Source organism: Candidatus Paceibacterota bacterium, assembly GCA_040905715.1.
Lineage (GTDB): Bacteria > Patescibacteriota > Minisyncoccia > Phycocordibacterales > CSBR16-193 > JBBDHZ01.
In genome coordinates this window covers 1-57,671 of sequence record JBBDRA010000002.1, presented here as the reverse complement: position 1 = coordinate 57,671, position 57,671 = coordinate 1, and the positions used below count along the sequence as shown (strand labels likewise).

The following is a 57,671-nucleotide window of genomic DNA, read 5'->3' as shown; positions in this document are numbered from 1 at the left end:
AGTCTGGGGTGTATGCCGGTGAATTAAGATTTGTTGATGCCAAGACGGGCGAAGTTCGTTCCCCGGCGGTTAATTTTCGGTATATTGTGCGAGGTGATTTCGTGACACTTCATTTACTTGGGTCAAACAAGGAAGACATATCGACTTCCGGAAGTGGGATAGTGACCGCTGTGTATGAAGGACCTCCTGCAGATATTGGCAGACCGGGGTCAGTTATTATCGTAGATGATAATAACAACCCTGTATATCCCGATGATCACGGGGACGTAAGCTCGGTTGCCGCCACACTTGTTTTATTTGATGAAAGTAAAAATGTGGTACATGAAGAGACATTTGAGAGTCTGGATCTTTCAGGACAGGGGTTGATGGAGCTTGATGTTCCGGTAACTGAACTCGCCACCGCAAATAGTGTACAACTAAAGATCTATAAGGACGGATCAGTTATTGGTGAGAAAAGCGTAGACCTTTCTTCTTCTACCGGCGAAGGACTTAATGGAAGCTATTGGCTATTTATTTTTTGGACCGCTGTTGTTCTGGCAGGACTACTCTTTGCTCTTACTCTCCTGGCTTTACTGCGTCGTGGTCTCAAAAAAACGATGGCTGGACTCGGGATCCTTGTTGTTTTCGCGGTTTCTTACTCTTTTGTTTTCGCTGATCATGGGTCAGCGTATAGAATGTTCTTTGAGCTCGAGTATCCTCTTGGAGTAAACCTGATCCCGATCGAGGTGGTTGATGTTGCTCCAAGTAAAACCGTTCATTTATCGGGCGATCAAACTACGGCCATACGGGTCTTCATCGAGCGGCCTCCGATATCTGGCGGCGCAGGCCAGCGAGTTGAGGTGGAAGGGAAAGGTATGTACGTGCCGAGCGAAAGCAGGTATGTAAACGAAGAGTTCGATCGTTACAGCACGTACGGTGGTCTTTGGAAGTACCGGGCTCCTCGAGGTTCTATTTACGGACTTCCTCCTAATATCGGTCGTTATGATGTGACGATCGATATTAAGAACATCGCGATCCCTCGTCCCACTGTGAGCTTCAGGCATGATCCGTATAACGCCAGACCGACATTTTGTGGGCGTAACGGTTTTGAGGTTGACGGAGAAGACAGTCGGCGATTGTTTCAGACAGAAGCTAAATCCGGTTCGGATACGTTTGAAAGGTCGTGGGCTGATGGGTCTCGGGAAGGAACTCACTCAGGTAATCTTACTCGGGAGTGGAGTTTCGATGAAGAGGAAGATAGGTGTGTGATTACGAATGTGTCCGGTTCTGGTAGTTACGATGTTTTTAAAAAATCGTATGGAGGAACGGGTGTAAGGGAATCGGATTGTAGTGATGTAGGGCAGGATCTTGAAGAAGGCAAACTTGACATATCCTGTTCTTGGGAACGCATAAGTCGAGGTGAAGTTATAGACTCAGGTACCACTAACGACACCGCACCTATGTACAATGGTGTGTATATAGGAGAGGGGCATAGCGATATAGATGAAGAAAATGATCGTATTGAAACTGAAACTCGACGCAGATTTTCAGGAGAGCACTCCGGTTCCTCATGTGTTTGGGGAAACTGTGTTTGGAGTTCTCATAGTGGTTTCAGTGATATTCAGCTCTCGGATGAGCTTACGTTAGAAGATGCCAGAGATGAACTAGAGGGGGACCTTGCAAGCGACAGGAGTAGGGTGGCCAGTGAACGCGCCGATCGAAAAGCTGATCGCCTAGATCAGGGGTACAGCGAAGACGAGGCTGAGTATCTCTCGTATGGTGATGGCGGCGGCGGATACGCATACTATTATCTTCCTGAATATCTGAGAAATCGGTCGTCGGCGAACGCAAACGGATCGGATTTCATTATCAGAGCTCGACGCTTAGCTGAAAATGTAGAAGAAACTCTTAAAGTAGAGATCATTACATGGGATGGCACGTATTCTGAGTACTGCTATGAATACGATGGAGAAGAGTACTGTGACCCATGGGGGTATCCGGACTATCAAACCCAAGAGCGAAGTTACACAATGGTAGGTGACGAAGAAGGGTATGATTATGTTACGGACTCACTCGAGCCTGACTCAAATGTAATGGAGATGTACATAGGTGACGCGTACTTCGAAGAATTTAGTGACGAGACCATGCCGTGGCTCGATGAACCCGTCGGACATCATGTGGGATGGTTGACGATCGCCGGCGATGATATGTGTGAGCCTGGTGACACAATGCAGCGCTCATGTGGAGAAAAAGATGGTGATGGTTGCGACTTGGAAGGGAGCCAGACCATTGTGTGTACAGCGGACGGAGTTTGGCCGAAGAATGGTGATGGCTCATTTGCTTGGGGCGAGTGTGAGGGTCTTGAAAAGGTTAATCCCGACTGTCCGATCGACGATGACGATGATGATAACGGTGATGGTGATGGCGATGGTGATGATGGGGTCCCTGACGATGAGTGTACACCAGGGAAAACACAGGACGAAACTGAGAAATGTACCATAGACGGGTGTGATGGTGACCAGACCCGTGTGAGAGAGTGCTCCTCTGGTGGGGATTGGGGGGATTGGCAGGGTTGGGGTCCGTGTAAAAAAGAGGATCCGTCCTGCCCTGTGCCGCCAATTGGTGGAGGATGTACGGTGACCTTCAAAGACAGTGACGGAAATGAGATAGAAGACGGCCGTGCGCCGGTTAACTCACAAGTTACCTGGGTGGCGAGCCCCGACAGTAAATTTGTAGAGTGGAGTGATAACGAAGACGAAAGTAAAATTGATGGTGAAACTGAGAACAATATAATAATTAGATATAGTACAGTAGGTACAATAGATGCTGATGCAGTGCTAGATGATGGAAGTAGATGCGAAGGTGAAATACAGATCTTTGTTGATCCGCGTTACGAGGAATTTTAAGAACAAACGCATAATATCACAAAAGAACCCCGCAGGATCCTGCGGGGTTCTTTTGTGATTTCTTTTAAAATTTATAATAATGCTAGGTTCTGTTTGCACTGTCTAAGGAAATGTTGGCCACAATGAGTAGTGGATAATGCTATTGGTAATGTGTTGAAATAGTATTACTATAGATAGTATGGAAGATAATCTTTATGTTTTAGTATGATCTTTAAAACCCCCGTTCTTTCGTTTGTTGCTTTTCTTGTAGTGATATTTTTTCTCCTTTTTACATTTTTAGTTGTATCGAATACAACTGAAGCAGCAGCGCAACAGCAGAACTCAATTCGTTCCGTGGTTCCATCAGTGCATGTTATCGGTCTTGAGCTTGAAAACGAAACTAAAGTATTTGAAGCGGGAGAGCGCGCAGTTGGCACCGCACTACTAAAGAATACGTCCGACAGCGTTGCCACAGATATTCAGTATCGTATTTCATTAGTGGCCGGTTTTGATGAGCGTGAAGGCGAGGTAGCCGATCGTGTATACAGTTCTATAATTGAAGGACCGATCTTTCTTTTGCCGGGCGAAGAGCGAGAAATTGAATTTTCGTACACGATTCCGGAGGCGGTAGACCGAAGCGACACCGCGATCCAGGTCCAGGCAATGACCGGACAAGGTGTATTGCTGGGGTGGGAAGATGTTCGCGTAGAGGTCCGGGGAAGTGGCGGGGAGGTTCGTATTGATTCAGCAGAATTAATTCGAAATTCACAAGACCGCGCGCCGCCTCAGGCTGGAGGTGTGGTTACAAGCTCTGACGACCTAGAAATAGCAGTCACACTGGAAAATGAGCAAGAAGAAGCGATAGAGCTTACCCCACATCTTCAGGTTTTTAAGGTCTCGGTCGCCGGTGATATTATTGAAGAGACAGAAGTGGAAACCGTTGCGTTTTCGAAGGGAGAAGAACAGACTATTTCAATACCACTTCCAACTGATGCTCCCGGAACATTTGCGTTTCGTGTAGAGTTTAGAGATGAGAATGGTGTCTCGCGGACACCCCTTGTAGAAGGTCAATTCAGTGTTGCCGGTCCGAGCGCTACTATTTACAGCATCACCCCTGAAGTGTGGCCACCTCAAGAAAGAGAGTCTCAAATAAACGTCCTTTTTGTGGGGCCACAATCTCTTCCGGATACCTCCGGAAGAATTCGATATACGCGAAATGAAGAAGGTGAGTTCGTGCGAAGTAATAGAGACGGAACATCAAGCGAGATAACCAACGCTGAGATGATCTTGAGTATGAAAGACTCATCCGGAAATGAGGTTGCACACACAAAACAAGAGGGGGTACATCTGACAAGTGACTCTCAGATCGTTACGCTGCCTGTGTCTTTCATAAATTCGATAGATGAGGACGTAACAGTAGAAGTGAAGATCGAAAAAAATGGTGAAGTGCTTGGTGAATACACGACCTTCTTCCCTGTTTCTGGTGTGCAAACAGATACAGAAGGGGGTGGTTTTGTAGTAACAGTCGGTGTTTTACTTCTCGTACTCGTTGTCCTTGTTGTGCTTCAGCTAAAGGGATTATTGATAAAAGGTAAAAATTCTATTCCTGTCGCGCTTCTCTTTGCGGCTCTGATCGTAGCCGGAGCTGCGTTTGTTGCGGTGCAGACGGTGTTTTCCGATCACGATAGCGATTGTACCGGTTGTGGGTGGAATGATACCGGCGTAGGTGGGTTTGAAATAAATATCGATGATCAAAGAATAATTCTCGGTCCTGATGAAATATCACTGCGCGCTTTAATGTTTGGCGAGACCTTCTCTCCGGTTATTCATATAAATAACCCTAAACCGTATACCGAAGAAGCGTATGGACCTAATGACAGCTTTACCGTTAGTGGTGCGTATACGGTTTTGACCAAAGACACTCTCTGTCACGAAGTTCGTGGGAAAGTTAACCACCTTCGCTCTAATGAGGATCGTGCTCTAGGACCGGATGGATTCTCTAGCGGAACATGTGATCCGTATGGTTACTACGGGTGGGGGTATTGGTATGGGTCGAGTTCGTATGAAGGCTTCTCGCATACATATTATTACTTTAATTCGCAACACCAGTCACAGCCGGGGGAGTACCTCGCGCCAAACGGTGCGTGGGGTGAGGCAGCTATTCTCCCTGTAATGGTGTCGGCAAATAATTATATTGTACCCGACCCGAGAATTTCACGTGAATATACGATCGTGAGAGATGAAATTCCGGTCTGTGGGTTTAGGGGGCTTGAAGAGGGCTATGGTTATTACGATGAAAATGAAGAGTTTCAAGTGTGGGATGACGCATACTATGCTTGCGATACCCATTGTTGGGAGCAAGGGTATGAGTGGGGTTCTAATGAATATGATCAGTGCATAGATAGTTGTATGGATTCTTGGGGTGACATGACTATAAATGAGAAGCTTGAGCAGTCGGACTGGAGCGGTGCATATACATATCATTTTTCGGAAGATATGAAGCCGCGTCGGTTCGAGACCTGGGAAGAAGATCTCTTCTATGAACAAGATGCTCAGGTTTACACAAACGAAAGTCGATATGAGTTTAGTTCAGGTAATCGAGACAGGTTACGCACTCAGCAGGAACAATATGATGTGGGGGAAAACAGGTGTTTAGATACCGATGAGTATAGTGGGGTCGGGTATGATGAAGGGGAGCGAGAAGATAATGCGGGAAATAGAACGTGGGGATATTGTAGTATACACCGAGAGTTCGATTGGGACCTTGGGTATGAGTATGATGAGGATGGTAGGTTGGTAACAGTGCGGGATGATGGTGAGACGGGTCCTGCCAGGAGGGCGAGTAGAAGCTCGTGTACTAAAGGAACAGAAGACGGCGAGTGTCAGCCAGATGTCTATCAGGATCGGTACACCGAATATGTTTCTCATCTAGAGCGGGCCGGTTTGTACGGCCGATGTGGTTCGAACATAACTGATGACACAGACCCTAATGATCTTGACTGGACTTTCGACAGAAAGATAGATTTCTTAGATGAAAGAACAACGGACGATCTTTATAACGACGCAAAAAACCGACTTGATCATGTTCGGAGTAGTGGCGGAGAATATACCACCACTTATGACGGCGCTGCAAGTACGTATATCAAAGCTCATCGGATGGACCTCTACGAGGTCGATGCGCGTGAGGTTGAGTATTCATTTGAAGTAGATGATCTGGTTCCCGGTAAAAGTCATGATTTTGTCATTGTACTTGAACAGCGAGATCTGTCTGATCCTGATGCGGCGTGGGAACACCTCGAAGACCGGACATATACTGTTACCGGTCAGCCACAGTTCGAACCGGATACTGTAGAAGGTGAGATCCCTTTGATAAAAGGCAAAGAAGTTCGAATCAAGGAATATTACATTGAAGTAGAATATAGTTCGGATGACTACGCTTCGATGAGTCAGTCTGAGTTAGACGCTAATCTCCCTAGCGCGCTCGGCCGAGTTATCATGGATATCTGTATTTCAAACAGTGCAGATGTAGCGGGTTCCGATCTGTGTCCGCTTGCCGGGGATATTAGCTCTCACCGGGTTGATGAAGGAGGTGTGCGTGTCCCGATGAATACGCAGCTCGAGCCGGAGTTCACACCTGACGAAGAGATGAACATTCCGGATGGTGTGTACGACGGGAATCCACAGAATTGGAGTGATCTACCGGCCGGCGATCTTGCGACCGGTGAACAGTACACCTATACCGTTAAAGCCGAAGACGATCCGGACAGGACTATTAGGGCGGCGACGTGTGTAGATGAATACGAGATGAGTCCTGAAACAGGTATCGAGATCACAGAATCTTGTGACTTCTCTGATCCGGCGCTCTACACGATAACGCCGACGTGCAGTGGTGGGTGGTGCTCAGTGACGAATGTTTCTCCGTCTATTCCGGAAGGTTTGATAACGCACGTGGCTTTCCTCTATCTTGAAGAGGAATCTGTGGATCTGGAGGCGTTTAGTGGCGGAAACTCAGTAGGAGACGGGGGCGGGTGTGTGCCATATGGAAGCGATATTGATCTGGAGTGGGAAACCGCCGGTGCGCTTGAAGAGTTTTGTTCCGCTTCTTCCTCCTCGGGGGATTGGACAGGAAACAAAAGTTCTGCTGGGGGAAGCGATACGCAGGTCGGTCTAACAAATACCGAGTCACTATACGAGTACACATTGCAATGCGCGGCGGCATCAGACGGTACTTTGGTGGAAGATACGGCATCAGTTTCGGTATGTGAGCCTGAGCCGACTGACCTACAGGCTACAGAAAGCTGTGATGCAAACGATGCGTACGTAGAATTGGATTGGGACGGAACTACAGCAGGGATCTGGTATGAGGTGTTTAGGAAGTTGTCAACGGAACCGGATTTAGCGTTCTCATCTCTTGAGACAGTCGCTGATACGGAATATAGAGACCCGGCAGTGTCATCACCTCCAACAATTGCAACTTCTACAGAGTATGTTTATAAAGTAGAGGCGGTCAACAGCGATAATACGAGTGAATCGTATGGATCTGATTCGGTTACGGTCACGACCAATAGTTGCGAAACGTCAACCACTCTCAGCTGTGAGCCACTTCCAAACGAAGACGGAACATATACCTATCCTGTTAATACGTCAGTGACATGGGTTGTGATTCCTGGCGGGGAAACATATATATGGTCTGTTCCTGAAGGATCCGAAGTTTCTTCCAGCGGAGATGAGATCGACATTCGGTACAGTACGGTTGGAGAGAAAGATTCACCCGAAGTATCCAGTGACGGTGGTACGTATACTGAATGTGAAGTGCCTGGTAGTGCTAACAACAAGATCAATATTTCTGTGGATCCACGGTACGAGGAGTTTTAGAAACACCGACAAACAGCAAGAAAAACACCGCGACAGCTTTAGCTGTCGCGGTGTTTTTATTCAATCCTACATTTGATATCTTAGATCACCTTGGCGTCTTTGAGTGCTTGGTACGCCCCTTTCTTGTTTATGGTCTTAATACCCTTGGTGGAGAGGTGCAGGGTAACAGAGCGGTCCAGTTCGGGAACGAAGATCGTCTTTTTTTGTAGGTTGACACTTCGACGACGTTTTCCTGTCGGGTTGTACTGCGTAGCACGAACGTCGTTGGAGTATCCTCCGCCGACTTGTGATGTTTTTCCAGTTATTGGGCAAGATTTAGCCATAGGTTTTCTTTCTTCTTTATGCTTCGCTATGCTATCATAAGCTAAACTTTTTGCCAAGAAGGAACGGCAATAATGAATGTAACAAACAAAGTACGTAACTCATTTTGTAATTCTTTAAAGATCCTGTATGGAGATCATCTTTCTTATCGCTATTCTTATTATGTCTGTGGTTATTCATGAGGTGGCCCACGGATACGTTGCTCTGATGCAGGGTGACCCGACCGCGAAGTATCAGGGCCGCCTTACGCTTAACCCTATTGTACATCTCGATATGGTCGGATCGGTTCTGTTGCCAGGGCTTTTGTTGCTCACTAGCTCTCCGTTTCTGATCGGCTGGGCCAAGCCGGTTCCGTATAATCCATATAATTTCCGCGATCAGCGCTGGGGAGAGCTCTGGGTGGCTATCGCCGGTCCGGTCACTAACATCTCTATCGCGATCGTCTTCGGTCTTTTTCTGCGATTCACCCTCCCCCTCGACACCCTCTCACCGGCCGTGGTGCAGATCTCGGTAATGATCGTTTTGATCAATATTGTTCTTGCGCTCTTCAATATGATCCCGGTGCCGCCACTTGATGGATCGAAGGTATTGTTCGCCTTTCTGCCGGCACGATACTATGGAATCCGGCGATTCATGGAGCAGTACAGCTTTATTTTGATCATCGCGGTGATCTTTATTCTCTTCTCAACCAATATACTGGGCTATGCTATTTTCACGGTCTTTGGAATGCTGGTCGGTGATCCACAGATCCTCTTTCAAACCCTGAACGCGCTTTTCTGATCTCTGAAGCCTTCCTTGAGTTTCTTTAGGAAAAGTTCTTGCAATATTTCGCAACTTGTAATAAAGTAGTGCGTATCTTAATGCCGTGTGGCATTTTTGTTTAATTGGCAGCAGACAGTGTCTGCTATTCGGATTTAAATTTATGTCAACGATCAATCAACTTATTCGCAAAGGACGAACTCCTAAGCTCCGAAAATCAAAATCGGTGGCACTTTCGCGTGGGTTTAATACGCTCAAGAACAAGCCTACTCATTACTCATCACCGTTCAAGCGTGGTGTGTGTACGAAAGTAACCACAAAGACACCGAAGAAACCAAACTCGGCTATTCGTAAAGTGGCACGTGTTCGACTTACCAACGGTCTCGAGGTGACCGCATACATTCCAGGTGAAGGGCACGGTTTACAGGAGCACTCAGTGGTGCTTATTCGCGGAGGCAAAGTGAAAGATATCGGTGTTCGATACACAGTTGTTCGTGGAAAACTCGATGCCGGTGGCGTAGAGGGGCGAACATCTGCGCGAAGTCGTTACGGTACGAAGAAACAATAATACGCTATCTGAGAAAGTCATGAGAAAACCGATCACTCAAAAACATACGCTGAAGCCTGACGTCGTCTATAATTCCGAGACCGTCGCGAAGTTCATCAACTACGTGATGTGGGAAGGCAAAAAAGAGCGAGCTCGCCAGATTGTTTACGGTGCTTTGGAAAAAGTTGGCAAAGATATGAAAGTCGAAAACCCCCTCGAGATCTTTGAGGCAGCTCTTAAGAACACAACGCCGACCATGGAGGTTCGCTCTCGTCGTGTTGGTGGTGCGAACTATCAAGTACCGCGTGAAGTGAAGCCGAGTCGTCGACAGGCGTTCTCGATGAAATGGATTATTGAAGCTGCGCGCTCTAAGAGCGGTAAGCCTATGGCAGACCTGCTTGCAACAGAGATCATTGCCGCGTACAACAACGAAGGGGATGCGGTGACTAAGAAAGATCACCTGCACCGAATGGCAGACGCAAACAAAGCTTTTGCTCACTTCGCTGTTTAAGGAGGGTTTAAGAGCTAGGCTTTAGAGTCTAGTTTTCTTACGCTCTATAAAGTAAGTTATTATAATTTTTTAAGGCCTAGCGCCTCATTTCCTAATTTTTTAGATCATGGCTCGAGACTATTCGCTGGAGAGGACACGTAACATCGGTATCATCGCTCATATTGATGCCGGGAAGACCACCACAACTGAACGGGTGCTTTTTTATACAGGTATTTCTCACAAGATCGGTGAGGTGCACGAAGGTGAGGCGATCATGGACTGGATGGAGCAAGAGCAAGAGAGAGGAATCACCATCACTTCAGCCGCAACGACCTGTTTCTGGCTTCCGACCGAAAGTCAGGGAACCGGAGATAAGTCTGACAGTTATCGTTTTAACATCATCGATACTCCGGGTCACGTAGACTTCACTGTAGAGGTAGAGCGTTCGATGAAAGTGCTGGACGGAGGAGTTGTGGTGTTTGACGGCGTTGCCGGGGTGGAGCCACAGTCGGAGACCGTGTGGAAGCAGGCTGATAAATACGGCGTGCCACGTGTTTGTTTTGTGAACAAGCTTGATCGAACCGGAGCAAGTTTTGACTATTCATTCGGTACGATCCTGGAGCGATTGACCCCCAACGCGGTAAAGGTTCAGTTGCCGATCGGTGCGGAGGAGAATTTTGAAGCAGTGATCGATCTTCTGAAAATGAAAGCGTACTATTTCGAAGGAGAGCTTGGAAAAGATACGATCGAGAAGGAAATTCCGGACGAGTATAAAGAAGCTGCTCAAAAAGCCCGTGAGGAACTGGTTGAGAAGGTGGCTGAGCACGATGATACGTTAATGAACAAGTATCTTGAGGGTGAGGAGATCTCACTTGAGGAGCTTAAAACAACGATCCGAAAAGCAACACTAGCTAATGATCTTGTGCCGGTGTACTGCGGATCTGCACTGAAGAACAAGGGCGTACAGCTCGTTCTCGACGGCGTTGTAGATTATCTACCGTCTCCTATTGATGTACCGCCGGTAAAAGGAACACACCCGAAGACAGGCGAGGAGGAAACTCGCGAGCCAAAAGACGACGCACCGTTCGCTGCTTTGGCCTTTAAACTTCAAACTGACCCGTTCGTAGGTCAGCTCACTTACTTTCGTGTTTATTCCGGCACACTGAGTTCCGGATCGTATGTTTACAATTCTACTACCGGTAAGAAAGAACGAGTCGGTCGTATTTTGCGGATGCACTCGAATACTCGTGAAGAGGTAGATACGGTTCACGCCGGTGAGATCGCTGCCGCGGTAGGACTTAAGGAGACCACGACCTCGGATACTCTGTGTGACGAGAGCGATCCTATCGTTCTGGAGCGCATTGAGTTCGCGGTACCGGTGGTGTCGCTTCGAATCGAGCCGAAAACCAAAGCTGACCAGGAGAAGATGGGTACCGCGCTTTCGCGCCTCGCAGCCGAAGATCCTACTTTCAAGGTGACGTCTGATAGTGAGACCGGTGAGACGGTGATCTGGGGTATGGGTGAGCTCCATCTCGACATTCTTGTTGATCGAATGAAACGAGAGTTCACTGTGGAGGCAAATGTCGGGAAGCCGCAGGTTGCGTACAAAGAAACGATTACCGGCACAGCAGATGTCGAGGAGAAATACATCAAGCAGTCCGGTGGTCGCGGTCAGTACGGTCACGTATTGATCAAACTCTCTCCGATCGAGAAAGGCAAGTACGAGGACGAAAAAGGTGTTCCCAAAAATGTTACCTATGAGGAAGGATTCGAATTTATTAACAACATCAAGGGTGGTGTTATTCCAAACGAGTTTATTCCGTCTGTCGAGAAGGGTGTCCGAGAGGCGATGGAGCGCGGTGTTGTCGCCGGCTACCAGATGGTAGATATCTCCTGTGAACTTTACGATGGATCAAGTCACGATGTTGACTCCTCCGAGATCGCCTTCAAGATCGCCGGTTCACACGCATTCCAGAAAGGTGCTAAGTTGGCTACTCCGGCCCTGCTCGAGCCGATGATGAGCGTTGAGGTGGTGGTTCCGGCCGAGATGATGGGAGACGTGAACGGTGATCTCTCAAGTCGCCGAGGACAGATCGAAGAGATGGAAGAGCGTGGTAAGGATACGGTGGTTCACGCTAAAGTACCGCTGGCTGAGATGTTCGGATACATCACGGATCTACGATCGATGACCGGTGGACGCGGTAACTTTACGATGCAATTCTCCCACTATGCTCAGGTGCCGCAGAATGTGGCTCAGGAGATCATTGAGGCGCGGAGCTAGATCTCGCCCGATCAAGAGAGAAACCAAGATACAAAAAAGACAAAGCCCTTGCGCTTTGTCTTTTTTTATAGTATAGATTGATGTGTTATTTCAGCCACATATTTTATTCTATGGCAAACAAAAACTCAGTCCTGTTTCCAATGCTCCTCCTCGTTTTACTTGCCGGGGGTGTTTCTGGTGCATCAAACCCCTCTGGGACGGAAAACGACGACACTAACTCTTTAACGGTGGTGCCGCACGAGGAACGTGAGTCTGATGATAGTAGCAAAGAGGAGAAGACCGCTTTAAAGGACGATGAAACTGAGGAGGAAGTGGAAGAAACGTCTAGAGATTCGGCTGATAATGGAGAAGGTCGTGAAGAGGAACAGAATGATGAGGAAGATGATACTAAGCCGGATCAAGCAGATGAGAGTGAAGATAGATCTGAAGACGACGTTGAGAAGCAGGATGAACCAGACTCAGAGGAGTCGGAAGATGATGGATCGAAGGATGAGAGAGATTCTAGAGACGAAGCGGACGAGGAAGATAAGGAGGATCAGGAGTCAGACAAAGAAAAAAATAACGAAGAAGAGAACGACGATACTGCCAACAAGAAAGACGATGGTGTTAGTGGGCAGGGTGACGATGAACAAGAAGATACGAGAGAAGAAGAGGAGAAGGAAAGAGACACCTCTGCTCCGGAAGGAAAAGTTCTCGTTCCTGGAAATGGTTTTGCAGGAGAGACCCCTCAACCTGACCAGATCGGGAATGAAGATGCCCAGGCGATCGCTCGGTGGGATGTGGTGCCGTTCCAGTCATTTTCCAATATATTTAATGTGGGAGTTGTTGCTTTTCATAAAGACAGCATCGATCGGGTTGAGTTTTCGGTCGATGGCGGTCCATGGACTTCAGTCTCTACAATGACTCATAATCCGCGCACTGATGTGAAGGAATACTGGGCAACTCTTGATGCGTCTAAGTTCAGCGTAGATGGCCCGGTTGAAGTGCGGGCGGTGGTATATCCAAATAAAGGGGTGGCACGGGTGTTGGCCGGAGATATTAATGGTGCTCCGCGCGGCGAGCATGGCATTGAGCTAGTGGTTAACAAGAATGGAACGTATGACCCCGATCACTACTATGTATCGCCTGGGGGGTCGGATGAGAGCGGTGACGGCTCAAAAAATAACCCGTATAAGACCGTATGGAAGGCGAGCGTGGCAGCCAAAAACGATGGTAGTCGAGCGCCGGTGATATATCTACAGGCAGGTACGTATGACGGATTTAGACTGGAAGGTATTGATAGTGATACCTGGGTGGTCGTTTCCGGTGCTCCCGGCACATCACGGAATGACGTTATTGTTACGAACAATTTAAAGGAACGTTTTACTAATAATCATTTACTGGTCAGTGGCATTCGCTTTCAGTTGCCGGATGTAGGGATCCTTTTCCATGCTCATTCTGCTGGTGGGCGTTTTGCCCGGCATATTTGGATGGATGATCTGAATATTGTCGGCAATGAGCGGTCAAACAGTGTTCGCTGGTCCGCAGACGTGGTTAGTACGCATATTACGAATTCTTCTTTGACGAACAATGTTAAAGGATTTAGCGGGAACATTGTGCGAAATACGGACCTTCATCGTATCGGTGAGGACTCGTTCACTAATGCTCGACTGCTGCTCAATAGTTCAGTGGAAGATGTCGACCGTGATAAGTCTGGTGTACCAACCGCACACCCCGACGTGTATCAACTTTTGGGCTCATCAAAGAATCAGATCGCATACGGCGTGACAGCAACAAAGGATATTCATTCCCAAGGGTTCTTTATGGGAGGGGACACAGACAAAGATATTGCCTTTGTTAATATCGAGCTTTCAAATCGACACGAGGAAAAAGATAAGTGGTGGCCACACTCGCTCACTATTGAATCAGCTGACCATCTTGTAGTGAAAGATTCGTGGTTCCACGGCCGAGTCTTCGGCGTGACCGAATTACCGGTGAAGGATATCTATATTGAAAATACCAAGCTTGGTGATACTGCGCCTTATCGCCGGGGAAGCTGGGACTATAACGAGGTGGTTATTGTTGATTAACAGCAGAACACTGGTGGAAGGCGTACTTGAGATGCTCTTTACCGGTCAAACGACAAGATCGTCCTGTTGGTGTATACTCAATATTAGAGTTAACTCTAATTTAACTCTAATATTGTCCATGTATAACCTTTCAAGTGCGTATGGCGCGAGGTAAATCAGGTGAAGAAGAGGTGCGGGTGTTGAGCAAGGTCGGCGGCGTGAGTTACAGTCTCACCCTACCGATCAGTGGTATTCGTGAGTTGGGCTGGCAGGACGGTCAGCGGGTGGTTGCCGAAGTTGATCCGGCAAACAAACGGTTTATCATCCGAGATTGGGAAAAATAGAAGAGAAAGAGAAGAAGAGAGTGGTCGAAGAAACGCTCACGGATCACCGAATCACGTATGTAGAACGTTTTTTCGCCCTCCCTTCGTGTCACCAGGGTATTTTGTGTTTTTTAATTCGCTCCGCTCCGTGCATTTTGAAAAAAATGCACAAGGCTTCGCTTAAAAGAAAACAAAGTCGCTTGACTATTATCAGCGGTCTGTTAGGATAGTCTTCATCGCAATTGTGCGCTTTTTTCTTGTCTTTCATGAGCCCCGAAGGGTTGTGAATACACAGGATGTGGTGTGCAATCGAGGTACACACCCCCACACTTGTTTCTCTCTATAGTGGAGGTTTGGGACAAATAGGTGTGGGGGCAAAACGCAATTATTATCAATACTTTTAGTAGTACGTCATTATGGCTGCAGAATTTGATCGATCAAAAGAGCATGTTAATGTCGGTACCATTGGTCACGTTGACCACGGGAAGACGACCTTAACCGCTGCTATTCTGCACGTTCTCCACCTTTCGGGGCAGGACGTGTCAGAGAAGAACGTAGACCAGATCGACGCCGCGCCTGAGGAGAAGGCTCGCGGTATTACGATCGCATTGTCTCACAACGAGTATTCAACAGATGCTCGTCACTATGCGCACATCGATGCGCCGGGTCACGCCGACTATGTGAAGAACATGATTACGGGTGCCGCTCAGATGGACGGTGCTGTATTAGTAGTTGCCGCAACTGACGGTGTTATGCCGCAGACGCGAGAGCACATCCTGCTCGCTAAGCAGGTTGGAGTGCCGAAGATCATCATCTTCCTAAACAAGTGCGACATGGTTGATGACGCTGATCTTATCGACCTTGTTGAAGAAGAGGTGCGTGAGCTTTTGACTCAGTACGATTACGACGGAGAAAACGCGCCGGTCATTCGAGGTTCAGCCCTAAAGGCTCTTGAGTCTTCAGACGCAAGCGAAGAGTATGCTGCAAAGATCCTTGAGCTTGCGAAGGCGTTGGATGACTACATTCCGACACCTCAGCGTGAGACCGACAAGCCGTTTCTTATGCCGGTTGAGGATATCTTCTCGATTGAAGGTCGCGGTACTGTAGTAACAGGCCGTATTGAGCGAGGAGAGATCACTGTTGGTGAAGAGATCGAGATCGTCGGTATCAAAGATACACAGAAGACCACAGTGACCGGTATTGAGATGTTCAACAAGTCACTTAAGGAAGGAAAAGCAGGTGACAACGCCGGTATTTTGATCCGTGGACTCAAGAAAGAAGAGGTTCACCGCGGTCAGGTGTTGGCAAAGCCGGGCTCAGTTACCCCGCACACCAAGTTTGAGGCTGAGGTGTACACCCTTAAGAAGGAGGAAGGGGGTCGTCACACAGCATTCCTAACCGGATACAAGCCACAGTTCTACATCCGAACCACTGACGTTACCGGTGAGGTAACCCTTCCGGAAGGAGTAGAGATGGTAATGCCAGGTGACACAACTACGTTCAGCGTAAGTTTGCAGGCACCGGTTGCACTCGAAGAGCAGCAGCGCTTTGCTATTCGCGAAGGGGGTAAGACTGTGGGAGCTGGAGTAGTGACAAAGATCGTTGAATAAGTAGTCTGTAGTCTGGCTTGAGACACTTACGAGCGTCTCCTGCACCTAGGGCTCAGAGCAAAACGCCTAAAATATGGCAGATAGTACACAAAAAACAAAAAAACCAGCTTCGAAAAAGAAAGCATCTTCAAAAGATTCGGACGGCACAACACAGAAGCTTCGTATTCGGGTTAGCGCGTATGAGTATAAGATCCTTGATCTGTCAGTAAAACAGATCATTGATACAGCGATCCGCTACGATGCTGAGGTGGTTGGACCGGTCCCGCTTCCCACACGAGTGAAGTCGTACACGGTAAATCGCGCTGCGTTCGTGTACGAAGACTCTCGGGAGCAGTTTGAAATGCGGATCCACAAGCGTTTGATCGATATTCTCAACCCATCTCAGAAGGTGATCGAGTCACTATCGAACCTGTCGCTTCCGTCGGGTGTAAGCATTGACGTGAAATTAGTATAGGCAAAGTTTGTGCGATGTTGTTCGCTCGACGGCGTAGAAAGGGAGCTTTCTTCGTCGGCGCTCGGACGGAACGGGAGCACAGGACTGCGATTTCTACAGCTTCTCCGAAGCTAAGAAATCGGGAGCATACTGCTTCGCAGATAAGCTCCCGACCGCTCCTCGCTTGCCGAAGTGAGTATTGATGTAAAGCTCGTCTAAATTTATTGTGAATCTGAGATAAAAATGGTACGCTTGGCGGCGGTCCACTTCTCTAAGGATGTGAATTCATTGTAAGGTTTGGATCATCAACGATGGTCTGCCTTCAACACCTCGTTCGTTTAGAGCGAAGGTATAATCTCGATGTATGAAATTTCTGCTAGGAACAAAAGAATATATGACTCAGATCTTCACCGAAGAAGGTGAAATGGTGCCGGTAACCATACTTCGTGCCGGGCCAGCTGTGGTTACACAGGTGAAGAGTGATACCTCCGACGGCTACTCAGCGGTTCAGGTTGGTTTTGGACGTCGTAAGGCACACACTACATCCTTGCCGGTCCGTGGGCACTCTAAAGCAGCGCTTGAAGCGGTTGGCGAAGATGCTGAGAAAACCAGCTTTCGATGGCTACGTGAGTTTCGTCAGGATGAGACGGAGTCATCTGCTTCAGTAGGCGATACACTCGATGTGTCAGTGTTTGCGGTTGGTGACGAGGTTCGTGTATCCGGTATTACGAAAGGTAAAGGATTTCAGGGTGGCGTGAAGCGTCACGGTTTCAGCGGAGCATCGAAGTCTCACGGTACGAAACACGCTCATCGTGAAGTTGGTTCTATTGGAGCAACCGGGCCTCAGCGTGTGTTTAAAGGTCGAAAGATGCCTGGACGAATGGGTTCAAACCGTGTTACGGTCACTAACCTCGATGTAGTGTATGTTGACCCAGAGCAGCAAGTGATCGCCGTTAAAGGGGCGGTTCCAGGTCGACGAGGATGTCTTGTTGAGATACAAGGTAAGTAATGATCTAATATATGAAGGCACCAGTTTATACACAAGCAGGCACTAAAAAAGGGGAGATCGACCTTCCCGAGAGCGTTTTTGGAGTTGCCTGGAACGGTGACTTGGTTCATCAGGTTGTTCTGTCTCAGCAAGCAAATCGTCGTCAGCACTTGGCTTTCGTGAAAGACCGAAGTGAGGTGAGCGGTGGTGGTAAAAAGCCGTGGCGTCAAAAAGGAACCGGTCGCGCTCGACACGGGTCTTCACGTTCACCTATTTGGCGAACCGGTGGAGTAACTCATGGTCCGCGCAACGAGGAAAACTTCCAGCGACAGATCAACAAGAAGATGAAACGAAAGGCGCTGTATACTGTGCTGTCACGCAAGTTTCGTGAAGGCGAGGTTTTGTTCGTCGATTCTCTTGTATTTGATGAGGCAAAGACAGCCGAGGCCAAGCGCACACTTGAAGCGCTTGGCGGTGTGAAGGGCTTTGAAAGCCTTGCAACAAAACGAAAGAACGCCGCATATGTTGCGGTAGGATCAACAACTCCTGGTGCAAAGCGCAGCTTTCATAACTTTGGAAACGTGCAGTTTGACGAGGTGCGTAATCTGAACGCAACCGATGTTGCTCAGTACAAGTACGTGATCATCTCTGACCCTGAACAGGCGCTTAAGGTGCTTGAGGGTTCAGTTGAAAGTGAGACTTCAAACACATAACATGGCTTTATTCGGATCAAAAAAACAGGAAGGCAAAGACTCGAAGGCAGCTACCAGTGCTTCTGATGCTGCTAAGCGCGCACTTATGCCGGCAGTTGAGGATGTGCTTATGCGACCTCGTATTACCGAGAAGGCGGCGATCGGTACCGGCGATAATGTGTATGTATTTAATGTGAGACCGGGTACGAAGAAGCCGGAGATCGCTGCCGCAGTACGGCGGGTGTACGGTGTAACGGTGACGAAGGTTAATGTCGTCACAATACCTACCAAACCGGTTTCACGACGAGGTATTCGCGGTGTTAAGCGCGGTGGAAAGAAGGCTTATGTTTATTTGAAGAAAGGAGACAAGATCGAGTTAATGTAGAATTATGAAGCACTATAAACCTACAACACCATCACGACGCCAGATGACCACCGCATCCACACGAGGTGTGCTTACGGCATCCAAGCCACTCAAGTCTCTTACAAAGGGTAAGCGAGGCTCAAGCGGTCGTAATGCTCACGGACGGATCACTTCTCGTCGTCGAGGTGGTGGTCACAAGCGGCGACATCGGGACGTCGACTTTGTAATGGAGAAGGTTAATATTCCAATGACTGTTCGCACGGTTGAATATGATCCGAACCGAAGTGCTTACATCGGTCTGGTTGTGTATGCGGACGGAGCAAAGCGGTACATTGTACTTCCGCAGAGCGTTTCTGTAGGCGACCAACTGCTCGTCTCTGAACAAGCGCCGTTGAAGCCTGGCAATCGATTGCCGCTGAAGAATATAGCTATTGGTACCTTTGTATACAACGTGGAGCTCAAGCCATATGGCGGTTCACGAATCGCCCGATCAGCCGGTATTCACGCTGAGGTGGCTGCTAAAGAAGAGGGATTTGTGCACGTTAAGATGCCGTCGAGCGAGGTTCGACGGGTTCCATCCGGTGCCTGGGCGTCTATTGGTGAAGTGTCGAACGAGGAACATCACCTGGAGACGATCGGTAAAGCAGGACGAGCGCGCTGGATGAACCGCCGACCGAAGGTAAACGGTCGTTCGATGAACGCCGTTGATCACCCGATGGGTGGTGGTGAGGCACATGCGCGAGGTGCACGCAAGCGACGCAAAAGCAAGTGGGGCAAGCCGGTCAATGTTGGTCAGAAAACCCGCACCTCGAAGAAATATTCTGATAAGAATATTGTTTCCCGAAGAAAGTCTAAAAAGCGCTAGAAAACGGTTAATTTGCGCTTGACTTCATTCATTGCTCTGGTAGGATAGCATGAGCTCGAGAGGGCATTTTTATTTAGGGTATACTTTACCGCTGATAGTAGATTCCTTTCTCTTCTATACTATAAGCTGCAAGTTATAACCTATAAGCTAATTCATGACACGATCACTTAAAAAAGGACCATACGTTGACCCCAAGCTCTTGAAAAAGATCGAAGGGAAAGACCCAAAACAGGTTGGGGTTATTAAGACATGGTCACGCGATAGTCAGATCGCACCGGAAATGGTTGGCTATACCTTTGGTGTTCACCAAGGAAAAGTGCATGTAGATGTTTTTATCACCGAGGATATGGTTGGTCATCGTCTCGGTGAATTTGCGCCAACGCGTAAGTTCATTCGTCACGGTGGAAAGATCCAGAAAGAGCTTGAGCAGCAGAAGAAACAGAGCGCAATAGCCGCGGCACAGGCCTCAAAGGCGTAGAGCGCTGTGTAGAATAGTATTATGAAAACAACAACCGCAAAGTTAAAAAACCTTAGGATCGCCCCGCGTAAAACACGGCTGGTGACAGATCTGATCAAAGGTAAGTCAGCCGATGAGGCGGTTGCTATTCTGCGTTTTACCACAAAGCGTGCGGCTGAACCGGTGAGAAAGCTTATTGAATCTGCTCAGGCAAATGCCCGACAGCGCGGTATTGACGGGCAGCTTCGAGTTAAGGAGGCAACAGTAAATGACGGGTTGATCCTTTTCCGCCGAATGCCGGCAGCTCAGGGGCAGGCGAAGGTCATTCGCAAGCGCAATTCTCATGTTTTTGTTGAGCTTGAAGAATTCGTTTCCAAAAAAACCAATAAGAAAGCTGAGACAAAGAAAACTGAAAAGAAGGCACCTAAAAAGAAGACTACCGCAAAAGCAGCTGCTTAATTTTATACGATCTACGAATTACTAAGTATTGATATATGACTCACATTGTTCACCCATATTCACATCGCCTCGGTATTCTCCGTGACTGGAAGTCACGTTGGTTTGGGGCGAAAGAAAAATACCGTGAATACCTTAAAGGTGATCTTTTGATCCGTGAGTTTTTGAAAAAGCGGCTTGCGAACATGTATGTAAGCTCTATCAACATCGAACGCAACGAAAAAGAGCTTACGGTTATTGTTGAGTCGTCACGTCCGGGTGTTATTATCGGTCGTAACGGTGAGGGAGCGGTCAAGATCAAGAAAGAGATCGAAGCAATGCTTCGTCGCAACCAAGTTCCGGTTACCGCAGAGTTAAAGCTTGATGTGAAAGAGGTTCGTTCTCCGGAGTCAGACGCGGCTATTGTTGGTCAGATGATCCGTGAGGGACTTGAGAAGCGTATGCCGTTCCGTCGGGTGATGAAGCAAACAGCCGAGAAGGTTATGGCGAATAAAGATGTGCGTGGTGTGCGAATCGAACTATCCGGTCGATTAGGTGGCGCAGAAATGTCACGAGTAGAGAAGACTCAGCAGGGGCAGATCCCACTTCAGACATTTCGCGCGGATATTGATTACGCACTTATTGAGGCGTGGTTGCCGTACGGACACCTCGGTATAAAAGTTTGGATCTATCGAGGTGAGGTGTTCGAAGAAGATCAGCGTTCAGTCCGAAGTGTATAGCTTTTAGTATTATGTTTCCCAAAAAAGTAAAATTTCGAAAATGGCAAACAGCGCGCAAGCACCCTGCAAAGCGTGGTATGGCCAGCCGTGGTACTGAAGTAAACTTCGGTGCGTACGGCATGAAAACGGTCGACCATGAACGGATAACATCGCGTCAGATCGAAGCAGCTCGTAAAGTGCTGTCTCGAAATGTTGGCAAAATGGGTAAGGTCTGGATCCGTATATTTCCGGATATGCCGTTTACCAAAAAACCGGCGGAGGTGAAGCTTGGTAAGGGTAAGGGTGATCCGGAAGGGTACTGTGCCCCGATCAGTCCCGGTCAGGTACTGTTTGAGGTCGACGGTATCTCAGAAGAGGCAGCACGTGAGGCTCTTCGAAAGGCTGGCACAAAGCTGCCGGTGCGCACGAGGTTCGTGGGCCGACACTAAGGAGCGTGTAAAGTTGCTTGTAACGTAATTGTGTGATAGCTTAAATTTCGATTTATGTCCCAGCAGAACTATACAGATATGGCCGAGTCCGAACTCGGCAAGGCATTGAATGAAAAGCGCAAGGAACTGCGTGAGTTTCGTTTTAATATTGCCGGGACCAAAACACGAGACGTGAAGGAGGGGCGCAATCTTCGTAAAGATATTGCTCGAATACTCACTGAGCTCAACCAGCGCGTCACATCTTAATCATATGGAATCTACAACGGCACAACAGAATACAGGACGCACTCTGGAAGGGGTGGTTGTATCAGATGTGAGCAACAAAACGATCGTGGTTGAAACTACTCGTTTTGTGCAGCACCCAAGGTACAAAAAGTACATTGCGCCGAACAAGCGTTACAAAGCACACGATGAAAAGAACGAGTGCCGGGTAGGTGACAAGGTGACCATTCAGGAGTCGCGACCGATCTCAAAGGACAAACGTTTTGTCGTTGTGAATCGAGTGCCGGTAGAAACCGATAACACGTCGTCCGAAGAATAATATACTTATATGATCCAAGAAGGCAGCATAGTAAAAATCGCAGATAACTCAGGCGCTCGCATCGGCAAGGTGTTCAAGGTTCTTGGTGGATCACGTCGCCGGTATGCGCGAGTCGGGGATCTGGTTGTGCTGGCGGTTCAGCGGGCAGAGCCTCGTAAGCAGGTAAAGAAGAAAGCGGTTATGCGAGCGGTTATTGTTCGCCAGCGGGACGCCTATCGACGAAAAGACGGCTCGTATATCCGATTCGATGAGAATGCGGTTGTATTGGTTGATGATAAAGGAGTTGAGCCTATCGGTGGCCGTATCTTCGGACCGATTCCGCGCGAGATAAGCGAGAAGGGTTTTCAGCGTATTGCGTCGCTTGCGCCGGAGATCTTGTAAGCAAACCTTGCTTCGACGGCGCTCGGACACAACGGGAGCACAGGACTGCGATTTCTACAGCTTCTCCGAAGCTAAGAAATCGGGAGCATCCTGATTCGCAGGTAAGCTCCCGACCGCTCCTCGCTTGTCGAAGTAATCGATATATGAAAATCAAAAAAAATGACAACGTAATAGTGATAGCAGGCAAAGACAAGGGCACCGTAGGTGTCGTGTCTAAAACGCTGTCTGCTGAGAACAAAGTGGTCGTCGATGGTGTTAATACTAAGAAAAAGCATCAACGATCGAAGGCGTCGAACAAGCACGGCGAGATCATTGAGATCGATCAGCCGATCGATGTATCAAATGTTGCTCTTGTTGACCCGGATTCCGGAAAACCAACCCGCGTTGGTTATAAGACAGACGATAAAGGGAAAAAAGTTCGGATAAGCAAAAAAAGCGGCAAAAGTATTTAGTTTATAGTATGGAATCAGTAAAACAAAAACAACAAACCGCGTTTGACGCACTGAAAGACCAATTCGGTTATACTAATCGAATGGAAACGCCTCGTCTGGAGAAGATCGTGGTCAATATCGGCACCGGTTCAACTAAGGACAAAGAGAAGATTGAGATCATTGAGGATCGATTGGCCCGTATCACCGGACAGCGACCGGTGCGGACATTGGCAAAGCAGTCGATCGCAGCATTCGGGCTTCGTGAGGGTACGCCGGTAGGCTACCAGGTAACACTGCGTGGCGAGTTAATGTATAACTTTCTCGATAAGGTTATTCACTTGGCGATGCCGCGCATGAAGGACTTTCACGGCATTCCAACAAAGCCGATCGATGAGATGGGCAACTACACGCTTGGTATCCAGGAGCACACTATTTTCCCGGAAACCAGTGATGAGGAGTTGAGGAATGTCTTTGGAATGGGTATCACGATCGTTACTACCTCGAATGATCGCGAAACTGCTGAAGGGTTCTTCCGACACCTTGGATTCCCTTTCCAAAAGGAGGAAGTTAAGGCGTAGTCTCGCGTTGACATTGGGTACATGTCCTGCTAGGATGGCGGGAGCTTATTGAAAAGCCTTGTCTCGATCCAAAGTTGCAGACAGATTCGTGGCAGAAAACGGTGCCGAAGTGATAGACGCATAGTATACGTCTATCAGTGAGAAACCGTTTTATGCCGGATATGTCTGTGACGACGATCGAGGATAGCATGCAAGCATGCTCCTCATTGTTCTGGACAAGCTTTGAAATAAGCGCGGCTCGAAAGGGCATTTTTATTTGGAGAGCTAGAAGGAAGAACAAACGAAGTATCTATGGCACGTAAAGCACTCATCGCAAAATCAAAAAAGACGCCAAAATACTCAACTCGAACAATTCGACGATGTGTTTTGTGCGGTCGAGTTCGCGGGTACATGCGTGACTTTGGATTGTGCCGCATCTGCTTTCGTGAGAGAGCGAACCGCGGTGAAGTGCCCGGTATTAAGAAAGCAAGTTGGTAAGCAAAGCTTGCTCTAACTGCGTTCGGACGAAATGTGAATGCTGACGCATTCCCGTTTCGCTCCTCACTTGTTAGAGTAAGCAAAGCTTGCTCTCAATAACAACGAATTCATCTATGGATCCTATCGCTGACATGCTAATTCAGATCAAGAACGCGAACACCGCCGGAAAGCCGTCGGTGACTATTCCGTATTCGAAGCTGAAGATGGCAATTGCGGAAACACTTGCTAAGCACGGGTACATTAGTGGTGCTGATCACAAGGGGAGCCAGCCTACAAAGGTGATCGAAATTCACATGAGTCAGGACGAGCAGGGTAAGAGTGCGATCGAAGGAACGAATCGTATCTCAAAGGTGTCTCGTCGAGTGTATGAGAAATCAAAGAACCTTCGACCGGTCCGCCACGGCTATGGTCACGCGGTCCTCTCAACTCCTCGAGGAGTTATGACCGCAGAGGAGGCTCGTAAAGAAAATGTTGGTGGCGAGATACTGTTCACCATCTGGTAACAGTAACCGTTTAGGAATTAGGCTTTTTGTATTAAGCTGATACCTCCTGTGAGAGGATGTGTCTCAGGATCTACTACAAAAAGCCTAGCGCCTAGCGCCTAGAACTTAAAATTATGTCCCGTATTGGTTCACAAATTATAGAAATTCCTTCTCAGACTGAGGTTGCTCAGGATGATAACGGTGTGCTTACGGTAAAAGGTCCGAAAGGAGAGCTTTCGCGATCCTTTAAGCCCTCTATTGCTATCACTATTGAAGATAGTAAGGTTACGCTTGCTCCCAAAGGGAGCGGTAGTCAGGTTCGCGCTCTCTGGGGCACATATGCATCTCATATCGCGAACATGATCCAAGGAGTAAACGAGACCTTTACCAAGAAACTGATAGTTGAGGGTGTTGGATTTCGCTCAGAGGTTCAGGGGAGCAATTTGAAACTGACTATCGGTTTTTCTCACCCCGTTGTGCTTCCGGTACCGGAGGGGCTTACTGTTACCGCAGCAGATAATATTATTACGATCAATGGTACTGATAAGGAGCTTGTCGGTCAGTTCGCTGCTCGTGTCAGAAGCACGAAGAAACCGGAGCCGTACAAGGGCAAGGGTATTCGTTATGAAGACGAAGTTATCCGTCGCAAGGAAGGTAAGACAAGCGTTTAATACATATGGCACCTACGATCCACACACAACGAGAACGACGTCGACGGCGTATTCGCGCTAAGGTGGCGGGAACTGCTGAGCGGCCTCGATTGGCTGTGTTCAAGTCAAACACGGCTATTACAGCTCAGTTGATCAACGATGAGGAGAGCCAGACGATCGCTTCTGTGACCACGCGTGGCAAGAAAGAGGCGACCGGCGTTGAGCGCGCCGCCGCTGCGGGCAAAGAACTTGCCGAAGCAGCGAAGAAACACAAGATAGACAAGGCGGTGTTCGATCGCGGAGGTTATATTTACACCGGTAAGGTCAAGGCACTGGCTGACGGTGCTCGTGAGGGCGGCCTCACGTTCTAAATACTGAGTTCTAAATTTATATTATGCCAACAGCAAGTACTGACAAGAAAACAGAGACAACCACATCACAGAAGCCTGTGTCCGGTAAGGCCGGATCTCGCGGCGGCCAAGGTGCGCGCGGTGGTGCTAAGGGCGGGCGTAAAGGGCGTGGAAGAGGTCGCGGTCGCGAAGAGCGGGCAAAGCCGGAGTTCGACCACAACGTACTGGATATTCGTCGTGTGACACGTGTGGTATCAGGAGGCCGTCGATTTAGCTTCCGGGTAACACTTGTTGCCGGTGATCGGAAAGGGCGTATTGGGGTGGGGATGGGTAAGGCCGGTGACACTCCGGTTGCGATCGAAAAAGCGTTTCGTAACGCAAAGCGCAACATGATAACGGTGACAACCACGAAAGAAATGTCCATTCCGTGTGAGACAGAGGCGAAGTATAGCGCCTCAAGAGTGTTATTGATGCCATCACCCGGAAAAGGGATCATCGCGGGAGGAGCTGTTCGACCGGTTGTAGAGCTTGCCGGACTGCAGGATATCAGTGCAAAGCTTCTTTCAAGAAGCAAGAATAGTTTAAATAATGCCCGTGCTACAGTTGAGGCGTTAAAGAAACTTCCGGCTGTGAAAAAGAGCGGTGGCGAAGATAAAAAAGAACAAACAACAGAAAGCGCGGCTTCAAGTGATACGAAGAGCGATATAAAATAAATTTGAGGCCAGTGGTCAGAACCTAGTATTATGCAACTTCACGACATTCAACGAAATCATCCAAACCAAACCAGCCGCCAGGTTGGGCGTGGTGGCAAACGTGGTAAAACCTCCGGTCGTGGCACCAAAGGTCAGAAGGCACGGGCAGGCCACAAGATCCGTCCGGAGATACGCGACGAGATGAAGCGTTTGCCTAAGCTGCGCGGTCGTAGCACCCATCGCTTGCTTCCTCGAAGCGAAGCGTCGGCAGTTGTTAACCTTGATGTGCTTCAAGAGGCATTCAAGAGCGGTGAGAGCGTGACGCCGGACGTTTTGGTGGAGATGAAGTTAGTTGCCCCGGTTAGGAAAAAGGTTCCGATAGTGAAGGTGCTCGGACGCGGTGATCTGAAGAAGAAATTGGTGATCACCGGCTGTGTTGTCTCGGCGACAGCTCGCGAGAAGATCGAGGCAGCGGGTGGTACAGTAGAGTAGAAGTCGCAATAGGGAAAGTGTTCTTAAAGCCCAGACCCTCCCCCAACCACTTTAAGAACACTTTCCTATGGCTCTGGAGGATGGAGGAAAGAGACTATATTACGTAAGCTATGCAAACCTTTTTTACAAAAATCCGTCTCATCTTTGAAGACACAACTCTGCGCGGCAAAGTTCTCTTTACGCTCGGTATTCTTATTTTATTTCGAATATTGGCTACTATCCCGATCCCGGGTATTGACGCTAGGCAGTTAGAGAATCTTTTCTCCAATAACCAATTCCTCGGACTTCTCAATATATTTTCAGGAGGTGGACTGGCGAACCTCTCTATTGTAATGCTTGGACTTGGTCCATACATTACTGCATCTATCATCATGCAGTTGATGACCGTGATGTCGCCCAAGGTAAAGCAGCTGTATCACGAAGAAGGTGACGCCGGAAGACGCAAGTTTGGTCAATACACACGAACACTGACTGTGCCGCTGGCGTTCATTCAGTCTTTTGGATTTTTAACACTCCTTTCAAACCAAGGAGTTGTTCAAGGTCTCGGCACGTTTGACACGGTCACAAACGTGATCGTTATTACCGCTGGATCGCTATTGCTGATGTGGCTGGGTGAGTTGATCACTGAGTACGGAGTTGGTAACGGTGTATCTCTTCTGATCTTCGCCGGTATTATCGCCGCCCTTCCGGGTGCTGTTGGCGATCTGTACCAAACGTTTGATACCACTCAGTTGCCGATGTACATTGGCTTCGCTATTGCCGCGTTCGCGGTCATATTAGCGGTAGTGATCGTAACCGAAGCCGAGCGGCCGGTGCCGATCACGTACGCGAAGCAGGTGCGCGGCATGAAAACATACGGCGGTGTTTCAACATATCTACCGCTTCGGTTAAATCAGGCCGGAGTGATCCCGATCATCTTTGCGCTTTCTATCCTGTTGTTCCCGCAGATGATCTTCAACTTTTTGGCCGGAGTGAATAATCTATTTATCGCTAATATTGCCCAGCAAGGTCTTGAGCTTATGGAGATCGGTTGGTTGTACGCGGCGTTCTATTTCCTTTTGGTGATCGGTTTTACGTACTTCTACACTGCTATAACTTTCGATCCTGATAAGATTGCGACTAATCTTCAGAAATCAGGAGCGTTTGTGCCGGGCATTCGACCCGGACAGGCAACCGCCCAGTATGTCGGGTCTATTGTGACACGACTGACGCTGGTGAGTGCAATGTTTTTGGGTGTTGTTGCGGTATTGCCACTGGCACTGCAGTCTGCAACCGGCAACCCTATGTTTGCGATCGGTGGTACGGCACTGCTTATTGTCGTGTCGGTTGTCGTTGATATGGTGAAGAGAATGGATGCCCAAGTAAGTATTAGACAGTATTAGTAAACAGCGCCTCTCGGGCGCTGTTTCTACGTTGAGTTTTACTAATAAAATATAGTAAGCATGGACCCACAAACGTTTATTTTTGCCGGCCCGTCCGGAAGCGGTAAAGGAACACAGGTAGAGTTGCTCAGAGAAGCTCTTTCAAAGGCAGACGATCGAAAGCAGTTTCACTTTTATACCGGCGACCACTTCCGAGCGTACATGAAAAACCAGGCAGATACCTTGGCTGCTCAAATCTCGACCGAGATAAACAGCGTAGGCGGACTCCAACCTCCATTTCTAGCTATTTGGCTTTGGGCAGAGGAGTTGGTAAAGAATTTCACTGGCGAAGAGCATTTGATAATCGATGGAACACCACGAACAATAACTGAGGCTCAGGCACTTGATTCAGCCATGAAGTTTTATAAGAGGAAAAAACCTCAAATTATTCTTATCGATGTAAGTGTCGAAGAAGCAAAGCGACGGCTTCTGGAGCGGGCGCGCACTGACGACACCGAAGAGGGCATCTCTAATCGTTTGAGCTGGTACGAAAGCGAAGTTAAGCCGGCCATTGATATTTATCGGGAAGATGACTATTATCAGTTCCATGAGATCAACGGTGAACAATCAGTAGAGGAGGTTCACCAGGAGTTAATGGGATCACTAGCGCTTGTCTAAGTATGTCATCAGAATCTGAAACAATTGTCATTTCACTCGGAGGATCACTCATTGCTCCTGACACTGTCGATTCAGATTTTGTGAGGCAATTTGTAGATCTCGTTTCATCGTTTACTGATCAGGGTAAACGATTTTTTATTATCACCGGTGGGGGAAAGGTTGCGCGACGGTATCAAGAGGCTTTGTCCCACATTCGGAGTGTAGAAAATACAGAATTGGACTGGATAGGTATTCACGCTACACGTCTCAATGCGCAGTTCCTCAAAATGGCGTTTGGTGACCGGGCACACTCGGATATACTGTTCGATCCGGAAAAGGAGATTGTACGGCCGAATGAACCGATCACGATCGGTGCCGGCTGGAAGCCGGGCTGGAGTACGGACTATGTTGCAGTCCAGTTCGCTAAGAAGTTCGGCGCCAGAAGAGTATTGAACCTTTCAAATGTTGAGTATGTATATGATAAGGATCCAAATGAGCATGCTGATGCGGTAAAGATAGAGAAGACAGACTGGGCCCGGTTCCGCACCCTTTTGCCGACTACGTGGGACCCCGGTCTCAGCGCGCCGTTTGACCCCATTGCCGCAAAAGCAGCAGAAGAATTTGACCTTGAAGTAGGCATTTTAAACGGTCGGATCGAGAATGTACGTGATTACTTCGAAGGTAACAATTTCGTCGGCACGGTGATTCGAAACGATGGACGTGTGTAAAATAAAATATTAGAGTTATATTAGAGTTAACTCTAATATAACTCTAATATTTTATTGACTTTTTCTTTTTGGACGTGGCTGTCTGTGCTAGATTGTAGGGAGTATTCGGATTGTGACAGCAAAGACGTATAATACATAGATCATGATTCAACTAAAAACACCTGCCGAGATCAAAGAACTGCGCGAAGGAGGAGGGCGGCTCGCTCAAATTTTATCGACGCTCGCCGAAGAAATAGGGCCGGGAGTAACTACGTCGTCCATTAATGAGCATGCTCATGTTCTCGCCGAAAAGCATGGCGGTACGCCGGCGTTTTTCAAGTACCAACCTTCGGGTGCCCCTCGTCCGTATCCGGCCGCGTTGTGTGTATCCGTCAACGACGTGATCGTTCACGGCATACCCAATGAGAGGGATTACACTCTTCAAGAAGGAGATATTGTAACTATTGATATGGGGCTGGTATATAATGATCTGATCACCGACTCAGCAGTAACGTTGGGTGTGGGAAAGATCGACCCGAGTGCCGAAGATCTTTTGCGGGTGACGCGGGAATCACTGGAGCATGGTATTCAGGCGGCGGAGCAAGGCGCAACAACCGGTGATATCGGTAGCGCGATCGAGACATTCGTGCGCCCCCATGGCTACGCACTCTCGCGTGGTCTGGCCGGCCACGGTGTCGGCCACGAGGTGCATGAAGAGCCGTTTGTGCCAAACACCGGTACGCCGGGGCACGGCGAGCGCCTTGAGGCGGGACTCGTGATCGCGATCGAGCCAATGCTCACAATGGGTACGGATGATATCTCAACCGACAGCGACGGCTTTACTATACGAACTGCTGACGGATCTCTTTCAGCTCATTTTGAACACACTATTGCTATAACTGAGAACGGTCCGGAGGTGCTGACCCGAGTGCCTGACACAACAGAATAAGTTATCCTCATCATAATAGGCCTTCATTTGATATACTTACCGTAGTATGACATCTCCAGAAAAACCGGAAGGCCGACCGGTAAACATCAACCGTGAAAAGAAACTCGCTATTCAGCATGAGTCGGGGAGGAAGCGAATCCCTGACGGGTTTCAGGAGCAGTTGTGGAATGTGGAGGAAGCCACTGTAGAAAGCATCCATGCTGCAATAGATAAAGCTGCTGATTTTAATGATGATGAAAAAGAAAAGTGGAATGAGTTTATTGATGAACAGGTAGAAAAAAATATTTCTGATTTAGATAAGGATATCGAGCTTGAAGAGATGAATCCACAACCGGGGTCGCTATATCCACTATTGCGAACGGCGATCGAAAATAAACGACAGCAACTAAAAGAAAAGCTTGCACAAGAGAAAGAAAACGAAGGAGGAGAAAATAAAGAAAAGCATGGTGGTATACATGCATGGACTCGCGCCGTGCCGTTTCATGAATCACCCGACGCTAAAGAGGCACGGGAGCTGGTGCGGCCCGTTCGTCGTCATAACCTACAGAAACCACCGAAGAGTGAGGGCAGAGAGCGGTCTTTGGGTAATGAAACAAATCAAAATACAGGGCCAGAGCCAGAGGAAGAGAAGACTGATGACCTGTTAGAGAAACAAGAATTTACTAAAATTCCTGATGGGGAAACGGTTCCCGCAGGAGAGCACTGGATCGTAGAAAATTTGGAAGATGTTCATGTGACCGTTGAGGCGGGTGCCTTACTCACTGTGCTTTATAATGCCCGAAGGTCAACGATATATGTGAAGCGACGTTCGCAGGTCAGGTTGCCGGATGGTGAGCATGAGGATGTTGTTATTGATACTACTCCGCCCTCAAAGAAGGGTGGGCCGCGCGGCGTGCAAGAGAAACCATGGATGAAAGACGGACCGTTCTATGAATTTGATAGGATGAAATATCCGTCCCCACAAAAGATCAAAGATACTATTTATGAGGTAGGTCCGATAGCAAGAGAGTACGTTACAACCATAGAAACCGATCCCGAGGATGTACAGGTATCGCCTGACGTTATATGGTCTGCGGTGAGAGAGGATCTTGGTAATGAGGTGGTACGTAGGACGCCGCCGCTTGGCGCGCTTCGACAAAAAGTGCAGGAAGTTATTGATAAAAACAAAGCGCAGACCGTTGCTGATCTTGAGGTTGAAACAGGAGATGTCGAGGGAGGAACGGGGCATCAAGAGTCGACACAGCCAGATACTGATGAAGCTGCCGAGATTAAGCTGGATCAGCCTTCTTCCGGAGGGCGCGGTAAGATCGTCTGGCCGAATCGTTTTAGTGAACAAGGACAGATGATGAGATGGGACGAGTGGGAACAGCGTGGAGATAAAGAAACAAGTGAGAAAGGGGAAAAAGTACAAGAAAAGAAAGGGCCAACAGAACAGTCAGCCGAAGGGGAGCGCAAAGGGTATGGACCTGAAGCGTTTGAAAACATGGTGAATCCCACTCGAGAAGATGTGATCGACGCGGTGTTGCGGATCGACGCGGATCAGTTTCCGCACTCATTGAACAAACGACGTGTGTTCAGCTCGGTGTATGCTGCGTTAAGTCGGCGAGACGAAAACAGACTCACAAAAGATGTTCCTGCTGAGATACAAAAGTGCGTGAAAAACGTAATAGCCCTCGAAAAGCAGATGCGCGAGAAAATAGAAAGGGGGGCGGAAGAGAAAGCCGAGCCGGACAAAGACAAGGAGAAGGAGTTGCCACGAGAACCTCAAAAGAAAACCGACTACAACGCGCTCTTCGAGGAGGATAATATGATGGGCCGTGAGGCTGGCGGTTTGAAGGAGTCTTCGAAAGAAGGTGCTCCGGATGGAGAATCTGGTGTAGAAGGTACTCCGGGTAACGGGGAGAGTAGGGCTGAATCCGTGCCGGTGAGTTTGGAACAGATGTTCGATGAGCTTGGTGAGCAGGTCGGAATTTCTCCAGAACAGCTGGAAAAAGGAAAAGAGTATTTGAGAGCACTCGCCGAGAGTAATCCGGAACGTGCTCAAAAACTTGAGGGTATCACTCAGCGATATACTGAATCTATCGCGACGGTCGCACGCAAGGAGATGCAGGTTAAGGAGCTCTTGAAACGACACAAGCTTCTGGATGATGCGCAGAAGCCAATGGAATTTCTTAGCGGTGTCGGGTTCATGCTTCCGGTCTTCGCTCTCTTCTCTAAGAAATACAAAGCACAGCAGGAAGCTCAACGAACCGTGCACGACGTTCTTGGTATCGGTGCGTGGCGTCGAAAGGATGTACGAGAGATACGCGCTGAGATGCGACTCGTTCAGCTGGAGCTTCAGGATCGCGGCGAGTGGCCGACCAGATCAGATAGAATAGAAGGGTCAGAGCGCGAAGCTCTTCACGAAAAGTTCCAGAACCTGCGGAGGAAAGCGGCTGATATGGTCACTGGAGCTCGACAGGTTCATGATACTGCCGGTGAGTCTTTTGCTGAAGCGTATCACACACTGAGTCAAAGTGAGGCAAGTGAAATGAGCGATAAAGAGAAGGAAGCTCTTAAGGCTCAAGCCCGTGATATTGCAGCAAAGAATGAGCTAACTTCTGAAGAGAAAAAGTTCCTGAAGGAATACTACGAGAAGTTGTTTTTGCCGCTAGTGAAGGAAGATGTGAGGAATACTGTTTTGAATACTCCGGTGCATCCTTTCTTCGGAAACGGTCTTTCTGCCAGGTTGAGACGTGTTACTGATCGAGCAGAAGGAAAGGATGCAGCGACCGTGCGAAGGTACCGCGATGAGGTTGTAGTGGCATTACGCGAGATGCTTGAGGACGAGAAACTCGCTGAAGATGAATGCCGTGATTGTAAAATAGATATCATAAACGAACATATTGCCCGTATCGATAAGCAAAATAAACATGAGTAACACTGTCACTCAAGATGTTAAAGCGCTTCTAGAACAAGAGAAGTTTGACGAAGCGAAGGTCGCGATCCAGGAGCTGGTTTCCCGGCCGATAAGCGATAAGGAGCAGGGTGAGCAGGTGGTGAAGATGCTGGTCGCGTATATGCAGTATATGACCGATCTTAATGAAGAGTACGCCGAAACACTCGATGAGGCTATGAAGCTTCTGGGCGATATTGATAAGCAGGAAAGTGAGGCGATGGCAGAGCTGGATCGGGAAGAAAAAAAGGCCTCAAATTCATAAATAAGAGAATATTCGAGAGGATTTAACGGCTCACATGTAATGTGAGCCGTTAAACTTTTAGATTGTCACACTAGGTTATCCCCACCTTTCTTTACTTTACTGATTTCTTTGTTAGAATCGTTGACTAAGTTATCAGAAGCAAATAACATTTGGGCACATGAGTATCGATGGAATGTCATTAGATAAAGGTGTTGAAGTTTACGAAGGCACGAAAGCAAATATTGAGATGCTTTTTGAGCTCTATGATCACAGGACGCCTGATCTAGATGAGCTCATTGCGGAATCCGGTAAGAGTAAAGAAGAGATCATGGGTCTGATCAAACAGGCCGGAGAGGAAGGGGATTCTAAGCTTCAGGATATGGCAAAAGTGTTGGATGAAGCGTATTTCGGGGGAGAATTGTTCAGTGATGAAGAAAATCCTGATGAGACGGATTACGACAAAGATGATGAGTAAATGAAAATAAGGTAAATAAAAACAGCTCGGTGCTACCGAGCTGTTTTTATTTGAATGGTTTTCAACATACGGTTGCGCGGATCTGCGGTACAATAGGGAGGTAATGGAAGATGCGCACCTAAAAAAACCGGAACAGCCGTTTCGATCTTTGAGCGAAGAGCGTGAACACCTCCGGCGTGAGGTGGCGGAGCGTGAGCGCTCATACGCTGAAGCAGGCAAAGATACGGATGAGGCGGCAAATGACGTTGTTCGTGAATACCGTGCAGAGAGCGCGGACGGCGTCGTGATTCGTCAGTTCCAAGAATCAGACGAGGGTGCTGAAAAGATCGCGCTTGACCTTGCGCCGGAAGAGCACGATACACAGATGGCCGAATTCATTGAGATGGTCCACGAGAAGGGGGTTAAGAATACGCTGGCGATCATCGAAAAGATGAATAATCCGCACCTTGAGGACGACTTCCATCGTTTTTTGGTGGAGTACCTTAGAGAGGGGTATAGCATTAATGGCTTGAAACCCAAGTCCCCGCTGGCGCGCTCGCTTCGGCATACGCTCTATGAGGTCGTTCTTCCTCGTGAATACAACGAGGAAGACAATCAAAAACCTCTTCAAGACCTGCTCTCGTCAATGGAGCAGTTCTTTGCCGGTATGCGCTCTGCAACCCGATCTGAGACCGGGCAGTCGTCATTCACGATTGAGCTTGCGTTGCCGGACAGTGCCGATGAGTATAGTTTCTATGTCTCTGTGCCGAGCGAGAAGGCCGAGCTTTTTCATAAGCAGATCCTCTCGGTGTATTCAGACGCACAAGTACGCGAGGCGCCGGACGACTACAATATTTTTAATTACGAGGGTGCTACCGCCGGTTCGGTTGCGGTCTTTGAGCATAATCCCGCGTATCCGATCAAAACCTATGAATCGTTCGATCACGACCCGATGAACGTGATCCTCAACAGCTTTACGAACGTTGACCGCGATGGTGAAGGTGCGGCGGTACAGATAGTGATCTCCACGGAAGGAGTTGCGAATATTAAAAGCAAATATGACGAGGCAATTTCCGCGATAAAGAAAGGTGTGTCGGTAAACGATGCAACAAAGAATGCGATGCTTAATGTGGTCGGCGAGATGACTCGAGATGTTGCGAGCGGCTTCTTTGAATTTTTCTCTAGTTCAACCAAGAAAAAGGACGACGAAAAACAGGATGAGCCGAAAGAGGTTGATCAAAACGCTATAGAGCAGATCGAGACAAAGATCGCCAGCCCATTGATGCGCACTAACATTCGTCTGATCGCATCGTCTCGCACGCAGCACGAGGCTGAGACGATCCTTTCAGACATGGAATCAGCGTTCAATCAGTTCGAGAACACCAACGGTAACACGTTTGGTTTTCGGCGTATGAAGCGGGGCAAGATGCAGAAACTGATCAATAATTTTGCGTTTCGTAAATTTGAGGATGCGTCCAGCCTTCCGCTTAACACGACCGAACTTACGAGCATTATTCACTTTGAGACTCTGGGTCTTAAAGGGCCATCTCAGCTTAAAGAGACTAAAGGGGTGAGTGTGCCGGCTCCGGCGGGACTTTCAAAAGAAGGGATCCTTTTGGGCGTGAATAAGCACCGAAATCAGGAGCAGGAGATAAAGATGAGTGCCGATGATCGTCTGCGTCACTTCTACGTTATCGGTCAGACCGGTACCGGTAAGACCACGTTGTTGAAAAATATGATGGTGCAGGATATACAAAACGGGGAAGGTCTCTGTTTTATCGATCCTCATGGGGCTGATGTCCAGGATGTTCTTTCGGCGGTCCCCAAAGAGCGTATGCAGGATGTGATCTACTTTGACCCTAGTTATACCGAGCGACCGATGGGTCTCAATATGCTTGAGTACGATCCGGCACACCCGGAGCAGAAGACGTTCGTGGTCAATGAGCTTTTCAAAATATTCCAGAAACTATACTCGAGCGTGCCGGAGTCGATGGGGCCGATGTTCGAACAGTATTTTCGTAATGCGGCGATGTTGGTTGTGGAACATCCGGATAGTGGGAACACAATGCTCGACATTTCACGAGTTCTGACTGATGATGCGTTTCGTAAACAAAAGATCGCCAATAGCAACAACTCAGTGGTTAACCAGTTCTGGGAGGAAGTAGCCGGCAAAGCAGGCGGTGAGGCGAGCTTGCAGAATATCGTGCCATACATCACCAGTAAGTTCGATGTCTTTATGTCAAACGACATCATGCGACCGATCATCTCTCAGGAATACTCGAGTTTCAATTTTCGTGAAGTAATGGACAGCCGAAAGATCCTTTTGGTGAACCTGGCGAAGGGAACACTCGGCGACTTGAACGCGAACCTGCTTGGACTTATTATTGTCGGCAAGATCTTAATGGCAACACTCTCACGGGTTGACCGGTACGGTAAAGGTGAGATCGATCCGTTCTATCTCTATATTGATGAGTTTCAGAATGTAACAACTGATTCTATTTCAACGATCCTTTCGGAGGCGCGTAAGTACAAGCTCAGCCTTAACGTTGCTCACCAGTACATTGCGCAGCTTGACGAAGGAATTAAAGACTCTATCTTTGGTAACGTGGGTTCAATGTGTTCATTTCGTATTGGTTCGGATGATGCAGAGTTTCTTGAGCATCAATTCCAACCAACCGTACATTCGCAGGACCTCATGAACGTGCAGAATCGCAATGCCTACATTCGTATGCTGGTCGGTGGTGAACCGGTCAAGCCTTTCTCGATCGCGACCCAGGCACCTACAGAGGGTGATTACGAACATGCTGAGAGAATGAAGCAGCTCTCGTATCTGACGTATGGCGAAGATCGGACAGTTGTAGAGGAGATGATCCAAAAGCGATATCGGAAATGATCAGTATTCCGTATACTGGATACGCTAGGAAAATGACGCAGCATGCGTTAGTATGTCCATATTCATTTGTAAGAATTTGTATACGTAATTAAATCTAGTATGGCTCATCACAAAGATGAACGAACATTCGTTATTATAAAACCAGACGGTATTCAGCGCTCACTCGTCGGAGAAGTGATCAAGCGGTTTGAGCGCGTTGGGCTGAAGATTATCGGACTCAAGTTTACCTTGGCTGACGAAAAGAAGCTTCTCGAGCACTATAACAAAGATGATGCGTGGTTTACTGAAAAAGGTGAACGGATCGTTGAAGATAGAAAAAAGGCCGGACTGCCGATCGAGGAGGAGGCGATCGAGTACGGGCGAAATATTATCAAGGTTCTTATTAATTACATGACCTCAGGTCCGGTTGTTATGTTGGCGCTCCAGGGCAATCAAGCAGCTGCAGTGGTTAAGAAGTTGGTGGGAGAGACTGAGCCGGCTACATCTGACGTGGGTACCATTCGCGGAGATTTTACGGTAGATTCGTATGCTATTTGCTCATCAGATGATCGAGCAGTACGTAATCTTATTCATTGCTCGGATTCACCGGAGGAGGCAGAGCGAGAAATCGAGCACTGGTTCTCTAAGGATGAATTGGTAAGCTACCGACTTATTCAAGAAGAGATACTCTACGATGTGAACCTTGATGGCATTCTCGAATAGTAATTGAGAGATGTGCAAAATACGGCCTTAATTAGCCGTATTTTTGTTTTTGCGATTACATCCTGCCGGGTGTATAATATAAGTGGGTCCTTTGAGGTCATATTCTCTAGCTAACACGCTTTTAGGGAGTTCAATATCACCACGCTGTGATGCATCTCTTCGGAGAAACAGATCGGCGCGTGTTGCGAGCACCCACCTGGCATCTCTGCTAGGGTAGTAGCCTTGAAGGATCCAGAAAACCTGCCACTCACGTGGTAGGTTTTTCTTTTATTATGTGGTTCAAGAAGAGGTGTTATTGGGGCAATAGTGAGGACGTGGTACCATAGAGTTCATGAAACGACATCCATTCCTGCTTTCATTTGTTGTGCTGCTTGCCGTTACAACAACGGTTCACTTTACCGCTCAACAGTATTTTCTTTATTATCATTTTGTGTGGCTCGATCTGTTCGTGCATTTACTGGCCGGTGTCGGATTAGGGATACTTGTCTTATGGGTGCTGTTGTTCTCATCGTGGGCACCCTTGAGGTATCGTGCGCCGTGGCAGTTTGTGATGACCAGTATAATCTCTGTGCTTGCTGTAGGTGCTCTCTGGGAGCTTTTTGAGTGGTATACCAGTACGAGAGGTCCGGCTGCTAATATTGTGCTTGATACAACACTTGATATGCTCATGAATCTGCTCGGAGCTATTTTGGCCGGTTGGTATGTGTGGCATTTTCACCCACGATCTACACCCACTACGCATCATCACGATCCTTTATATGAACCAGGCGACACTGACATTCTATAGCGGCGTTGAGCATGTTACTGGCGCTAACTTTTTGCTTGAGTATGGAGATTTTAGTGTGCTTGTTGATTGTGGGCTTGTTCAAGGTAGCAGAGAAGCGGACCAGCTCAATCGCGAGCCGTTTGCGTATGAGCCGGCATCTGTTGACGCGCTGTTCGTCAGCCATGCTCACATCGATCACATCGGGCGCATTCCAAAGCTTGTACGGGATGGCTTTCGTGGCACTATCTACTCAACCGGGATCACGAAACGTATTGTTGAGATAATGTACGAGGACGCGCTCGGTATTATGGCGTATAAGCAAAAGGACGACGGCACGGCGCCTCTGTATGAGAAAAATGACGTGGCTCGCGCTCTCTCCCAGTGGCAGGATCTTAGGTATCACGAGCCACATTTACTTGCAGATGGCTTGTCTGTTCAATTCAAGGACGCCGGGCATATTATTGGCTCGGCTCTTGTTGAGTTTACGCTTGAGGGTAAGACAGGGCAGAAGAAGCTAGTGTTTGCCGACGATCTCGGTAATTCCCCGTCTCCGCTTTTGAGAGATGCTGAAAAGATTCCCGGTACCAATTACTTGGTTATGGACAGTGTGTATGGCGATCGGCAACATGAGTCGGCGAGTGAGAGGGATGAGAAGTTCCGCCGGATCGTTAAAGAAAGTATAGAACGGGGTGGAACGTTGGTTATACCGGCGTTCTCGCTCGCGCGTACTCAGATCGTTTTGCATGAGCTAAATCACATGATCGGTGAAAACATAATTCCGTCAGTACGAGTATTTCTTGACTCTCCGTTGGCGATCAAGTTGACTGAGATCTATCGTAGTATCGTGAAGCCCTATAATGATGAGATACAAGGTGATATTGCTGACGGCGATGATGCGTTCTCGTTTCCAAATCTTAAGATGACCGAACGGGTCCCTGAATCAAAAGCCATAGAGGATGCACCGAACCCAAAGATAATTATCGCAGGCTCAGGTATGTCGACCGGCGGACGCGTGCTCCACCACGAGCTTGACTACCTGCCGGATCCGAACAGTACGCTGCTTCTGGTCGGGTACCAAGCTGCCGGTACGCTTGGTCGGCAGATCGAAGAAGGGGCGAAAGAGGTTGAGATATTCGATCAGCGAATTCCTGTTCGAGCAAGAATAGAGAAGATCGGCGGCTACTCATCACATGCTGACCAGGACCAGTTGCTGGACTTTGTTGATTCAGCAGCCGAAACGCTCGAAACGGTTTTTCTGGCAATGGGAGAGCCAAAATCCTCAAGCGTACTTGCTCAACGTATCAACGACGAGATCGGTGTAAAAGCGATCTGCCCGCAGCAGGGGAAGAAGTACACGCTTGATCTTTAGATATATTTGATTGAACTACGTAGAACATAAAATAAACGGCTCACACGTAGTGTGAGCCGTTTATTTTATGTGATCTCATTGTTTCTGACCGTCTTTTTACGTTAGGAGACTTTTTCAACAATTCGTTTAAAGCTTTCCGGTTTGTGTTCTGCGATGTGGGCAAGTGATTTTCTGTCCAGTCCGATCTCGGCGTCCTTAAGTGCCTTTATGAATTTCGAGTAGGAAAGGGAAGACTCGATCTGATCAAGTGCAGCATTGATCTTGATATTCCAAAGACGTCGAAACTGACCTTTCTTTTTGCGTCGATCTTGAAAAGCGCTTCGGCCGGCATGGAAGAGTGCCTGTCGAGCCTGTCGCTCTTTGGTTGATTGTCCAAAACGGAATCCTTTGGTTTGCTTTAGGATTGTTTTGCGATGTTTGAGGGCGTGTTTTGCTCCTTTTACTCTGGCCATGGTTTAAGTGTTAGCTTGCGGTCTGTAACTTGTAGAAAATTAGACGTTTAGAAAACGATGCTTTGACTTGTTAGACATGTCGAAGTCTTGGAGTTTCTTTTTCTGAGTGATCTGGTAACGACGCGATTCTTTCGCGTTGAAGTGGTTCTGGCCGGCTTTGCGGGTCAGAACTTTCTTGTTGTTTGTTACCTTGAATCGACTTTTAAATGCGTTGTTTGTCTTCATGATGATATATTTCTCACATCAGATGATGGAGATAACCCTAGCAAATTAAGGGAATGGCGTCAATGCTCTATGTTCGGTATTCAGTATCTATAGGCGACATGGTCCATACAGGATACGCCTACTTTTTGCCAACCCCTGGGGTTGGCAAAAAGTAGCGGGAAGACCTGGATACCGAATACGACTACGCTTTCTCGAGGATCGCGGTCAAACCCTTCGGGCTTTTCTTTGGTTCCTGAGCGATCTTGAACTCTTCGGTAATAAGGTTAAAGAATCGGTCCAGGCGGCTGCGAAGGAACTTCTGATCCATGTACTTAGATCGACCTCGTAAGAAGAGCTCAACCTTTACGCGGTTGCCTTCTTTAAGCCATTTAGAAGCTTGTTTCGCCTTCATTTCCAGGTCGTGTTCACCTGTTGCCGGCTTTACCTGAATGTTCTTCACTTCGACCGTCTGTGTACTCGCTTTCTGCTGCTTGAGTTTCTTTTTCTGGTCGTAAAGATACTTCCCAAAATCCATTATTTTAGCGACCGGCGGTTTGGCGTTCGGGGAGATCTCGATGAGATCGAGACCGGCTTCTTTGGCTTTGGCGAGCGCTTCGTCGCTTGAGATGGTGCCGATGTTTTCACCTTCAGCACCGATAACGCGCAACTCACGGACACGAATCTGCTCGTTCGTTCGAATTCGTGGCGGCGGGCGTTTAAATTGTTTTTTTCGTGGTCTTGGCAAGTATAGGTTTCTTTATCGGTAAATACGTATGTGGTCTATGAGCAAAATATAGCACGTAAAGCGGTGTATATCAAGATTATGCAGCTATTTTTTGCTCGTAGAAATCAAGTATATGGTCTTCGGTGTTTATTCCGAGCAGGTCATTTACCTGTGCCCAGCCGGGATTTCGGTTTGATTCTATAAAGTAGAGTTGTTCGTTTTCGGGGTGTTTCATTATGTCGATTCCACCATACTCCATTTCCATCGCGTCAGAGGCTAGACGAGCAAATGATGCGAGTTTTTCACGTTCGTCTGTGTCGGTTATCGGCTCGATCGTTCCGCCACGCGATACGTTTGATCGGAAATCCTCTCCTGACGCACAGCGTTTATAAATAATAGGAAGATCGTTGCCTATCCGGTGAACGCGGTAATCTGCTCGAGAAGGTATGTACTCTTGGAACAGGGGTTTTTCGCATTGCTCGATCACCTCGTCGAATTCGCTCTTGTTATTGATCAGGAATACATGCTTGCCTTGAGCACTGACGGCGCCTTTCAGAATGAATGGTGTGCCCAATAGTCGGTCTATATCTTCGAATTCTTTTGTTGCCGATAGATATGTTCGGGGCGTGGTGATACCTGCTGATGCGCATCGGAAAACTTGATAGCGTTTATCTTCAAAAAATGGGAGGAGGTTGTACCTGTTATTGACGACAGGTATGTTTTTTGTGCTCAACCATTCAGTAAGAATGGGGGTCATAACGTGACCGACGCTTGCTTGATAATGAATAAGGTCGTATTTACCAAGCGAGGAAATGGCGTCTGAAGAATTCAGTGAAGAGATGAGGATGTCGTTGAGATCAACAAGATCAAAAACATGTCCACGCTCCTCGGCCTTTTTTTGTAATTCAAGAATTTGAGTACTGTTTTTCTTAGAGATAAACGCTATTTTCATAAATACCTATTGTTATTCCGTAGGCGATCCCTCGGATGTTTTGAATAAATTCCACAAAGACATTTTATGGAGATGAGAATGGAGATACGTTACTTGGTGGTGATCTCAACCATCTTTTCGAATCGTCGAATATCAGCCAGGAGTTTGGGGCGGTCCTTGTTAAAGAAGGTGACATGGAAAATGTCACGACCACCATTTTTTGCGAAATACGCTCGATCACCAATTTGTTTGTGAACACTGATCGAATGGAATGATTTAAGTTGCTGTGCTTTTTTCGCGCCTGTTATCTTGGTGATAACGCCTTCCTTCGGTGCGTAAATTTTAATAAGGGCAGTATGTCCTTTTACCGTTCGAGGGATAGTGATAGGGCGGGGAATACGTGTTCTAATATCATTTTCAGTGATATCGATCCCGTAGGAAAGGTTGTACATTACATGGCGAAATCCGCCGATGCGTGGGCCAACCTCTATTACTTTCCAACCGTCTTCGGTTTTGAGGAGCTCAACATGAGCCGTGGTGCTTCGTAAACCAAGTGCCCTGATCGCTTTTTCGGTAACTTCTTGTGCATCAGCAACACTTTGCTTGTTGAGTCTGGTCGGTGTTATCTGCTGGTACGAGAAGAAATCATCGAACCCGATCGATCGACCGGTCTTAACGTGTACGAATGGATTAAAGTGAATAGTGCCACGTGAGGTGACGTGTGCGTCGACAGAGTACATTTCTCCGTCCATAAGTTGCTCCACAAGTACAGAGGGCTCTCCGCGGCCGTTTGTGTCACGGTGAAGTTTATTTATTTTCCAGAAAACCCGGTTAAGCTCCTTTTCAAGTTCTTCGTGATGATAGGCCGCTGTGACCAAAAGACCTCGAACAAGTCCCGTAGGCTTTATAACAACAGGGAAGCCGACTTTTTCCTCGATTTCCTTGATCGTTTTTTTTGCTGAATCATGAACAATCATGAAGGCCGGGCCAATGTTCTTGTCATATGAGTTAAGTTGTTGGCGCATCTTCAGTTTTTCTGTTGCCCACGTTAGTGATTCGGTCGTAGGTGTCCTGAGGTAAGGTACGTGCGGGATCACTTTTTGAAAATAGGGGATATTGGATTCTGAGCGGGAAGTGATCGCAAGGAGTTCGTGCTCATATGGTTGAAGAGATTTGGTGAGTGTGTCTCGTGAGGAAAAATTCGTTTTGATCTCAATATCAAAAACATCCAGAACCTCCTTTTGTTCCGGAGTGGGTGTTTTTGTGTCGTGAATGATCGCATAGCGATAATTCACACCCTTCTTCTTTTTGAGTGCCTGAATAGGTCCAAGCAATGCTGGAGTGAGACCTACAAAAAGGACGATATTTGTTTCTGGAGTAGACGGCATACACCGGGGGAAAATGAAAAAACCTCGCGGGTTTTAGACTCTACTATTGTGCCTTTATGCGCAAGAATGTCAATAGTTTCTGACGGGACAAGGTGTTATATAAGGGAAAATATGCCTTATATAAAGAGTTTTTTTAAATGTGCCTTGTTTGTTGTCTTAAGGTTTATCGGTCGAATAGTCCATGCTTTTAGCGTGGTTTTATGGTTGCCGCTATCTTTACTTTTGCTTTACTTCAGTGTGCTGTTTGAGTGCTGATCGGTTTTGAAATACGTACTAATAGATCTTTTTTGGCAGTTGTTTTTTGAGTGAAGTGTAATAAAAAGTCAGTAATAGCCATCTTTACTTTATAGTAAGGATCTTACGTATTGCTTGAAAGACGGATGGGCACAGCATGCAACGATAGTGGTCATGTTTATCATTTGAAGGAGTAAATCTACTATGAATATCTCTCATTTTTATGGTCTGTTTGCATCCCAAAAAAATCGCTCAGTGCTATTGTTTCGTGTATTAGCAATAGCCATTGTAGTCGCTATCGGTTTTGGCTTGTTTCCTTCATCCGCTCAAGCTGCAGTTGCTGATTGGCATCAGGGAGTTACCATTGTTTCTGAGTATGAAAGTCAGTTGCGGAGCGATAATTTCAAGCAATCGATCCGGAACCTGAAAGAAGTCGGTGTAACGCATGTATCGATCGTTCTGGAGTTTAAACAAGATGGGACCAGCAATAGTTTGTTTTATCGTCACTGGCGTACACCTAGTGACGCGACGCTCCGAGACGGTATCGATTATATTCATTCACAAGATCTGGATGTGGTGTTAAAACCCCACATTGATCCGGAAGATGGAACCTGGCGAGCACATATCAAACCGAACGACCGCGATACCTGGTACCGAAACTACGAGGATATGCTTGTTCACTACGCGCGCATTGCTCAGGAAAAAAATGTCGACGGGATGATTATTGGCTCGGAGCTGATCAAGGTCGCATCTTCAAGAGAGAATAGCGACAACGAACGGCGCTGGCGTGAAATGATATCCGCAGTTCGGGAAGAGTTTAGTGGATGGCTTACGTACAGTGCTAATTGGGGAAGCGGTAGTTTTGCGAACGAAAAAACCGGTATAGAGTTTTGGGATGCCCTTGATTATCTCGGTATTTCAGCGTACTACCCGCTGACCGGGAGTAGCAAAGACGACTACGTGGATGCGTGGGGTAGACGGTATAGCGACGACATACGCCCGTTTCAACAAGAAAACGGCAATATGCCTATTATGTTCACTGAGGTCGGCTATCGCAGTGTTGAGTTCGCGAACAATCAGCCGTGGGACGGATGGGGAGATACGAGCCAGCAAAAACAAGCCGATCTGTACCGTGCCCTGTTTGAATACTGGGATCGGCACGACAGCATGAAAGGAGTGTCGCTGTGGCATTGGGAAGGAGACCCGAATGCAGGTGGTGATGGTGATAGAAATTTCACACCGCAGAACAAAGAAGCAGAGGAAGTTATGGCTGAGTGGTTTGTCGGATCGGGTGGAGGAAACGGAGGAACGCCTCCGCCACCTTCTGCTGAGACTTCTTTTGATATAAGCGGAAATGATTCTGATGCTCGTGTTGGGAATTCAACAACAATTTCATTTAATGTAAAAAATACCGGAGACCCGGTATCGAACGCGATCGTTGATCTGGAGATCTACGGTCAAAATGGCGCAAAGGTGCATCAAGAATATAAGACAGGTCAGTCGTTCACGGATGGTCAGCAGCGCGGGTATGATTTTTCGTGGCAACCACAAAGTGTCGGTGAATACAGGGTTGCAGCAGCTGTCTTTAGCAATTCGTGGTCGCTTTATACGTGGGAGAATAGTGTGGGCACGGTAACGGTTACACAGGAGCTGGGAGACCCGGACTTTAGTGTTGCCGGAGGCAGTTCGCCGGAAACACTTGTGCTGGGAGAATCGACCGAACTTCAAGTGCGTGTGCGCAACGACGGAGAATCTGCTTCTGATGTGATCGTTGATGCGGAGGTGTACAACGAACAAGGAGTGAAGGTTCATCAGGAATATAGAACAGGTCAGTCGTTTGGTTCGGGAGATGAGCGCGATTTCAGTTTTGATTGGAAGCCAAATGAAAATGGAGCATATCAGATAAAGGCTGGAATCTTTACCGGCTCGTGGAGTCTGTATACGTGGAATAACGATCTTGGAAATGTGAGTGTGTCTGACAACACAACTTTGCCGGATGAGATCGACGTCGCGTTTCCAAGTATTGATGGGCAGACGATGGGTGAGACCGAAACATTTCGAGCGCGTCTCGTAGATACTTCGCCTTTATCCTACACAATGCACTGGCGCGTTGGCAGCGGTCAGCTCGTGGAAATGAGTGAGATTGACGGTGGTTATAAGACCGCTGATGTAAACTTCAGTAATTGGAGTTGGAAAAGCGACGGAGTATATATGATCACTTTTGTAGCAAAGGACATGAACAATGACACGGTTGCTGAGTACGCAGTCGAGGTGAGAGTGCCTTAATTGCTCTCACGGATCACTTCCAACGATCCTTTTATACCCTTCTCTCGATAGGAGCTGATGGCTTCTTTGATCGTGGCGTAGATGACCGGCAGTTCGGCATAATCAATTAGAATAGCGAACCAGGCCAACCAAGTAGGCAAGGTGGTGCCAGCACCGGTCAGTTCTTGAACCACAAACTCGTCGGTGATCCAGAACAGGTGGAGCCATTGAGAATTGATGAGGACAAGGTACAGCAGGTCGCGTCCATTAAATTTTTCACGCAGTCCGTTAATGAAAATAAGCGATGTTGACAGGATGGCTGGTATCTCGGTGTAGTCAACAAATACGATCACGTAGTGCCAGAAACCTTCGTGAACGTGGAACAGTGCGTCATAACCAAGGCGCACCATAATAACGTCGCCATACAGCCAGATCAGGTGAATGATCTGAATAGTAAATAGAATAGCAGCGATAGTAACGTTAAGTGTGTAATGCCGCTCATACCACTGCCAAAATGAGTTATAGATGCGTTGCAATGCGTCCATGCTATTTAGTTAATATGCGACTGTGCACAGATGACATATTGGCGTGCATCATATCATATAAATCGCAGCTATTGGTCAGGATGTGGAAATGCGCTATAGTACTTATAATGTTTGAGGTATTTATATATTCATTATTGGTTATGGCCGCTTCGCTCACCGGTGTGTTGGCGATATGGAACCGTGCGGGGTGGTTTATCGAGAAGAATTTACGGTTTTTGGTGAGTTTTTCCGCCGGTGTGTTTTTGGTGGTTTCGTATGAATTAGTTAATGAAACCCTGCATGTCGCTACGAATCTCTTTTCAGGATTGTTTTGGGTTGCAGTCGGGGCCATCGGTATCTGGTTTGTCTTCTGGCTTCTGCCGGTCTTTCACCACCACCATGATGAACATGAAGAAACCCATAGTCACACCAGGGTCGACGCGCGTCGCATCCTTATGGGTGATGCGATCCATAACCTAGGTGACGGTGTGCTTCTGGCAGTAGCCTTCACCGTAAGTTCGGCGTTAGGGGTGATCACGGCGATCAGTATTTTTGTTCACGAGTTGGTCCAGGAGGTTTCTGAATTTTTCGTACTTCGCCAGGCCGGCTATTCAGTTGTGAAGGCAATTAGTATTAATTTTGCCATTTCTTCCACTATTCTGGTTGGTTCGATCGGCGGTATATTGCTGTTGGATCTTTTTGCTGTTCTTGAGACACCGGTCTTGGGAATTGCCGCCGGAGCGTTTCTGGTCGTGGTTTTCTTTGATCTTATTCCGCATTCAGTACGTAGTTCACAAACAAAAACTCAGCACGGACAACACCTCGTATGGTTTTTGGTCGGGTTAGTTCTGATGTTCGGAGTTAACCAGGTTGCTGTGCATTCCCATGGGGAAGAGGGAGATTTGCATGGACATGATCACAGTCATGAGGAAGAGGAATTTCATGATGAAGAAATACATGAGTATGACGACGAGCACGACGATCATGCTCATGAGGAAGAGGGGCACGGTCACGAGCACTAATAATAGAGTTGTTATAGAGTTAGCTCCATAGCTTGTTTTACGGAGTCGAGGTGGTTTACCACGAGTGAGGCCGATCTGTGCGAGGTCGAATCGAGTGGAGATGGGCGGAGTGATCCCGCAGTCACTACGTTTTTTGCTCCATGTATTCGCAAAAGACAGGTTTGGATTAAAGTTGACTATGGTCTGGTCGGGAGACCTTGTTTGTATCGAGTGATAAGTTTCTCTTTTTTGTCACGCGTCCACTTTTTGATTTGTATTTCACGCTGGCGGGCTTTCTCTAATGTCTGGTGTTCTTCAATAAAAACTAGGGAAAATCTTCCTGATTTAGTATGGATGGAACCGCTACCGTTGTTATGCTCCGTAAGTCGCCGGTGTGGATTGTCGGTCATACCGACGTAAAGATAATTTGTTTTATTTCGTGCCATATAGATGTAATACATAAACATATTGTAACAGGCCCGTTCGACTCGTCACCTCGCTCAGGGCACTCGACTCCTTAGTCGGGTTTACGGAGTCGAGTGGCTTGCCACGAGCGAAGTAAAACCCGCACTTTTACTAAAGTGCGGGTTTACGGAGTCGAGTGGAGATGGTGGGAGTTGAACCCACGTGCAAGGAGTGGTCTGATATGAGTCTACAAAGCGTAGTCTATCTCCATTCGCCAATAGGCGATTTAAGTGATCAGTAGTATGAAATAGACAAAATCTACTGATACCGAGTCCCGTTGTTTAAGTCCGACCATGAGACGACTGGCTGAACCGAACCTGATGGTTATACCGCCTACGGATCTCTATCAGATATCAAGATCGTAGACGTCAGCCCCGACGCGAAGGTCGGGACTCCGACATGACGTCGGAGTTAGGCTGTAGCGTAACTGAAAGCAAAGTCGTTCTGACCAAAGAATGGTGAGACGATAGACTTTGCCTTTTGTGCTGTTTTGTCTGCACGTAGAGACGCGAGCGGATTTAAGAGGAAGTTCGCACCCTCTGCTTTGCACATACCAGAGGCCAAACCCTGTCGATGCCTGGCATCCCCGTATGAAAATAACGTCTATTCAGTTTTCAAATAACTACAGGTCTCTAAGGTCGCGCTCTACATCTCGCTTCATATCACGCTTTTTGATGTCTTCACGCTTGTCGTACTTTTTCTTTCCTTGTGCGATCGCGATCTCAACCTTGATCTTTCCTCGACTATTATACATCGATTTCGGTACGATTGTCAATCGCTTTTGTTGCTCTGCTCCGGCTAATTCCGCGATCTCCTTTTTTTTCAAAAGAAGGCGTCGGGTTCGATACGGATCATAGTCATCTGGGGAATTTGCCGGCTGGTAGGGAGGTATATATGTGTTCACTAAATACGCCTCGCCACCACGGACAATGACATATGCGCCATCGAGTGAGCCGAGTTTGTTGCGGACCGATTTAACTTCGAAGCCGAAGAGTTCAATGCCCGCCTCAAACGTTTCTTGAGCTTCAAAGTTAAGATGAAATTTCTTATTCTGGATCAAGGCCATGAGGGAAGCATAGCAGAAAATGCGCCACTTGATAATTATGTGCTTTATGGCATTGTTTTGAATGAGAAGGCTTCTGGGCAAATTGAGGAAAAGAGCAAGTTATATCGGTGTTTTGCTAGTAAAACACCGACTTTCTATGTATAATAATTTCTTATGGCACTATTTGGAAACGACAATAATGAAGGGGGAGACAAGAAAAACGTTAAGATCTCAATGAAGGGGAGCGGCGCACCGAAACGACCGTTTTGGGTGAATTTACTCACGACATTGCTGGTCTTTGTATTGCTTATCGCAGCGTATTCGTTCGTGATCGATCAGCAAGAAGGGCCTGAATCGATCACTATTTCTGAACTCATGGAAGACATACGAGACGGGCAGGTCGCCGGCATTACCATAGATGGGAACGACCTGGCTATTGAGTACGCCGATGGCGATAAGAAGACCGCTCAGAAAGAAGCAGACGCAGCGCTTTCCGAGACATTTCGAAATTACGACATCTCTTCGGAGCAGCTTTCCGTTGTGGATATAGAAGTAGAGCGGGAAGGCGGGCTTGGATTTTGGCTTATGAACCTGGCGCCGTTTTTGATCCCGCTTATTTTCATCGTCATCTTTCTCTGGTTTATTATGCGACAAGTGAAAGGAGCGGGGATGCAGGCATTCACGTTCGGTCAGTCAAAGGCGCGTATGACCTCCCCTGATGACAAGGGACAACGAGTCAGATTCAAAGATGTGGCCGGTGCGAAGGAGGCAAAAGAAGAGTTGTCTGAGATCGTAGACTTCCTGAAGAATCCGAAAAAGTTTCTTAAGATCGGCGCAAAGATACCCAAGGGTGTGATGTTGATGGGTGCTCCGGGCACCGGAAAAACCTTGCTTGCCCGCGCTGTTGCCGGTGAGGCGGGCGTAGCATTCTTCTCTATCTCTGGTTCGGAGTTTGTTGAGATGTTCGTTGGTGTTGGAGCAAGTCGAGTACGCGATCTCTTTAAGATGGCCAAGCAAGCTGCGCCGGCTATTATTTTTGTGGATGAGATCGATGCTATTGGTCGGGTGCGTGGATCGGGAATGGGTGGTGGCAATGACGAGCGGGAGCAAACCCTCAACCAGATCTTAGTAGAGATGGACGGGTTTGAGCCAAATGAAAAAGTTATCGTCATGGCTGCAACGAACCGACCGGACGTGCTTGACCCTGCATTACTTCGCCCGGGTCGTTTCGATCGCCGAGTTACGATCGATCTGCCGGACAAAAGCGACCGAAAAGCGATCCTTAATGTGCACGCTCAGAAGAAGCCGTTGGCCGAAGATGTTGATTTCGAGGTTATTGCACAGCGAACCCCCGGTTTCTCCGGTGCTGATCTTTACAGCTTGGTCAATGAAGCGGCGATCCTTGCTGCTCGAGAGACCCGTAACCACATCTCTCAGTTTGATCTGATCCGTTCGATCGAGAAGGTGATGCTTGGTCCGGAGCGGCGAAGCCATGTTCTCTCGATGCGTGAGAAAAAGATCACGGCCTATCACGAAGCAGGGCACGCGCTTGTTGCGAGTGTGCTGCCGCACACTGATCCGGTACACAAGATATCGATCATCTCACGCGGTCGTGCTGCCGGTTATACGCTGAAGTTACCGTTTGAAGACAGACGACTTCACTCAAAGAATCAATTTTTGGATGATATCTCGATGTCGCTTGGTGGATATGTTGCCGAGCAAATGGTGTTCGGTGATATTACAACCGGGGCATCGAACGACCTCCAGGTTCTGTCTGCTACGGCGCGAGCAATGGTGACCAAGTACGGTATGTCGGAAACACTTGGTCCGGTTGCGTATGATATGGACGATGGCAAACCTCATTACGGTATGGACGAAGGAAGTGAGTATTCGGAAGAAGTGAATGCGAAAATTGATGCCGAGGTGACACGTATCATTAACGAGGCTCATGATAAGGCAAAGCAGGTCCTCACGGACCATCGAAAAGTTCTCGAAGTTATCACCAATCGTCTTATAGAAGTTGAAACGATCGAGCGTGATGAGTTCGAGGAGATCTTGGTTGCCCATGGTATTGAAGTAAAGAAAAAAGAAGAGGACGCAGTGCCTGACGTTAAACATGTTGGAGGACATGTGGGGTAGGTGATCGTCTTATGAGAGTTTCAAAAAACAGCCCTGTTTAACCACAAGGCTGTTTTGTATTATTGTCTGGTGCGCCCGCCTGGATTCGCCGTCAGCTCACTAAGCTCACTCATCCCTTCGGTCTTCATTCGCTAAGTGGGCTCCTGGCCGGGCTCGCCCGTCGTACTCGCTCCGCTCCGTGCGACATGGCTCCGCCTTTCTCATCCAGACAGGAGAGCAGAAATGCTCTCCTTGCAGACACCAAAAATCTGCTTCGCATATTTTGTGCGCCCGCCTGGATTCGAACCGGGAACCACGAAGGTATAAGCTTCGCGCTCTACCATTGAGCTACGGGCGCAAGTGAGAAGTAAAATTCAAGCTTGCTTGTATTTTCTTGGAACGCAGTGTTTGAAAGATTTTCTTACGGGCGCAAGTGAGGAGCGAAACGGTCCGCCTCGGGCGGAACATTTCGTCCGAACCTGCCTGCCGGCAGGCAGGTTCGGTCCTGAAAGACCTTCTTTCACAAACATACTGATATGAAAATACTATAGGAAAAAGAAGCGGGAATCAAACTTCGTCGGTATTTTCTCTAGCGGAACACTATCCGATCAGTGTTGCGATAGAAGCAGTATATTAGTTGTCCACATTTATCTTTGTTAGAAATGTGGTGGGGTGTATAATAAGTTTTATGGAAAGGGGTATCCGTTATGCGGGTGCCCCTTTACTGTGTTTATTAAGAGGTAATTTGTCATACATAGTATGAGTACATTTAAAACATTCTCCGAACTTGCTCTTGTGGTAGTTGTTGCAATGCTGATTGGTGTGCCTGTTGTCGGTCAGGCCCAACAGGGCAATAGCGGCCAGATCGAACAGCTGCGGAATCAAATAACTCAGATCCAACAGCAGATCAAGGAGTTGCGGCAGAATAAAGAAACGGATGAGGAAGAAAATGCCACCTCCAGTGATCAAGAAGGTGCGGGTAACCGACCTGGTGCTGCCGGCCCACCAAGTTTCGGTGACCGTTTGCCTGAGCAAGCGAGCGATCGGGCTAAACAAGTAATGCAGTGCTTGGAGCTTGGTCGAACACTTCGAGCAGGTGATGCAGGAACCACAGTCGAGCAGGTTCAGAAATCACTCAAAGAGCAGGGATTCTTTGAGTATCCGGAAGCGACCGGATACTTCGGTCCGATAACCGAAGAGGCAGTGCAGAAGTTCCAGCAGGCCAAAGGCATTGTCGACAGCGGTTCTCCTGAAACAACCGGCTTTGGTCAGATCGGTCCGCGTACGCGCGCCGCTCTTGCTCAAGCAACCTGTCTTCGCGAGACGGCATCGTCGGAAAATAACGATGATGACAGCGATGACACAGCAACGTCAACAAATGACGAAGAAGATAACGAAAAAGAGGATGTAGAGGATGCCTCTACAACATCATCGAATAATAATGATGATGAAGATGAAGCAACAAATGAAGACAACGATGACGCTGATGAAGAAGATCAGGAAGAAGACATATCCGACTCTGAGATCGAGGACGCCATCGCCCAAGAGATCAGAGACAATCAGACCGGTTTTAACCTCGATCCTGATCAGCCGGAGATGGACTATGACCTTAACGAAGACGGAAAGGTCAACATTGTAGACGTAGGCTTGATCACTGACTTTGACTCACTCTCAGAAGAGGATCAAGACAGTGTTCGGGAGATCCTTTTGGACGCTGTCCGAGAGCGGTTCACCGGTTTTGATGAACTGTCTGATGAGCACAATCTAGACGTCAATAGCGACCAGAAAATTGACACTGTCGACGTGTCACTTATTCGAGACGCGTTTACGTTCTAAGAAAGATAGAAGCCAGAAGTTTTTGTTTTAAGAAACTCATCAGCCTGTCGGGTTGATGAGTTTTCTTATTCGAAATGTATGTCGCTGCCTTTTGAGGCAATACGTTTACGCAGTAGCGGATAGTGCTTGAGTTTTTCATCAGCCTCAACAAGCGTCTTTGCTTCCTCTCGAGCTGCCTCGACCATCTTTATGTTTTTGATCGCTTCCATGCCAAGGTCGGAGATGCCGGACTGTTTTCTGCCGGCCAGCTCGCCGGCGCCGCGTTGTGCAAGGTCGTACTCAGCGAGCTCGAATCCATTCTTGGCTTTTTTCAGCGCTTCAAGACGATCCTTGGTTTTCTTTGAACCTGAGTCGGTGAAGACAAAGCAGTACGATTGGTGTGAGGATCGCATGACTCGACCGCGCAGCTGGTGAAGTTGCGCCAGCCCGAATCGCTCAGCGCCTTCGATGATGATCATCGTGGCGTTGGGGACGTTCACGCCCACTTCCACCACCGAGGTCGAAACTAAGATATCGATCTCGCCTGAATCGAACTGCTCCATAACCTCATTCTTCTCTTTAGGGATCATCTTACTGTGCATAATGTCTATCTCGTAGTCGGGAAAGATATCTTTCTTAAGCCGCTTGGCTTCCTCGGTCACTGACTTGGCCAGAATTGCTTGCTCTTGTTCAGGATCCGGCTCATCGATGCGCGGGCAGATCACATAGAGTTGCCGGCCAGCCTCGAGCTCTTGGTGGATCTTGGCGTAAACATTTTGACGCTTGGTCGGCGGAACAACTGCGGTTTTGATCTGCTTGCGTTCCTTGGGCATCTCATCGAGCAGAGTGAGGTCGAGGTCGCCGTACATGGTCAAGGCAAGCGTGCGCGGAATCGGTGTGGCGGTCATCGACAGCAGGTGGGGGAACACGTCATCGTCTTTTTTACGCAGCTTGGCGCGTTGGAGCGTGCCGAAGCGGTGTTGTTCGTCAACGATCACGTAGGCTAGGTTTTCAAACTCGACCGAATCTTGAATAAGTGAGTGTGTCCCGATCAGGATCGGGATCTCGCCGTTAGCGACCCACTGGAGAAGTTTTTTGCGGGAGATATTAGTGGATTCACTCGGGTTTGATTTTGAAGGAAACTTTTCGCAGCCGCTTGAGGTGATCAGGCCGAGCTTGATAGGTGAGTCTGCAAAGAATTCCTTGAATGACTCAAAGTGCTGACGAGCGAGCACTTCGGTTGGTGCCATATAGGCAACTTGTAGATTGCCGAAATCCTTTTCTTTATCAGGGCGCGTATCGATCACCGCCTTGGCGGTCACAGCAGCGACAAACGTCTTACCGGAGCCCACATCTCCTTCCAGGAGGCGGGACATGGCATGGTCTTTTTTGAAGTCGTCCAGGATCTGTTTGATCGAGCGCTTTTGCGCGCCGGTCGGCTCAAACGGAAACGAGTCGATGAATGTGCGTAGCTCGTCGTACGTTCTGTCTATTCGAAAGGTTGGGTGTTTCTCGTACTGCTTTCGCGAAAGTTGTTTTTGTAGCTGAATAAAAAAGATCTCTTCGAAGGCAAATCGTTTGCGGGCGCTGTCAGCGTGCTCCTTTTTCTTTGGGGTGTGAATCCAGATGAGAGAGGTTTGCAGGTCAGGCAGTTTGTATCGCTCGCGGATACTCTCGGGGATCGGATCACTGAGTTCGTCGAGCACCCCGGCGCGCATGATCTTTTGTATCGCGTGAAAGATCCAGCGGCTGGTCATGCCCTTGCTCTCCGGATAGATCGGCTGCGCGTAGAGCTCGATATCCTCTGAGAACAGTGAGTCGCCGACACCGGTCGGGATACGATTGACAGCTTCAATTTCGGGGTTAGCAAAGCTCGGCTTCCCGTTTTTCTCGGAAACCTCTCCTTCGACGCGTACGAGTGCGCCTTCTTTTATCATCTTGGCGATATACGGCTGATGAAACCAGACCGCTTTAACCGTACCGGTGTCGTCCCGGATCGTTGCCTCGGCCATAGGAACCTTTCCGTGAAAACTCTTTTTGGTCTCGATCGCTTTTACATGTCCGTAGATCTGGGCGTGTTCTTTATCGCGCAAAGAGTCGACAGTGGTGATGCGTGCTACGTCGCCGTAGCGCGTGGGGAAATGGAGAAGAAGATCGCGCACCGCTTCGATTCCGAGTTTCTTCAATGCCTTGACCTGATCGGTTTTGAGGCGGAAGTGTTGGGTGAGGAGGTCTTCAGGTTGCATGGGCGCATTATACACTCACTTGGCCGGAGTGAAATAAACGCCTTGCTTGGAGAGCAGGCCTTCTGTAACCATCGCTGTGAGATTTTTTTCGACTGTATCTTTTTTGTAACCGGTTGCGCGAGCGGTTTTACCGGCCGTTACCGGACCGTTCTCCATAATGTAGCTGAGGATCTTGGAGCGTGCTTCACGATTGGATCCCTTGAAGGGTGATTGTTTGGTGTAGTGAGTGCTTTTGGTGTTGAGTTGTATGCCGCTTTGCTTGAGGTGTGCGCCGTAGTCCATCAGGGCGTAGTACCACTCGCGCGGGTGTGTCTGATCAAGTGTTTTTTCTACAAGCGTGTAGAGCTCGTTGTCGTGGATCGTTTCGTCGGTTGAGAAAAAGTGGTGAAAGAATACCGTGCGAATATTTGTTTCGATGATCACGTTTGGAATATTGAAGGCAAATGCTTGAACTGCTCGAGCGGTGTACGGACCAATCCCCGGGAGTGCGGTGAGCATTTTTTCCTCATGTGGGAGTTTGCCGGCGTAATTGGCGGTAACTACTTCGGCAGTACGTTTAAGATTCACCGCCCGACGATTGTATCCGAGGCCATTCCAGTACGTGAGTACATCCTTTGTGTTGGCCTGCGCGAGTGCTCTGAAGGTGGGGAAGCGAGCAATGAATTCTTTGTATTTCGGAATGACCCGCGGTACCTGTGTCTGCTGGAGCATAAGTTCGGAGACAAGAATGCAGTAGGGTGTCACCGTCTTTGCTGAACGGTGCTTGTTAATTCTCCATGGCATATCTCGGCCGTGCTTTCTATAGTGATCCCAAACGGTTTTTTTGAATTTCTTTTTGAATTTTTTGGAGGTCATCGCCTGGTAGTATAGCGATGACTCGGTGAAAAGAAAAACCCCGGTCGCCTGAGGCGACCGGGGTTTTGAATTACTGGCTACGGCTGGAAGAGGGTTTCCGGAGTAAATTCTACTTCTTCTACTTCATCAAATTGCAACGCAGTTTCTCTGATCTGCATCCAGAGAATGCCGGCACGGCAGGAGCCGCCACTGGTCGCATTGTTGGGGTCGTTGAAACTCAGGGTGAGTGTTCCGGCTTCTAGGTTTGCGCCGGTGAGTTCGAATCCATCAAGTGGATACTCAGTTTCAATACCTTGTGCTTCTTCTTGGGCTGTTAGTTCACCTTCAAGTAAAAGGTTGATAGTGTCCTGAATCGGAGTTTGGGTCACAGGAATTTCTCGTTCCACAGCGACAAGTCCGGCATCAGAGCAGAGGATGTTACCGCTCGCGTCTTGATCGAGCTCAGGGTTGTAGTAGTAGAGTGATACATTTCGTTGTGCTGGTGCGTCGGCATCAAATCGAACCGGTATGCGTAGTTCATTTGCGTTCTCCGGCAGGCCGGATGGATTAGCTTTCTCAAAGACAACTGTACCGGTGTCTGTCGATGGGGCAGAGAATCTAAGCTCAGTAGAGAATGGAACATACTCCTCAGTCATCCATTCACCCTCTGCTTGAGCAGGAATAACGCCGAGCTCAGTGCCGTTGGCGTCAAGAATGCGCACCGCAAAACTTGCTTCAAAATACCACTGCCCGCGCGCCTCTCCTTCAACGGTAAGCGGGCTAGTAATAACTTGGTTCGGGGTCGGGGAAGTAACGCGAATGAGATCGTCTTTTTCTGTTACTTCATCACCGTTCCCGTTGCCATTAGGATCAGTGTCGCTTGGCTCTGTGTTCATCTGACTAATACCGTACCAGGCACCACCAATGGCGATCAAAATAAGGACAACTATAAGTAAAAGTTTGTTCATATATAGTGTGTAGACAAGTATAATCTAACTTCCTTACATGATCGTACAATAAAAACTAAGTTTTGTCGTATTTGAAAAATGAATCAAAGTAGGGCAGAATAGGGCAACTTGACGCGGGGATACCCCTGACAAGAAATTGAATACATTGGAGAGGTGCCAGAGCGGTCGAATGGAGCACCCTGCTAAGGTGTTGACCCTTTACGGGGTCCGAGGGCTGAAAACCGATCGGCTCATTGCAGCCACACGAAAGTGGGACTGCGATGAGCCGAAGCAAGCCAACTGCTTGGCTTGCGACGGTTTGAAGAGGCAGAGCGTTGTTTTTGTTTTCCCGAGCGAAGTCGAGGGAAAGGCAAAAACCGCGAGCCGGGGTCGCGCAAAATTTCCGTCAGGAAATTTATGTGTGACCGAATCTTGATTCGAAGATAACTAAAATGGAGAGGTGCCAGAGCGGTCGAATGGAGCACCCTGCTAAGGTGTTGACCCTTTACGGGGTCCGAGGGTTCGAATCCCTCCCTCTCCGCCAAAATTGAAAATCAGAATTGGAAGCCGAAATGGGGTCGCGCCGTAGGCGCGACACAAACGCATTCCCGCCAAAAATTCCCGAATCCAAAAGGTTTTTCCACGCTCCGCGTGGCTCAAAAAAGACGGTTCGATCCTTTATTTGAAAGTTCGAACCGACTTTTTTGTACAAATGAAGTTTTTCTTCATTTGTACTCTCGTTTGCCAATTCCACATTGTATTTCAAAAACTTTTCGGTAAGTTCGAACCGATTATTCGCTTTTTGCTCAAAAGCCGATAATTTCTCTTTGAGAAGCTGTTTTGAGAC

The 57,671-nt window shown here is 48.0% G+C and carries 57 protein-coding genes, 2 tRNA genes and 1 other RNA gene (1 of these 60 running past the window's edge); 45 read left to right on the top strand and 15 right to left on the bottom strand.

The genetic code is table 11. The features are described 5' to 3' along the window. A protein-coding gene (locus tag WD312_00365) for a hypothetical protein (protein ID MEX2563563.1) crosses the window boundary here: on the top strand, positions 1-2,885 show its 3' portion. It extends 787 nt beyond the left edge of the window; the window shows 2,885 of its 3,672 coding nt (coding positions 788-3,672); its start codon lies off the left edge, out of view; it ends in the stop codon at positions 2,883-2,885. Between the two features lie 204 nt (positions 2,886-3,089). Continuing rightward, positions 3,090-7,739, top strand: coding sequence for a hypothetical protein (locus tag WD312_00360; GenBank protein MEX2563562.1), 4,650 nt, complete (start codon positions 3,090-3,092; stop codon positions 7,737-7,739). Between the two features lie 80 nt (positions 7,740-7,819). Here the strand turns inward: WD312_00360 and rpmB are convergent, their stop codons facing one another. Next, positions 7,820-8,062 (bottom strand): 50S ribosomal protein L28, encoded by a 243-nt coding sequence (gene rpmB, locus WD312_00355; GenBank protein ID MEX2563561.1) that lies wholly within the window; start codon positions 8,060-8,062, stop codon positions 7,820-7,822. A 127-nt stretch (positions 8,063-8,189) separates the two neighbouring features. On the opposite strand from rpmB, the gene WD312_00350 reads away from it, so the two are divergent. The 38 genes from WD312_00350 (at position 8,190) to WD312_00165 (ending at position 39,631) form a co-directional block, all read left to right on the top strand. Further along, positions 8,190-8,840 carry a site-2 protease family protein gene (locus tag WD312_00350; protein ID MEX2563560.1) on the top strand — a complete coding sequence of 217 codons (651 nt, stop codon included), beginning with the start codon at positions 8,190-8,192 and terminating at the stop codon, positions 8,838-8,840. Positions 8,841-8,982: 142 nt separating this feature from the next. After that, positions 8,983-9,387: a 30S ribosomal protein S12 gene (gene rpsL / locus WD312_00345; protein ID MEX2563559.1), complete on the top strand. Its 405-nt coding sequence runs from the start codon at positions 8,983-8,985 to the stop codon at positions 9,385-9,387. 19 nt (positions 9,388-9,406) lie between these two features. Further along, the gene (rpsG, locus tag WD312_00340; GenBank protein ID MEX2563558.1) at positions 9,407-9,877 is read left to right on the top strand and encodes a 30S ribosomal protein S7; all 471 of its coding nucleotides are present in this window, start codon (positions 9,407-9,409) and stop codon (positions 9,875-9,877) included. Between the two features lie 106 nt (positions 9,878-9,983). Beyond that, entirely contained in the window at positions 9,984-12,137 is a 2,154-nt protein-coding gene (gene fusA, locus WD312_00335; GenBank protein MEX2563557.1) for an elongation factor G, read from the top strand. Between the two features lie 110 nt (positions 12,138-12,247). Beyond that, positions 12,248-14,206, top strand: coding sequence for a hypothetical protein (locus tag WD312_00330; GenBank protein MEX2563556.1), 1,959 nt, complete (start codon positions 12,248-12,250; stop codon positions 14,204-14,206). A gap of 140 nt (positions 14,207-14,346) precedes the next feature. Beyond that, positions 14,347-14,529, top strand: a complete 183-nt coding sequence (locus WD312_00325) for a hypothetical protein (protein MEX2563555.1) — start codon at positions 14,347-14,349, stop codon at positions 14,527-14,529. Positions 14,530-14,924: 395 nt separating this feature from the next. Then, on the top strand, positions 14,925-16,118 hold the full coding sequence (tuf, locus tag WD312_00320; GenBank protein MEX2563554.1) for an elongation factor Tu: 1,194 nt from the start codon (positions 14,925-14,927) through the stop codon (positions 16,116-16,118). A gap of 73 nt (positions 16,119-16,191) precedes the next feature. After that, complete coding sequence (rpsJ, locus tag WD312_00315) at positions 16,192-16,572, top strand: 30S ribosomal protein S10 (GenBank protein MEX2563553.1); 381 nt, start codon at positions 16,192-16,194, stop codon at positions 16,570-16,572. 343 nt (positions 16,573-16,915) lie between these two features. Beyond that, positions 16,916-17,560 (top strand): 50S ribosomal protein L3, encoded by a 645-nt coding sequence (gene rplC / locus WD312_00310; GenBank protein MEX2563552.1) that lies wholly within the window; start codon positions 16,916-16,918, stop codon positions 17,558-17,560. Between the two features lie 11 nt (positions 17,561-17,571). Then, the gene (gene rplD / locus WD312_00305) at positions 17,572-18,252 is read left to right on the top strand and encodes a 50S ribosomal protein L4 (protein MEX2563551.1); all 681 of its coding nucleotides are present in this window, start codon (positions 17,572-17,574) and stop codon (positions 18,250-18,252) included. A gap of 1 nt (position 18,253) precedes the next feature. Further along, positions 18,254-18,616 carry a 50S ribosomal protein L23 gene (gene rplW, locus WD312_00300; protein MEX2563550.1) on the top strand — a complete coding sequence of 121 codons (363 nt, stop codon included), beginning with the start codon at positions 18,254-18,256 and terminating at the stop codon, positions 18,614-18,616. A gap of 4 nt (positions 18,617-18,620) precedes the next feature. Continuing rightward, positions 18,621-19,460 (top strand): 50S ribosomal protein L2, encoded by an 840-nt coding sequence (gene rplB, locus WD312_00295; protein ID MEX2563549.1) that lies wholly within the window; start codon positions 18,621-18,623, stop codon positions 19,458-19,460. A 154-nt stretch (positions 19,461-19,614) separates the two neighbouring features. After that, entirely contained in the window at positions 19,615-19,938 is a 324-nt protein-coding gene (gene rpsS / locus WD312_00290) for a 30S ribosomal protein S19 (protein MEX2563548.1), read from the top strand. 21 nt (positions 19,939-19,959) lie between these two features. Then, positions 19,960-20,376: a 50S ribosomal protein L22 gene (rplV, locus tag WD312_00285; protein ID MEX2563547.1), complete on the top strand. Its 417-nt coding sequence runs from the start codon at positions 19,960-19,962 to the stop codon at positions 20,374-20,376. A 35-nt stretch (positions 20,377-20,411) separates the two neighbouring features. Further along, entirely contained in the window at positions 20,412-21,092 is a 681-nt protein-coding gene (gene rpsC, locus WD312_00280; GenBank protein ID MEX2563546.1) for a 30S ribosomal protein S3, read from the top strand. Positions 21,093-21,100: 8 nt separating this feature from the next. After that, positions 21,101-21,520, top strand: coding sequence for a 50S ribosomal protein L16 (gene rplP, locus WD312_00275; GenBank protein ID MEX2563545.1), 420 nt, complete (start codon positions 21,101-21,103; stop codon positions 21,518-21,520). Between the two features lie 54 nt (positions 21,521-21,574). Continuing rightward, positions 21,575-21,766, top strand: a complete 192-nt coding sequence (gene rpmC, locus WD312_00270) for a 50S ribosomal protein L29 (GenBank protein MEX2563544.1) — start codon at positions 21,575-21,577, stop codon at positions 21,764-21,766. Between the two features lie 4 nt (positions 21,767-21,770). Further along, positions 21,771-22,061 (top strand): 30S ribosomal protein S17, encoded by a 291-nt coding sequence (gene rpsQ / locus WD312_00265; GenBank protein MEX2563543.1) that lies wholly within the window; start codon positions 21,771-21,773, stop codon positions 22,059-22,061. 9 nt (positions 22,062-22,070) lie between these two features. Beyond that, positions 22,071-22,442: a 50S ribosomal protein L14 gene (rplN, locus tag WD312_00260; GenBank protein MEX2563542.1), complete on the top strand. Its 372-nt coding sequence runs from the start codon at positions 22,071-22,073 to the stop codon at positions 22,440-22,442. Between the two features lie 143 nt (positions 22,443-22,585). Continuing rightward, a complete protein-coding gene (gene rplX / locus WD312_00255) occupies positions 22,586-22,894 on the top strand; it encodes a 50S ribosomal protein L24 (protein ID MEX2563541.1) in 309 nt (102 codons plus the stop codon). Between the two features lie 8 nt (positions 22,895-22,902). Continuing rightward, entirely contained in the window at positions 22,903-23,451 is a 549-nt protein-coding gene (gene rplE / locus WD312_00250) for a 50S ribosomal protein L5 (GenBank protein ID MEX2563540.1), read from the top strand. A 291-nt stretch (positions 23,452-23,742) separates the two neighbouring features. After that, complete coding sequence (locus tag WD312_00245; protein ID MEX2563539.1) at positions 23,743-23,928, top strand: type Z 30S ribosomal protein S14; 186 nt, start codon at positions 23,743-23,745, stop codon at positions 23,926-23,928. A gap of 113 nt (positions 23,929-24,041) precedes the next feature. Beyond that, the gene (gene rpsH, locus WD312_00240; GenBank protein ID MEX2563538.1) at positions 24,042-24,431 is read left to right on the top strand and encodes a 30S ribosomal protein S8; all 390 of its coding nucleotides are present in this window, start codon (positions 24,042-24,044) and stop codon (positions 24,429-24,431) included. A gap of 113 nt (positions 24,432-24,544) precedes the next feature. Continuing rightward, positions 24,545-25,081, top strand: a complete 537-nt coding sequence (gene rplF / locus WD312_00235; GenBank protein ID MEX2563537.1) for a 50S ribosomal protein L6 — start codon at positions 24,545-24,547, stop codon at positions 25,079-25,081. Between the two features lie 5 nt (positions 25,082-25,086). Continuing rightward, positions 25,087-25,431: a 50S ribosomal protein L18 gene (gene rplR, locus WD312_00230; GenBank protein ID MEX2563536.1), complete on the top strand. Its 345-nt coding sequence runs from the start codon at positions 25,087-25,089 to the stop codon at positions 25,429-25,431. Between the two features lie 23 nt (positions 25,432-25,454). Next, complete coding sequence (locus WD312_00225) at positions 25,455-26,123, top strand: 30S ribosomal protein S5 (protein ID MEX2563535.1); 669 nt, start codon at positions 25,455-25,457, stop codon at positions 26,121-26,123. Between the two features lie 30 nt (positions 26,124-26,153). Further along, positions 26,154-26,594, top strand: coding sequence for an uL15 family ribosomal protein (locus WD312_00220; GenBank protein ID MEX2563534.1), 441 nt, complete (start codon positions 26,154-26,156; stop codon positions 26,592-26,594). 110 nt (positions 26,595-26,704) lie between these two features. Next, positions 26,705-27,976 carry a preprotein translocase subunit SecY gene (gene secY / locus WD312_00215; GenBank protein MEX2563533.1) on the top strand — a complete coding sequence of 424 codons (1,272 nt, stop codon included), beginning with the start codon at positions 26,705-26,707 and terminating at the stop codon, positions 27,974-27,976. Positions 27,977-28,036: 60 nt separating this feature from the next. Then, positions 28,037-28,633, top strand: coding sequence for a nucleoside monophosphate kinase (locus WD312_00210; GenBank protein ID MEX2563532.1), 597 nt, complete (start codon positions 28,037-28,039; stop codon positions 28,631-28,633). A gap of 2 nt (positions 28,634-28,635) precedes the next feature. Next, positions 28,636-29,340: a UMP kinase gene (gene pyrH / locus WD312_00205; protein ID MEX2563531.1), complete on the top strand. Its 705-nt coding sequence runs from the start codon at positions 28,636-28,638 to the stop codon at positions 29,338-29,340. Positions 29,341-29,482: 142 nt separating this feature from the next. Beyond that, positions 29,483-30,268 (top strand): type I methionyl aminopeptidase, encoded by a 786-nt coding sequence (gene map / locus WD312_00200; protein MEX2563530.1) that lies wholly within the window; start codon positions 29,483-29,485, stop codon positions 30,266-30,268. 46 nt (positions 30,269-30,314) lie between these two features. Further along, a complete protein-coding gene (locus WD312_00195; GenBank protein MEX2563529.1) occupies positions 30,315-33,188 on the top strand; it encodes a hypothetical protein in 2,874 nt (957 codons plus the stop codon). After that, entirely contained in the window at positions 33,181-33,468 is a 288-nt protein-coding gene (locus tag WD312_00190; GenBank protein MEX2563528.1) for a hypothetical protein, read from the top strand. The genes WD312_00195 and WD312_00190 overlap by 8 nt, the downstream gene beginning before the upstream one ends. A 157-nt stretch (positions 33,469-33,625) precedes the next feature. Then, positions 33,626-33,922, top strand: a complete 297-nt coding sequence (locus tag WD312_00185; protein MEX2563527.1) for a hypothetical protein — start codon at positions 33,626-33,628, stop codon at positions 33,920-33,922. A 103-nt stretch (positions 33,923-34,025) separates the two neighbouring features. Continuing rightward, positions 34,026-36,794, top strand: coding sequence for a TraM recognition domain-containing protein (locus WD312_00180; protein ID MEX2563526.1), 2,769 nt, complete (start codon positions 34,026-34,028; stop codon positions 36,792-36,794). A 99-nt stretch (positions 36,795-36,893) separates the two neighbouring features. Continuing rightward, positions 36,894-37,496 carry a nucleoside-diphosphate kinase gene (locus WD312_00175; protein MEX2563525.1) on the top strand — a complete coding sequence of 201 codons (603 nt, stop codon included), beginning with the start codon at positions 36,894-36,896 and terminating at the stop codon, positions 37,494-37,496. Positions 37,497-37,827: 331 nt separating this feature from the next. Further along, positions 37,828-38,283 (top strand): hypothetical protein, encoded by a 456-nt coding sequence (locus WD312_00170; GenBank protein MEX2563524.1) that lies wholly within the window; start codon positions 37,828-37,830, stop codon positions 38,281-38,283. After that, entirely contained in the window at positions 38,255-39,631 is a 1,377-nt protein-coding gene (locus tag WD312_00165; protein ID MEX2563523.1) for an MBL fold metallo-hydrolase, read from the top strand. The genes WD312_00170 and WD312_00165 overlap by 29 nt, the downstream gene beginning before the upstream one ends. A 101-nt stretch (positions 39,632-39,732) precedes the next feature. On the opposite strand, the gene rplT is transcribed toward WD312_00165, so the two are convergent. The 5 genes from rplT to WD312_00140 all read right to left on the bottom strand — a co-directional run bounded on the left by rplT (position 39,733) and on the right by WD312_00140 (position 43,330). Then, on the bottom strand, positions 39,733-40,083 hold the full coding sequence (gene rplT, locus WD312_00160) for a 50S ribosomal protein L20 (protein ID MEX2563522.1): 351 nt from the start codon (positions 40,081-40,083) through the stop codon (positions 39,733-39,735). 39 nt (positions 40,084-40,122) lie between these two features. Continuing rightward, positions 40,123-40,308, bottom strand: coding sequence for a 50S ribosomal protein L35 (locus WD312_00155; GenBank protein ID MEX2563521.1), 186 nt, complete (start codon positions 40,306-40,308; stop codon positions 40,123-40,125). A 181-nt stretch (positions 40,309-40,489) separates the two neighbouring features. Then, positions 40,490-41,032: a translation initiation factor IF-3 gene (gene infC / locus WD312_00150; GenBank protein ID MEX2563520.1), complete on the bottom strand. Its 543-nt coding sequence runs from the start codon at positions 41,030-41,032 to the stop codon at positions 40,490-40,492. A gap of 76 nt (positions 41,033-41,108) precedes the next feature. Continuing rightward, complete coding sequence (locus WD312_00145) at positions 41,109-41,963, bottom strand: ATP-grasp domain-containing protein (protein ID MEX2563519.1); 855 nt, start codon at positions 41,961-41,963, stop codon at positions 41,109-41,111. An 89-nt stretch (positions 41,964-42,052) separates the two neighbouring features. Beyond that, entirely contained in the window at positions 42,053-43,330 is a 1,278-nt protein-coding gene (locus tag WD312_00140; GenBank protein ID MEX2563518.1) for an ATP-grasp domain-containing protein, read from the bottom strand. A gap of 438 nt (positions 43,331-43,768) precedes the next feature. Between WD312_00140 and WD312_00135 the strand changes: the two genes are divergently transcribed. Continuing rightward, on the top strand, positions 43,769-45,850 hold the full coding sequence (locus tag WD312_00135) for a CARDB domain-containing protein (protein ID MEX2563517.1): 2,082 nt from the start codon (positions 43,769-43,771) through the stop codon (positions 45,848-45,850). On the opposite strand, the gene WD312_00130 is transcribed toward WD312_00135, so the two are convergent. Next, positions 45,847-46,374, bottom strand: a complete 528-nt coding sequence (locus WD312_00130; protein MEX2563516.1) for a hypothetical protein — start codon at positions 46,372-46,374, stop codon at positions 45,847-45,849. The genes WD312_00135 and WD312_00130 overlap by 4 nt on opposite strands. 107 nt (positions 46,375-46,481) lie before the next feature. Between WD312_00130 and WD312_00125 the strand changes: the two genes are divergently transcribed. After that, entirely contained in the window at positions 46,482-47,375 is an 894-nt protein-coding gene (locus tag WD312_00125) for a ZIP family metal transporter (GenBank protein ID MEX2563515.1), read from the top strand. Positions 47,376-47,551: 176 nt separating this feature from the next. On the opposite strand, the gene WD312_00120 is transcribed toward WD312_00125, so the two are convergent. The 3 genes from WD312_00120 to smpB all read right to left on the bottom strand — a co-directional run bounded on the left by WD312_00120 (position 47,552) and on the right by smpB (position 48,885). After that, positions 47,552-47,815: a GIY-YIG nuclease family protein gene (locus WD312_00120; protein ID MEX2563514.1), complete on the bottom strand. Its 264-nt coding sequence runs from the start codon at positions 47,813-47,815 to the stop codon at positions 47,552-47,554. A gap of 138 nt (positions 47,816-47,953) precedes the next feature. Further along, positions 47,954-48,407: a transfer-messenger RNA gene (gene ssrA, locus WD312_00115) on the bottom strand. A gap of 34 nt (positions 48,408-48,441) precedes the next feature. After that, positions 48,442-48,885: an SsrA-binding protein SmpB gene (gene smpB / locus WD312_00110; protein ID MEX2563513.1), complete on the bottom strand. Its 444-nt coding sequence runs from the start codon at positions 48,883-48,885 to the stop codon at positions 48,442-48,444. Between the two features lie 153 nt (positions 48,886-49,038). Between smpB and ftsH the strand changes: the two genes are divergently transcribed. Further along, positions 49,039-51,003 (top strand): ATP-dependent zinc metalloprotease FtsH, encoded by a 1,965-nt coding sequence (ftsH, locus tag WD312_00105; GenBank protein ID MEX2563512.1) that lies wholly within the window; start codon positions 49,039-49,041, stop codon positions 51,001-51,003. A 265-nt stretch (positions 51,004-51,268) separates the two neighbouring features. Here the strand turns inward: ftsH and WD312_00100 are convergent. Continuing rightward, positions 51,269-51,340, bottom strand: a tRNA-Ile gene (locus tag WD312_00100). Between the two features lie 401 nt (positions 51,341-51,741). Here WD312_00100 and WD312_00095 point away from each other — a divergent pair. Continuing rightward, on the top strand, positions 51,742-52,818 hold the full coding sequence (locus WD312_00095; GenBank protein ID MEX2563511.1) for a peptidoglycan-binding protein: 1,077 nt from the start codon (positions 51,742-51,744) through the stop codon (positions 52,816-52,818). A 65-nt stretch (positions 52,819-52,883) separates the two neighbouring features. Here WD312_00095 and recG read toward each other — a convergent pair whose 3' ends face one another. From recG to WD312_00080, 3 genes are all read right to left on the bottom strand, one after another. Next, positions 52,884-55,043, bottom strand: a complete 2,160-nt coding sequence (gene recG / locus WD312_00090; GenBank protein ID MEX2563510.1) for an ATP-dependent DNA helicase RecG — start codon at positions 55,041-55,043, stop codon at positions 52,884-52,886. 15 nt (positions 55,044-55,058) lie between these two features. Further along, the gene (locus tag WD312_00085; GenBank protein ID MEX2563509.1) at positions 55,059-55,898 is read right to left on the bottom strand and encodes an A/G-specific adenine glycosylase; all 840 of its coding nucleotides are present in this window, start codon (positions 55,896-55,898) and stop codon (positions 55,059-55,061) included. A 77-nt stretch (positions 55,899-55,975) separates the two neighbouring features. After that, positions 55,976-56,845: a Gmad2 immunoglobulin-like domain-containing protein gene (locus WD312_00080; GenBank protein MEX2563508.1), complete on the bottom strand. Its 870-nt coding sequence runs from the start codon at positions 56,843-56,845 to the stop codon at positions 55,976-55,978. 433 nt (positions 56,846-57,278) lie between these two features. Here WD312_00080 and WD312_00075 point away from each other — a divergent pair. Continuing rightward, a tRNA-Ser gene (locus WD312_00075) sits at positions 57,279-57,368 on the top strand. Here the strand turns inward: WD312_00075 and WD312_00070 are convergent. Beyond that, positions 57,330-57,671 (bottom strand): hypothetical protein (locus WD312_00070; protein ID MEX2563507.1); only part of this gene is annotated, 342 nt, incomplete at its 5' end. The two genes, WD312_00075 and WD312_00070, sit on opposite strands and share 39 nt — an antisense overlap.

What these genes read in the sequence shown, in the direction of transcription:
- WD312_00360 (MEX2563562.1), top strand. Translation starts at nt 3,090, where the DNA reads ATGATCTTTAAAACCCCCGTTCTTTCGTTTGTTGCTTTTCTTGTAGTG.
- rpmB (MEX2563561.1), bottom strand. Translation starts at nt 8,062, where the DNA reads ATGGCTAAATCTTGCCCAATAACTGGAAAAACATCACAAGTCGGCGGA.
- WD312_00350 (MEX2563560.1), top strand. Translation starts at nt 8,190, where the DNA reads ATGGAGATCATCTTTCTTATCGCTATTCTTATTATGTCTGTGGTTATT.
- rpsL (MEX2563559.1), top strand. Translation starts at nt 8,983, where the DNA reads ATGTCAACGATCAATCAACTTATTCGCAAAGGACGAACTCCTAAGCTC.
- rpsG (MEX2563558.1), top strand. Translation starts at nt 9,407, where the DNA reads ATGAGAAAACCGATCACTCAAAAACATACGCTGAAGCCTGACGTCGTC.
- fusA (MEX2563557.1), top strand. Translation starts at nt 9,984, where the DNA reads ATGGCTCGAGACTATTCGCTGGAGAGGACACGTAACATCGGTATCATC.
- WD312_00330 (MEX2563556.1), top strand. Translation starts at nt 12,248, where the DNA reads ATGGCAAACAAAAACTCAGTCCTGTTTCCAATGCTCCTCCTCGTTTTA.
- WD312_00325 (MEX2563555.1), top strand. Translation starts at nt 14,347, where the DNA reads ATGGCGCGAGGTAAATCAGGTGAAGAAGAGGTGCGGGTGTTGAGCAAG.
- tuf (MEX2563554.1), top strand. Translation starts at nt 14,925, where the DNA reads ATGGCTGCAGAATTTGATCGATCAAAAGAGCATGTTAATGTCGGTACC.
- rpsJ (MEX2563553.1), top strand. Translation starts at nt 16,192, where the DNA reads ATGGCAGATAGTACACAAAAAACAAAAAAACCAGCTTCGAAAAAGAAA.
- rplC (MEX2563552.1), top strand. Translation starts at nt 16,916, where the DNA reads ATGAAATTTCTGCTAGGAACAAAAGAATATATGACTCAGATCTTCACC.
- rplD (MEX2563551.1), top strand. Translation starts at nt 17,572, where the DNA reads ATGAAGGCACCAGTTTATACACAAGCAGGCACTAAAAAAGGGGAGATC.
- rplW (MEX2563550.1), top strand. Translation starts at nt 18,254, where the DNA reads ATGGCTTTATTCGGATCAAAAAAACAGGAAGGCAAAGACTCGAAGGCA.
- rplB (MEX2563549.1), top strand. Translation starts at nt 18,621, where the DNA reads ATGAAGCACTATAAACCTACAACACCATCACGACGCCAGATGACCACC.
- rpsS (MEX2563548.1), top strand. Translation starts at nt 19,615, where the DNA reads ATGACACGATCACTTAAAAAAGGACCATACGTTGACCCCAAGCTCTTG.
- rplV (MEX2563547.1), top strand. Translation starts at nt 19,960, where the DNA reads ATGAAAACAACAACCGCAAAGTTAAAAAACCTTAGGATCGCCCCGCGT.
- rpsC (MEX2563546.1), top strand. Translation starts at nt 20,412, where the DNA reads ATGACTCACATTGTTCACCCATATTCACATCGCCTCGGTATTCTCCGT.
- rpmC (MEX2563544.1), top strand. Translation starts at nt 21,575, where the DNA reads ATGTCCCAGCAGAACTATACAGATATGGCCGAGTCCGAACTCGGCAAG.
- rpsQ (MEX2563543.1), top strand. Translation starts at nt 21,771, where the DNA reads ATGGAATCTACAACGGCACAACAGAATACAGGACGCACTCTGGAAGGG.
- rplN (MEX2563542.1), top strand. Translation starts at nt 22,071, where the DNA reads ATGATCCAAGAAGGCAGCATAGTAAAAATCGCAGATAACTCAGGCGCT.
- rplX (MEX2563541.1), top strand. Translation starts at nt 22,586, where the DNA reads ATGAAAATCAAAAAAAATGACAACGTAATAGTGATAGCAGGCAAAGAC.
- rplE (MEX2563540.1), top strand. Translation starts at nt 22,903, where the DNA reads ATGGAATCAGTAAAACAAAAACAACAAACCGCGTTTGACGCACTGAAA.
- WD312_00245 (MEX2563539.1), top strand. Translation starts at nt 23,743, where the DNA reads ATGGCACGTAAAGCACTCATCGCAAAATCAAAAAAGACGCCAAAATAC.
- rpsH (MEX2563538.1), top strand. Translation starts at nt 24,042, where the DNA reads ATGGATCCTATCGCTGACATGCTAATTCAGATCAAGAACGCGAACACC.
- rplF (MEX2563537.1), top strand. Translation starts at nt 24,545, where the DNA reads ATGTCCCGTATTGGTTCACAAATTATAGAAATTCCTTCTCAGACTGAG.
- rplR (MEX2563536.1), top strand. Translation starts at nt 25,087, where the DNA reads ATGGCACCTACGATCCACACACAACGAGAACGACGTCGACGGCGTATT.
- WD312_00225 (MEX2563535.1), top strand. Translation starts at nt 25,455, where the DNA reads ATGCCAACAGCAAGTACTGACAAGAAAACAGAGACAACCACATCACAG.
- WD312_00220 (MEX2563534.1), top strand. Translation starts at nt 26,154, where the DNA reads ATGCAACTTCACGACATTCAACGAAATCATCCAAACCAAACCAGCCGC.
- secY (MEX2563533.1), top strand. Translation starts at nt 26,705, where the DNA reads ATGCAAACCTTTTTTACAAAAATCCGTCTCATCTTTGAAGACACAACT.
- WD312_00210 (MEX2563532.1), top strand. Translation starts at nt 28,037, where the DNA reads ATGGACCCACAAACGTTTATTTTTGCCGGCCCGTCCGGAAGCGGTAAA.
- pyrH (MEX2563531.1), top strand. Translation starts at nt 28,636, where the DNA reads ATGTCATCAGAATCTGAAACAATTGTCATTTCACTCGGAGGATCACTC.
- map (MEX2563530.1), top strand. Translation starts at nt 29,483, where the DNA reads ATGATTCAACTAAAAACACCTGCCGAGATCAAAGAACTGCGCGAAGGA.
- WD312_00195 (MEX2563529.1), top strand. Translation starts at nt 30,315, where the DNA reads ATGACATCTCCAGAAAAACCGGAAGGCCGACCGGTAAACATCAACCGT.
- WD312_00190 (MEX2563528.1), top strand. Translation starts at nt 33,181, where the DNA reads ATGAGTAACACTGTCACTCAAGATGTTAAAGCGCTTCTAGAACAAGAG.
- WD312_00185 (MEX2563527.1), top strand. Translation starts at nt 33,626, where the DNA reads ATGAGTATCGATGGAATGTCATTAGATAAAGGTGTTGAAGTTTACGAA.
- WD312_00180 (MEX2563526.1), top strand. Translation starts at nt 34,026, where the DNA reads ATGGAAGATGCGCACCTAAAAAAACCGGAACAGCCGTTTCGATCTTTG.
- WD312_00175 (MEX2563525.1), top strand. Translation starts at nt 36,894, where the DNA reads ATGGCTCATCACAAAGATGAACGAACATTCGTTATTATAAAACCAGAC.
- WD312_00170 (MEX2563524.1), top strand. Translation starts at nt 37,828, where the DNA reads ATGAAACGACATCCATTCCTGCTTTCATTTGTTGTGCTGCTTGCCGTT.
- WD312_00165 (MEX2563523.1), top strand. Translation starts at nt 38,255, where the DNA reads ATGAACCAGGCGACACTGACATTCTATAGCGGCGTTGAGCATGTTACT.
- rplT (MEX2563522.1), bottom strand. Translation starts at nt 40,083, where the DNA reads ATGGCCAGAGTAAAAGGAGCAAAACACGCCCTCAAACATCGCAAAACA.
- WD312_00155 (MEX2563521.1), bottom strand. Translation starts at nt 40,308, where the DNA reads ATGAAGACAAACAACGCATTTAAAAGTCGATTCAAGGTAACAAACAAC.
- WD312_00145 (MEX2563519.1), bottom strand. Translation starts at nt 41,963, where the DNA reads ATGAAAATAGCGTTTATCTCTAAGAAAAACAGTACTCAAATTCTTGAA.
- WD312_00140 (MEX2563518.1), bottom strand. Translation starts at nt 43,330, where the DNA reads ATGCCGTCTACTCCAGAAACAAATATCGTCCTTTTTGTAGGTCTCACT.
- WD312_00135 (MEX2563517.1), top strand. Translation starts at nt 43,769, where the DNA reads ATGAATATCTCTCATTTTTATGGTCTGTTTGCATCCCAAAAAAATCGC.
- WD312_00130 (MEX2563516.1), bottom strand. Translation starts at nt 46,374, where the DNA reads ATGGACGCATTGCAACGCATCTATAACTCATTTTGGCAGTGGTATGAG.
- WD312_00125 (MEX2563515.1), top strand. Translation starts at nt 46,482, where the DNA reads ATGTTTGAGGTATTTATATATTCATTATTGGTTATGGCCGCTTCGCTC.
- WD312_00120 (MEX2563514.1), bottom strand. Translation starts at nt 47,815, where the DNA reads ATGTATTACATCTATATGGCACGAAATAAAACAAATTATCTTTACGTC.
- smpB (MEX2563513.1), bottom strand. Translation starts at nt 48,885, where the DNA reads ATGGCCTTGATCCAGAATAAGAAATTTCATCTTAACTTTGAAGCTCAA.
- ftsH (MEX2563512.1), top strand. Translation starts at nt 49,039, where the DNA reads ATGGCACTATTTGGAAACGACAATAATGAAGGGGGAGACAAGAAAAAC.
- WD312_00095 (MEX2563511.1), top strand. Translation starts at nt 51,742, where the DNA reads ATGAGTACATTTAAAACATTCTCCGAACTTGCTCTTGTGGTAGTTGTT.
- recG (MEX2563510.1), bottom strand. Translation starts at nt 55,043, where the DNA reads ATGCAACCTGAAGACCTCCTCACCCAACACTTCCGCCTCAAAACCGAT.
- WD312_00085 (MEX2563509.1), bottom strand. Translation starts at nt 55,898, where the DNA reads ATGACCTCCAAAAAATTCAAAAAGAAATTCAAAAAAACCGTTTGGGAT.
- WD312_00080 (MEX2563508.1), bottom strand. Translation starts at nt 56,845, where the DNA reads ATGAACAAACTTTTACTTATAGTTGTCCTTATTTTGATCGCCATTGGT.